The sequence below is a fragment of the Actinotignum sanguinis genome (assembly GCF_003957255.1).
GTDB lineage: Bacteria > Actinomycetota > Actinomycetes > Actinomycetales > Actinomycetaceae > Actinotignum > Actinotignum sanguinis.
This window is the reverse complement of sequence record NZ_QDIE01000016.1, coordinates 1-50180: the sequence shown is the minus strand read 5'-3', so window position 1 is coordinate 50180 and position 50180 is coordinate 1. Positions and strand designations below refer to the sequence as shown.

Below are 50180 nucleotides of genomic sequence, written 5' to 3'. Positions count from 1 at the left end.
AAGACTATTAGTGGGAAGGACGTTATTGCTTGACCGGTATCTGATATCCAGTCCTTATTAGTATCGAAACCAGAGAATGACAATCATGATTCGAGAACACAGATACACCACTACCCAGGACTTGACCACGTGGCTTGCCTCTGAGAGGGCCATGGAAGAACTGCGTTACACCAGTTGGCAGACAGGCAGCATCACCCTGCTATCGCCTTTCGATTCGCTTATCTGGACCCGCGCACGCCAGCGCGAGCTTTTCGGAAAAGACTATCGGCTCGAAGCGTATAAGCCGGCGAAGAACCGTGAGTTCGGATATTTCGCGATGCCAATGTTGTGTGATGAACGGATTATTGGCCGCGTTGCGGCACGGGTAAAAGATGGTCAGGTGAGGATAGAAAACCTCGAGGTAGACGAGGGCTTCTCCCAAACAACTATCCGAAGCGAGGTAACCAATCTTCTTGAGTCCTGGGCGGACTGAGGGAGGCGCGGCGGCGGTAACCGGGAACTGTGCGGCACCGAAAGGGGCGGGGTAGTTCATGACAAACTACCCCGCCCCGCTCTTTTGCTGAGTAACAGCAGTGCCCAGTCACAGTTGCGCTTGGTAACTGGAGCCGTGTTTACCAGCCGTAATTATCCTTAGAGAAATCCACCGTGATCGCCCCGTCCTTCACCTCGAAGCGCAGGGTGCGATTAACCCAAATATTGACCGGGAATTCCGATTCCTTCCAGGGGTCTTTTTCGCTGTAGCGCTGCTTGTAATTGATGATGGCTTTGCCCTTGACCTTGGCGGTGCCCACGTAAGCACCATCTTCGTAGCGCACGCTGGCGGCATCCACCTCGACCTTGGGTTCTTCCTTCCACGAACGCCGAATTTCCGTCACGGCCTGGAAAACCGGATCGCTCATATTCAATTCGGGGCATTCTTTCACCTCGAAAGTATTGGCGGGCATACACGCCTCGTAGCGGGCATTCACCTGCTTTTGTACCTCCGCGGTCACCTCCGGGGTGAAGCTCGGTTCAATGGAGGTCGAGGAACCCGGGCCAATAACGGGAACAGATACACTCTGTGCCTCTCCGAAGCTCACGAAGGTATCCCCGCCCTGCGCATCCACGGTATACGTCCCCGGGAAAGCGGGGAGCGAATAGTACTCGCTGAGCCGTTCGCCTTTATTGGCCGGGTCCACCGTGGTCGAAAGATCGACGTCGACCCCGTTAACACTGAGTTGCGGTGTGACTGAACGCAGTTCCACGGTCCCCAGTGGCGCATCGGTGACCTGCCATTCGGAGAAGAACAGGAATTTCTTGCCGCGTTCACTCAGCGTAAGGTCAACCGGATACTTCTTCATGTCGATGGTGAATTCCGCGCTCACATGCACGGTATCTTTCCCGCCCGCCTGAGGCGCCTTAAAGGCAGAGATGATCTCAAAATCGGTGGGCCGGTTGGTGGCCTTGCTATAAATCTCATCGCTGAGGAGCAGGCGCTCACCGGAACGCACATTCGGGTCGTACACCTCGAGCGCCGCGCTGGCCTTCCCCTCCACAATCGCGGAAAGATATTTCTCGGCAGTTTTTTCCGGTGCGAATTTACTGGCCGTCACCTTAAAAACAATAACTCCCGCCACGACGAGCACGAGCAGAATCACCAGGCTGATCCACAATTTCTTATGGGATTTCTTCTGGCGTGGTGCCGCGGGTACCGCGGATACCGGAGCGGCCGGGTACATTCCTCCAGGAAACCCGGGGCCCGCCGCCGGACTCGGCGCGGTGCCGTATCCGCCCGGAGGTGCGTAGCCCTGCGGCGGAACACCGTATCCGGGCTGCGGTGCATAGCCCGGTGCAGGTGGGTAGCCCGGAGCCGGTACCACATCCGGGGCAACGCTGGCGCTGGCTGCACTCGGAATCTCCTCAAGCATGCGCGGAAGCGCGATACGGGTGGGCGCGCCCGCCTCGGCATCGGCCGGTACGTGCGGTTCAGGCCCGCTTGGGGAGGGGGCCGACGGCGCCGCTGCCGCGGGTGAATTCTCCACCGCGGGTGAATCCGCTGCCGGGGTCTCGGCAGAGAACGCGGGTTCCGGATCCGGTTGCGGGGGAGGCGGCGGAACGGGAACCGTGCGCGGATTCGCCGGAGTGGCCTCAGGCTGAGGCGCTGGCGCGTCCTCTACCTGCGGAATAGTCCGGGTCAGCCCCGCATCTTCAGGCGTCTGCGCGGAGGGCGGGGGAGGTGGAGGTGGGGGCACCGGCGTGGACGGTGGGAACTGGTCAGGTCCGTTAGTCATGGATAGTCCTTCCTCACAGATGGAGTACGGTGACGTGGAAGGTGGAACTCGCGTGATGAGCCCCGCCGTCGTACCTGTAGAGTTTTTCATAAACTCCACGTACCTAGGGTAGCTGGGATACTGTTACTACAGGAGAAAACTCCGTATATTAACCATAGAAACTATTAGTAGCTACACGGGTTTTCGTCCGGGTTCGCACGGCACGAAAATTCTATGGGAGAAAGTAGAACGGCTATGATGTACGATCCGCGCACGATGACCCTTGAGAATTTGGGAGACCCGCAGATTACCGCGCGGGATCTTGCCGATATTGCGGCCCAGCGCCCCGACCTATGGGATGCCATTGCGGTGCACCCGCAGTGCTACCCGGCGCTGGTCTCCTGGATTCGCGAGCGCCAGGCCGAAGCCCAGGGCCAGCCGGCCCCGCAGCCCCTCACCGCCGAACAGTGGCAGGCTCGTTTCCAGCTGGATAACGGGCGCGAACCCACGTTGCGGGAGTACCAGGAGGCCGTGGCTCAGGGCGCGGTGGCCGGGCCGGGCGTTCCGGATAACTCCGTGGGGGATATGAAAGAGGGCCTCAAGCAATTCGCTACCGGCGCCAAGGATTTTGTTAATAACCGGGTGGCTCCGGCGGTGGCCCAGCAGGCCGGTGCGATGCGCCAGGGCTTCGCGGCTGCCTCCGTGGGGCGCGGTTCCAAGTGGAATGTGATTATTCCGGCGGTGCTTATCGGCGCTCAGGTCCTCGCGATGCTCAGCGTTTTCCTGCCTTTCGCTTCCGCCTTTGGTTTTTCCGCCAGTATGATTACGGGGGACGCAGAATCGGCGTGGATGGTCATTCTCTGCTACCTCATCGCGGCTGTTTTCTCCACGCTTGCTCTGGTGATGAAGAAAAAGTGGACGATGGCTACCGCCGGCGGGGTGGGTTTGCTTTTCGGAATTCTGCTCTTTATCGGGAGTATGAACGCGCTTTCGAAGCTTTCTGAATTCTCTGAGGTTGCCAGCGTAGGCTTTGGCTTCATCCTCTTCATCCTCGCCACCATCGTGGATATTGCCTTCTCCATCTGGGCTATCGTCGTGGTGGTCAAAAAGCAGTACTAACAGGGAAATCTTGCGGATAGCAAGAACGATCGGATCATAAAAGTGGGGCGGACATCATCAAAATGTCCGCCCCACTTTTGTACGCGGAGTGCTAGTTCATCTCCACTTCCTGGCGGCGTACCCGCGCCCCGCACAGGGCGTAGTAGGCCACGAAACCGATGATGAGAGCCAGGATCACGCCAATGTTGCCCGAACCGAGCGGCCCGTCCACCCCGCCGATGAGGGGGAGGAGGTAGCCCTGCCAATCATTGAAGGGGGCATCGGAGAAGCCGTTGACGACCAAACCCCAGCCGATCACACAACACACCGCCAAGATGGCCAGCGAGGTCACGTTGTAGTTGCCGTAGCGGCCGGTGGGGGAGAAGAGTGCGGCGTCGTCGTAATCACGCTTGCGCAACGTAATATCCGCCATCATGATGCCGGTCCACGCGGCAAGCGGCACCCCCAAGGTGACCAGGAAGGACTGGAAGGGACCGATAAACGTGGGTGAGAAGAAGGTGACGTACACGGTTCCCACGGTGAGGATAACGCCGTCGATGAGGGAGGCGAGGGGTCGTGGAATCCGAATCCCCAGGGTGAGGAGCGTGAGCCCCGAAGAATAGATACCGTTAATCGCGCCCGACAGCAGCGAAAGAATCGCGGTGAGGAGGAAGGGGAGAAGGAACCAGGTAGGCAGGATCGTGGCCAACGCGCCTACAGGATCAGCGCCGATGGCGTCGGAGAGGGCGTCATCTGAACCGGCGAGCATAAGGCCGAAACTAATGAGCACCACCGGGCCGAGGGAACCACCCAGGGTATTCCAGAAAATAATGTGGCTCCCGCGCGCCTGCCGGCTTTGGTAGCGTGACCAATCCGCCGCGATATTCACCCAGCCCAGGCCCATGCCGGTGAGCACCATGACGAAAGCGCCGAGCATGGCCGCCACCGAGCCGGACGAGTGGGAGAAGAGCGCGCCGGCGTCGAGATGCGGGAAAACTAAAATGATATAGATAATGGTGGTGATGCCGGTGATCCAGGTGAGAACCGCCTGCATTTTCATAATAATGTGGTAGCCGGCCACCGCGCCCAGCACGATGAGGGTGGCAACAATCGCTGCCGCTACCACTTTGACCGTGGTGGAATCTTCCCCGGCCCAGCCCAGCCGCGCGAGCACCGTGTTGGTGGCCAGAACTGCGGTAATGGCCAGCGACGTTTCCCAGCCGATGGACGTCAGCCAGGAAATAATGCCCGGAACTTTCGCGCCGTTCACCCCGAAAGCCGCCCGGGACATGACCATCGTAGGCACCGAGCCGCGTTTGCCGCCCAGCGCGATGACCCCGCAGATAGCGAAGGAAAGAATCACGGCGATGACCGTGATAGCCAGCGCCTGCGGGAAAGAAATACCAAATCCAAGCACCCACGCCCCGTAACTCATCCCAAAAACGGAGATATTCGAGGCGAACCACGGCAGGAAAAGATGCCGGGGTTTCGCGGTGCGCTCACTATCGTCGACTATTTCGATGCCGGTTGTCTCTATCGATGCCATAGGTACTATCTTTCTCCAGCTCAGCGGGGAATGGTAGAGGGACAGCGAAATTCGGGACGAGCAGACAGGAAGCGGTGGCCTCGTTTACCATAAAAGGGAATAGTTACGCGGGAGCGAAAGTCACGGGGAACGACGGCGCCGCTTTGGCTTTGAGCTGGCCACACGGATACGTCACCAGGAAGGAGCACGCGGTGATCGCCGGAATTGGAACCGATACCGTCGCAATCGATGCCTTCGCCCAGCAGCTGGATCTACCCGGCTCCCGCTTCCGCAACGTTTTTACCGCGCGGGAAATGCGCTACGCGATTCGCCGGGCCCAGCGCCACACCCGCACCGAGGCCGCCGGAGCTTTCGCCACCCCGGCCGCGGAAGATGCCGGATTCGAGACCGTTATTCCGGCCGCGGAACTCGCCCCGCACCTGGCGGCCCGGTGGGCCGCCAAAGAGGCCTTTATTAAAGCGTGGTCGGCGGCTCTTTACGGCTCCCAACCGGTACTGCCCGAGGGGCATTGGGACGCCATCGAGGTCACCAATGACCGCTGGGGGCGCCCGGCGATTATCCTCGGGGCACCGATAGCCGGGGCGGTTCATAAAACCCTGGGGAGTGTCAATATTCATGTTTCGATGAGTCACGATGGGAACGTGGCCAGCGCCGTCGTTCTTATCGAATACCAGAACACCGGTGCGCCGCACCGGGCCGCACCCACCCGATAAACCGCGCCTAAACCGCGCTACACCCAGCTCCTGGCCGTAACTACACCCCGAAGTGGCCGGAAATAGACCCGCGGTTCACGCTCTGAGAAGCAGTGGCGCGCCACCGCTGGCGTACACTACCGTGTGCCGGTACGAACGAAGCACTGAGGCGGTGGCACGGCCACCGCGGGGAGCGGAGCCCGCACGGGGCGAGGCGCCGCGATGAAGGAGCTGAGAAAACGTGGCACCACAGCAAGCTGGACAATCCGAGCAGACCGGGCCGTCCGAGCAATCGGAACAATCCGCCGAGCCGCAGCTGCAGCGCGGCCTGCACGCCCGCCACCTCACCATGATCGCGGTGGGCGGGGCGATTGGCACCGGGCTTTTCGTGGCCTCCGGAGAAACAATCAGCCAAGCCGGTCCGGGCGGAGCCCTGGTGGCCTACGGGCTCATCGGCATGATGGTCTACCTCCTCATGCAATCGCTGGGGGAGATGGCGGCCTACCTTCCGGTGGCCGGGTCCTTCGAAGAATACGGGCGGCGTTTCGTTTCGCCCTCTTTCGGTTTCGCCACCGGCTGGAACTACTGGTACAACTGGGCGATTACCGTGGCCGCAGAGCTTTCCGCCGCGGCGCTCGTGATGAAGTACTGGTATCCGGATACGCCCGGCTGGGTGTGGTCTGCGATCTTCCTGGCCCTGCTCATTTTGCTCAACGCGCTCTCGGTGCGCACCTACGGGGAAGGTGAATTCTGGTTCGCTCTTATTAAAGTGGTGACGGTTCTCGCCTTTATCGCGGTGGGGCTCCTCATGATTGCCGGTGTTTTCGGGGCGAGCCCGGGACTGGCTCACTGGACGGAAGGCGAGGCACCTTTCGTCAACGGCGGAGCAGGAATCCTCGCGGTTTTCATGGTGGCCGGTTTCTCCTTCCAGGGCACCGAAATGGTGGGGATCGCCGCGGGGGAGGCTCGCGACCCCGCCACCACGGTTCCGCGTGCCACCCGCACAATTTTCTGGCGCATCCTCATCTTCTACATCGGCGCCATCGTGGTGGTGGGCACCCTGGTGGCCTATAGCGACCCGAACCTGCTGCGCACCGATATTTCCGATATTGCGGTCTCGCCCTTCACCCTGGTGTTTGAGCGCGCCGGGGTGGCTTTCGCGGCCGCCGTCATGAACGCCGTTATTCTTACCGCGGTGCTATCGGCCGGTAATTCCGGCCTGTATGTCTCCACCCGCATGCTTTTTGCGCTCGCCGAGCAGGGCAGCGCCCCGAAATTCCTGGCGCGCCTGACCCGCCGCGGCGTCCCGCTCAACGCCATGATCATCACGATTCTGGTGGCTACCGCCTGCTTCATCTCCTCCTTTATGGGCGACGGCAAAGCTTACGCCTGGCTCGTCAACGCCTCCGGCTTGGCCGGTTTTATCACCTGGATGGGTATCGCGTGGAGCCATTACAATTTCCGGCGCGCTTTTATCGCCCAGGGCCGTAGCCTCGACGAACTCCCCTTCAAGGCGCGTTTCTACCCGGCCGGCCCCATTGTGGCGCTGGTGATGTGCGCGGTGGTGATCGTGGGGCAGAGCTACCTCATTATTACCTCCGGTGGTGGAGCCCTCGACCTGCTCTCCTCCTATATCGGATTGCCGCTGTTCTTCGGCCTGTGGTGGGGCCACAAACTCATCACCAAGAGCCCCGCCGCGGATCTCTCCCGCGCGGACCTGAGCGCCCCCAAGATTTCCTGAGCCGCCCGCTTTTCCGTGCGCCGCGGCTATGTTCCCACCGGCCTTGAGCACGACGACGCCGCGACGCCCCGCGTGGTCCCGGAAAGCTGCGCCACAATTTTTGTGTCGTAACCCCGCGGTAGACTGTCGACCTAACAGCGAAGGCGTGGAAGGTGTGGAGGAGAGACATGAGTACACCACTGGATGAACCTTTGGCCGTGGCGGACCCGGAAGTTGCCGCAATTCTCACCGGGGAATTGCGGCGTCAGCAAGAAGGCTTGGAAATGATCGCGTCGGAAAACTTCGTTTCCCGCGCGGTTATGCAAGCCCAAGGCTCTGTTCTCACCAATAAGTACGCGGAAGGCTATCCCGGGCGGCGCTACTACGGTGGTTGCGCATGGGTGGATAAGGCCGAAACTCTCGCCATAGAGCGGGCAAAAAGCCTCTTCGGGGCGGATTACGCCAATGTGCAACCGCATTCGGGTGCCTCGGCGAATGCCGCTGTCTATCACGCGATGGTGAAACCGGGTGCGAAAGTACTGGGCATGGCCCTCGATCAGGGCGGGCATCTCACCCACGGTATGAAACTCAATTTCTCCGGGCGCAATTACGATGTGGCCGCCTACCACGTGAACCCGGAAACCTATCTTCTCGATATGGATGAGGTGCGGGAAACCGCGCTGCGCGAACGCCCCGCCATGATTATCGCCGGGTGGTCCGCCTACCCGCGGCAGCTGGATTTCGCGGCCTTCCGCTCCATTGCTGATGAAGTTGGTGCCGTGTTGTGGACGGATATGGCCCATTTCGCCGGCCTCGTGGCCGCAGGGCTGCACCCCAACCCCCTCCCGTATTCGGATGTGGTTACCACCACCATTCACAAAACTCTGGGTGGGCCCCGCTCGGGGATGATCCTGTCCGCGCGTGGGGAGGAATACGGCAAGAAGCTCAATTCCGCGGTATTCCCCGGCAACCAAGGCGGCCCGCTCATGCACGTGGTTGCCGCGAAAGCGGTGGCTCTCGGGTATGCAGCCACGGAAGAATTCCGCCAGCGTCAGCTCCGCACCCTGGAAGGCGCACAGATCTTGGCCGCCCGGCTCACGGAAGCAGATGTGGCTCAGGCAGGTATCTCGATTATTTCCGGGGGCACTGATGTCCACCTGGTCCTCGTGGATCTGCGCAATGCCGCGATCAACGGTCGGGAAGGGGAGGACCTGCTGGGGAGCATCGGCATCACCGTCAACCGCAACGGGGTTCCCTATGATCCGCGCCCACCTTTCGTCACCTCCGGGTTGCGCATCGGTACCCCGGCGCTGGCCACCCGCGGTTTCGGCCCGGAAGAATTCACGGAAGTTGCCGATATTATCGCCCGCGCCCTCATCGGTGGGCACGCCGCGCCGGTAGAGGAGCTGCGCGCCCGGGTACGCGCGCTCGCGGACCGCTTCCCGCTGTACGCCGGTCTGGACCAAATTGGGGCCATCCGGAACGGGGAAGGGCAGTAATGGCAGCGCAACTTCTGGACGGGCGCGCCGTCGCCGCCGCTATTAAAGATGAACTGAGGGTGCGGGTGGAAGCTCTGCGCGCTCGCGGTTACACACCCGGGCTCGGAACAGTGCTGGTGGGTGATGACCCGGCTTCCGCGGCGTACGTGCGCGGCAAGCACCGCGATTGCGCAGAAGTGGGCATCGCTTCCTTGCAGGTGGAGCTGCCTGCTAGTGCCAGCGCCGCGGAAGTAGCCGATGCACTCCGCGATCTCAATGCCAATCCTGCCTGTACCGGCTATATTCTCCAGCTCCCGCTCCCGGCAGGCTTGCCCGAATCCCGCCTTATCGAAGTGATCGATCCTGATAAGGATGCGGATGGGCTTCACCCGATCAACCTCGGGCGCCTGGTAGCGGGCGTGAGCGGGCAGCTCACCTCCCCGCTGCCCTGCACCCCGGCCGGCATCGTGGAGCTGATCGAACGCCACGGGCTCAACCTTGCCGGCAAACACGTGGTGGTCCTCGGGCGCGGCATCACGGTGGGAAGAACCATTGGTCTCCTTCTCACTCGGAAGAATATTAACGCCACCGTCACGCTCTGCCATACCGGCACCCCGAATATTCCCGAGCTATGCCGGCGCGCTGATGTCATTATCGCCGCGGTGGGCCAGGCTGGTTTCGTCCGTTCGGAATGGGTGGCGCCCGGCGCTGTCGTTGTTGATGTGGGAGTAACTCGGGAGCGCACCGCGGAAGGTACCTGGCGCACCCGTGGGGATGTGGATCCGGGCGTGCGCGAATCTGCGGCCTGGGTATCACCTAATCCCGGTGGGGTCGGTCCGATGACCCGTGTCATGCTGCTCAGCAACGTCGTCGATATGGCTGAACGCTACCTGGCGCAGCAGCACGCAACAGAACCAGGCGCCTCGGATCATTCCGGGGCCGGATACAAAGGGGAATGAGATGCGGATCAGCACTGTTAACGTCAACGGGATCCGCGCGGCCGCGCGAAAAGGAATTGCGGCGTGGCTGGAGGCCACCGCGGCGGATGTCGTGCTGCTTCAAGAAGTGCGTGCCCCCGCGGATATCACCGCAGATATTTTCGCGGGCACCGGCTACCAGGTTTACACGGCCGTTTCCGAACTCAAAGGCCGGGCCGGGGTCGCGGTGGCGGTGCGCGAAGGTACGGGCGTGGGCGAAGTGCGGGATCACCTGGGCGTGGGAGCCGATGGAGAACCTGTTGGGTCCGAAGCGCCGGTGGATAGCGGGCGCTGGCTTGAAGTGGAACTCCCGGATCTCCAGCTGCGGGTGGTGAGCGCCTACCTGCATTCGGGAGTGGCGGATAATCCGGAAAAAATGGCGGCAAAATACGCGCATCTTGAGCGGGTGAGTGCCCGCCTAGCGCAATTTGACCCGGCCGCCCGCACCCTAGTTGCCGGGGACTTCAATATCGTCCACACCGAAGCTGATATTGAGAACTGGAAATCCAACCACAACCGTACCTCCGGGGTACTCGACGATGAAATCGCCTACCTGGACCGGTGGTTCGGTGGGCCCTGGGTGGATGTGCAACGCGCGTTGCTGGAACGCAGTGGGCATGAGGGCAAAGGCCCCTACACCTGGTGGAGCCAGCGCGGCAAAGCTTTTGACAACAACGTAGGCTGGCGTATCGACTACCATATGGCCAGCCCGGCGCTTGCCGCCACCGCGCAATCTTTCACTATCGGGCGAGCATCCTCCTATGCGGAGCGCTGGTCCGACCACGCCCCGCTCACGGTGGACTACCAGCTCTAGGTGCACTGTTTGTACCGTTCAGGACCGTTGAGGAATCAAAAACTTCTGTTTTTGTCGTAGACCTCACGTACGATGGCTATGTGACAAAGCAGAACTCCATGATTGCCGGTGTCTCTCGAGCTCTCGGCGTGGACCGGCAGGGGCGGCAAGCCGCCCGGCACGGTGCACCCGGTGGGGAACGGGGTGCGGAAAGCGCAATAGCCGGCGTCGTCCATAAAGGAAAAGCTCTGGCCGAATGGGTGCAAGGCACGCGCATCATGCGGGGGCTGGGGCGCTACGGAAAGGCCCGCGGGGGCCTGCTCGCCGGTGGAATCGCCTACTCGGCACTTTTCGCTATCACCGCGGCTCTCACCATTTCCTGGACCGTCTTTATGGCCACCCTCGGCAGAAATGCGCAGCTGCGGGAAACTGTGGTGGATGCCGTCAATGCGGCCCTACCTGGCATTCTCCAGGATTCTTCCGGGGAAGGGCTCATCAATCCCGATGACCTCATCCTCTCGGGAACCTCGGTAGTGGCGACCATCATCGCGGGTGCGGTGCTGCTGTGGACGGCCATGTCTATTATGGCCGGGCTCTCCACCGCTATCGGTGCCATGTTCGGGGTGAATCAGCGGGTCGAAAATGGGGTGGTCAGCATCCTCTTCCGCCTCGCCGGATTCGTGGTGCTTGCCCTGGGGATTCTTACCTCCGCGATTATCGGCTCCCTCGTTGGTTCGGTAGGAACCATGCTCCTTACCCGTGTAGGAATGGACGGGGCATTCGTGCAATTCGGAACCAAAATCGCGGTCTTCCTGCTCGCGGCCACCGTGGACGCGCTTGTCATCATGTTCATTATCCGGTTCACCTCCGGGATCCGGGTACCCCGCCGCGATTTCATCACGGGGGCGGCCCTCGGCGCGATCCTGCTCTCCCTCATTCGGGTAGCGGGAACCTCCGCGGTATCCAGTGTGTCCGGAAACCCGCTCCTCGCGCCCTTTGCCGCCATCGCCACCCTGCTGCTGTGGCTCAACCTCGCCTCGCGCATTGTGCTCATGGTCTCGGCCTATATGGCCAACCCGCCGCGGGTCTACGTGCCGCAAGATCCGGAAGAACTGCGGGCCACCACCACGCCCAATTACGTCACCCTCTCCGTTCCGGAAACACTCGCGTGGCCCCATGATCCCATCACCGGCTCCCTCCTTCCCGAACCGGATAACGCCATCGGTACTGAGGAAGAAGATCTCCCCGAATGGGGCGGCCTGGCCGGTAACCTGGCCCGCCGTAGGGCCGAAAAGCTAGAATCAAAGGCGCGCGAGGCGCAGCTCAAAGCTGAAGAAGCTCGCGCACACTACGTGAGCGGACAGCGCGAACTCGCCCGCTCGCAGCGAAAGGACAGCTAGGCGTGACATTCCATGCGATTATTCCCGCCGGGGGAGCCGGCTCACGGCTGTGGCCGCTCTCGCGGGCCAGCCACCCGAAGTTCCTGGTTGATTTCGGTTCGGGGCACACCATGATTCACGATACGGTGACCCGGCTTGCCCCGCTAGCATCCAGTATCTATACCGTGACCGGCACCGCGCATGCCGCGGCCGTCCGTGAGCAACTAGCCGATATTACGACGCCCCTTCACTATGTAGTTGAGCCGAGCCCGCGCGGCACGATGGCCGCCATCGGTCTTGCCGCGGCGCTCGCCCACCGCGCCGATCCGGATGCGCTGGTCGGTTCCTTCGCGGCTGATCATCGTATCTCCAATACCGCGGCCTTCACCGGGGCCGTGCGCGGCGCGCTGGAGGCGGCCTCCCGCGGTTATCTTGTTACCCTCGGGATTACTCCAACCGGGCCGGCCACCGGATTCGGCTATATCCGCGCGGGCGGGGCACTCCCCGGTGAACCTCTTGAGGCCAATGCCTTTGCCGTGCAGGTAGAACAATTCGTGGAAAAACCGGATGCGGAAACTGCCGCGCGTTATCTCGCGCAGGGGGGATACTACTGGAACGCCGGTATTTTCGTGGTGCGGGCGGCCACGCTTATGGATATGCTCACCGACTACCGCCCTGATATTGCCGCCCCGCTGCGCCAGCTTGCCCAGCTGTGGGATCTGGACTCGGTTCAGCAATCTCCCCAGGTAGAAGCCATATGGGCGTCGATCCCGAAAGAAGTTATTGACCGGGCGGTAGCCGAACCGGCAGCTGCTGCCGGCCGGGTGGCCGTGGTTCCCGCAGATATGGGCTGGTCCGATGTGGGGGATTACGATTCCCTCGCCGAGGGTATCCCCGCCGGGGAGCTCACCGCCCAGCGTGTCCCAGGAAGCACGGGGGCTCCGGTGCTCACTGTTGATGCGCCGGCTTCTCTGGTGTACAGCTCAGCGAAGCCCATTGTTGTGGTGGGAGTACCGGGCGCCGTCGTTATTGATACCGGAAGCGCTCTGCTAGTGACCACCCGCGATAAAGCTCAGGATGTCAAAAAAGCCGTTGACGGTCTGGACGCGGCCGGGCTGGCCGAGCTCAGGTAGTTTTCCGCTCCGCGTAGCGGAGTGGAAGGCGCGTAGGTAGCGAAGGACAATAGAAACCATGAATACACGCGACTATCGGCGCGGGGCACAAACCCGGCGCGGCACCCAGATTCCGCCCGTCACCGCGGATACCAAGCTGCTCTCCAACCAGAGCAACGGGGACTGGACCCTCAGCGACCCGTGGCGAGTACTGCGCATCCAATCCGAATTCGTGGAAGGATTCGGGGCGCTCGCCCACGTGCCACCCTGCGTTTCGATTTTTGGATCCGCTCGCATCGCGCGCCAGTCACGTTACTACCGGGTGGCCGAAGAAGCAGCCAATATTCTTAGCCAGCAGGGCTTCGGGATTATTACCGGTGGCGGGCCGGGGATCATGGAAGCCGCTAATAAAGGCGCCGCAGCGAATGACGGCCTCTCCATCGGCCTGGGAATTGAACTCCCGCACGAACAGGGGCTCAACGAATACGTCAATCTCGGCATTGAATTCCGGTATTTCTTCGTGCGTAAAACAATGTTCCTTAAGTACTCTCAAGGTTTCGTGGTCCTCCCCGGTGGTTTCGGTACCCTCGATGAACTATTCGAAGCCCTCACCCTGGTACAAACAGGGAAAGTCGCCGGATTCCCGGTGGTGCTGGTGGGCAGCGACTTCTGGGGTGGTCTCGTGGAGTGGATCCGCGGGCGCCTGGTGAGTGAAGGTATGATTTCGCCCGCAGATCCGAACATTTTTACCGTGGTGGATACCGCCCGCGAAGCTGTCGACGCTCTTATCGCAGGTCAGAGGTCTCTCACTGCCGAACAAGCCACGCGACAAGCTCGCCGCGAACAGGTGGCAGACTTCTAGTAGAATTAGGGGTGACGTTAGTCGCATAGTTGCGGCGAACAGGAAGGAAACCACTATGGCAGCTATGAAGCCACGCACGGGTGATGGGCCGCTGGAAGTCGAACGTGAAGCACGCGGAATCGTGGTCCGCATCCCGGTGGATGGCGGCGGACGCCTCGTCCTGGAACTCAACGATGAAGAATGCGTGAGTCTCAAAGAAGCTCTCGCAAGCGTGGAGAAGTAACCACCACCGACGTATCTGCATCTACTACCGATCCGGGGGCCAGCCGGCAGGCGCGGCCCCCGGATACATGCGCGCTTGCATACCTGAGCACCGCGGCGACAAGGCGGGCGGCTAGCCAGCCGGCTACCCCAGCAAATTAACCGGCTACCGGCCAACTAGCCAGCGCTATCAGCTAACTAGCAGCCGGCTACCGGCCAAAAAATCTGTGTAAACGAAGAATCGCCCGGTTAGCGCAACCGGCAGACCAGCACACCATCGCCCAGAGGCACCAGGCTGGTATCGAGTTCTTCGGCTTGCATAAGCGCCTTGATGAGATGGCGAATCGCCACCACGGGTTCTTCGCGGCGCGCTGGGTCAGCGACCTTACCGCCCTGGAGAGCGCCAGCCACCACCAGGAGGCCCCCGGGTCGCAAAATCCGCAAAGCTTCTTCGCAGTCACCGGCCGCCTCAAGAGGATCGCCGTCGACAAGCACCATATCGTAGGAGTGGGCCGCCAGCCGCGGCAAAATATCAGCACTGCGCCCGTTAATAATGCGTACTTTCCCGGGGCGGGCCCCGGCTCGGGCGAAGAGCGAACGTGCCACATGTTGAGCTTCGGACTCCACGTCAATCGTGGTCAGGTGAATATCCCCGGCGCGCAGCAGGTAAAGACCGGACACTCCGCTGCCCGTCCCGATTTCCACCGCGTTGGTCACTTTCGCGCAGGCAGCCAGCACCGTGAGGAAGTTGCCGCAGGCCGGACTCACGCACCGGATAGAGAATTCAGCGGCGGTGGCGCGGGCCGCCCGGGTAATATCTCCTTCGATAACGGCATCTTCAGCGTATGTCCACGCCAGGGTCCGATCGGACATAAGCCTCCTCCATAACAGGGATCGTGCGCAGCAGTGTTTCTATCATAGTGTGCGGTGTCATTCCGCGGGAAATGCGCGCCGCGGTAGCTCGTGGATACGTGCCGCGAGGGCGCGCAGCATATCACGCGCGGGGGAGTCCACCATATCAAGGACGAATGGCGTTCCGGCATCGCAGCCCTCCCGCAGCGCCGGCTCCAGCGGAATCTGGGCGAGGAGCTCAACCGGATACCCGAGCGTTGCGCTGAGGTTCGTGGCGACGAGCTGTCCGCCACCGGAACCAAAAATAGTATTTTTTGTTCCGTCCGGTAGTTCCAGATAGGACATATTTTCGACGACGCCGATAACCGTCTGCTCCGTTTGCTTAGAAACTGCACCGGCCCGTTCAGCCACGTCCGCGGCAGCTGTTTGCGGCGTCGTTACAACGAGGATATCCGCGCGTGGCAGCATCTGTGCCAATGAAATAGCGACGTCGCCCGTCCCGGGCGGCAAATCGAGGAAAACATAATCAAGATCCCCCCAGTACACGTCCGCGAAGAATTGTTCGAGGGCTTTGTGGAGCATGGGGCCGCGCCAGACCACCGGGGTGTTACCCGGCACAAACATACCGATGGACATGACTTTCACGCCGTGCGCGACCGGGGGAATGATCATGCCGTTGAGCTGTTGGGCGGGAGTATCCACTCCCATCATCCCCGGAATGGAAAAACCGTAAATGTCGGCATCGATGAGGCCCACGCGCTGGCCGGTGGCGGCCAGCGCAACCGCGAGGTTCGCGGCTATCGAGGATTTTCCTACTCCGCCTTTCCCGGAGGCCACCGCGATAACGCGGGTGGGCGAATCGGGGCGCGCGAAAGAAATTTCCCGCGTGGTGCGCCCGCCACGCAGCTTCTGCTGCAGGTGTTGCACCTGGAGCGGGGTCATGGCACCCATCGTGATAGTAATGGTTCCCACGCCTGCGAGCGCGGCGATGGCCTCGCGTACCTCCCGTTCGATCACGTCTTGGCGCGGGCAGTGCACGGTGGTGAGAAGCACCGTCAGGGTGACGGCACCCTCCGGGCTCACCCGCAGCCCGTGAATCATATCCAGTTCGGTAATCGGGTGGCGTAATTCCGGGTCGATAACCCCGGAGAGGGCTTCCAGAACCCGATCCTTGGTGAGGGGAGGGGCCGCGGGTGAGTGCGGCACCGAATCGGAAACAGGATCACTCGTGGGCACCGGGCTCCTCCCTAGTGCGGTCAAGGTCGAGTGCGGCGCGGGCGTGGTCGTCTCCCGGATCAACGGGAACATCGCGTGCTTCGCGCTGGGCCTTGACCGCATCGAGTTCTTCTTGCAGTTCACGGATGCGTTCTTCGCGTTCGGCGGCGCGATCGATATTGCGGTCATCAAGCTCGTGGAGTAAATCGCGCAATTCTGAACGCACAAAGTCGCGGGTGGCCATATCGCCGACCGCATCGCGCAAGCCGGCAATTTCACGCATGAGGTATTCGGTATCCGCCAGGTTACGATCAGCGCGCTGGCGGTCCTGTTCGGCGCTCACCTTGTCTCGGGCATCCTGGCGGTTCTGGGCCAGCAGGATGAGGGGCGAGGCGTAAGATGCCTGTAAGGAGAGCATGAGCGTAAGCGCTGTGAAACCGAATTCGGCTGAATCGAATTGCCATTTTTCGGGGGCCATGGTGTTCCACGCCAGCCACGCCACCACGAAAATAGTCAAGTAAACCAGGAAACTTGCGGTGCCTTGGAAACGGGCAATGCTTTCCGCGGCACGCCCGGCAGCTTCCGGATCTTTGCGCCGGCGGCGCCGAAACAAGCGGCTGCGCCGTTCGAGCGGTTCATTGAAATCATTAGCCACGGTTCACCTCGTTCGTCGTGGATGCGGCGGGGGAGCCTACGGGCCTTTCCTCAGCATCAGCGCCCTCCCAGGAATCATCCATATCACGCCAATCCTCGGGGAGGAGATGGTCGAGCACGTCGTCAACGGAGACTGCCCCGAGGAGGAGTCCCTGATCCACCACCGGGACTGCGGTGAGGTTATAGGTTGCCAATTCTCGAGTGACCGAACCGATGGGGGCTTCCGGATCCACGCCTTCGGTATTCCGATCCAGAATAGAACCGAGCATCGTGGTGGGAGGTTCGCGCAGCGCCCGCTGGATATGTACCGCACCTAAATACCGCCCCGTGGGGGTTTCCAAAGGCGGGCGGCATACGAAAGCCACCGCGGCCAGGGCCGGGGGAATATCCGGGCGGGATGCCGCGGCCAGGGCCTGGGCCACCGTGTCATCCGGACCGAGGATCACCGGGTTGGGGGTCATGAGACCACCGGCGGTGCGCTCATCATAGGTGAGGAGGCGGCGCACATCTTGCGCTTCGCCTTCACTCATGGAGTCGAGGAGGATCGCTGCTGTTTCCGAGGGCAGATCGGCCATGAGGTCGGCCGCGTCGTCGGGCTGCATCACGTCCAAAACGTCACCGGCACGTTCCACATCCAAACCTGCCAGCACCGTCACGCGGTCCTCATCACCGAGTTCTTCCAGGACGTCCGCGAGCTTTTCGTCCGTGAGCTCGCGGGCGACCGATTGCATACGCTCTTCAGGTAAATCACGCAAAATTTCCGCGATATCCCAGGGCTTGAGATCCACCAGCTGGGAGACGATGGAAGCGGCACCCTGGGTGTGGCTCGCCGTGGAGAGACCAGCCACCTCACTCACCTTGAGGATTTCAGAATGGCGGGAATTCGTGCCGATTCCACGCACATACACCTGGGTGAGCCCCCATTCGCGCCCGCGCAGCGGCTCAATGGCCGCATCCACGACGCTCATGCGGATGCCGGTTTCCCGGACCACCACCTCGCGGTCAATGAGCTGAGCCATGACGAGTGTTTCCGAACTGCGTTGCTGGAAGCGCCGCATATTGAGCACACCCGTAATGATGACCTGGCCGTTGGCGATGGAGGTGACGCGAGTAATGGGCAGAAAGACCCGGCGCCGCCCCACCACATCAATGGTGAGCCCGACCGCGGAAGGTACCCCTTTGACGCGGAACACCACGACGACATCATGGACGGTACCCACCTGGTCGCCAATGGGATCGTAGACGGGGGTACCGGCCAGCCGCCCAATAAAAACGCGAGAATTTTGCGAGGTTTTCATCAGCGCTGCACCCGCGTGAACCATTCTTCGATATCGGCAATGGTCCGCGGTATATCTTCCGAGAGGCGCTCGGCGCCGTTTTCCGTGATGAGAATGTCATCTTCGATGCGCACCCCGATACCGCGGAAACGCTCGGGAACCTTGAGATCATCTTCGCGGAAGTAGAGGCCGGGTTCGATTGTGAAGACCATCCCCGGTTTCAGCTCCGCATCCAGGTACATATCCCGGCGGGCGGCCGCGCAATCATGCACATCCAAGCCGAGGTGATGGGAGGTGCCGTGCGGCATCCAACGCCGGTGATACTGACCTTCGGGAGCCAGGGACTGGGCTGCGGTGCCCGGGAGCATGCCCCACTTTTCTAGGTAAGCGGCAATAACTTCCATGGCGGCGGCATGCACATCCTTGAATTTCACACCGGGAGTACCGGCCACTTCCAAGGCTCGCTCAGCGGCCTCGAGCACAGCGTTATAGACCTCCGCCTGGTTTTCCGTGAAAGTGCCGTTGACCGGGAGAGTGCGGGTGATATCCGCGGTGTAGAGAGAATCGAGTTCCACCCCGGCATCCACGAGGATAAGATCGCCATCGCGAACTTCGCCGTCGTTCGTCATCCAATGAAGGGTATTGGCATGGTTACCGGAGGCGGCGATGGTGTCGTACCCCAGGCCGTTACCTTCTTCGCGGGCGCGGGCGAAGAACGCCCCTTCCACCACGCGCTCCCCGCGATGGTGGGCAATCGCACGCGGCAGGTTGCGAATAATCTCATCGAAACCGGAATAGGTAGCCGCCACCGCTTTGCGCATTTCCCGGACCTCGAAATCATCTTTAATGAGGCGAAGTTCGGAGAGGGCCTGGGCCAGCTCCATATCTTGAGCGGCATCTTGGGAGAGCCCGGCCGCGGCACGCAAATCGTTTACTTGCGCGGTGAGCTGCTCCGAAGCTTCCGCGAGAATCCGGAGACTCACCTGGCCTTCCCCGAGATCCTTCGCGAGGGCATCGGGTAGGTTATCGAGAGAATCAGTGGCCAAGCCGGTGGCACGGCTCACTTCCTCCAGGGAAGGACGGGCCCCCACCCAGAATTCTCCGTGGGCCGGATCCGAATAAAACTCCTCCGAGGAACGCGAGGCGCGCGGGTAGAAGTACAGGGTGACATCGTGTCCGCCTTCTTCCCGCGGGTTGAAAACAAGGACCGCGCCCGGTTCCTGTTCCCCGCCCAGACCCGTCATATGCGAGAAAGCTGAGTGAGCACGGAAGCGGTAATCGGTGTCATTAGCGCGAACTTTTGTTTCCCCGGCGGGGATAACTAGCCGTTCACCCGGGAATAGCGCAGAAAGAGCGGCGTGGCGTGCCGGCAAATAATCTGCCACTTCCGTGCGCGGTGCCGGTTCGGGCCGCGGGCCCCAATCCGAACCCATGAACTCCCGAAATTCGAGGTTACTGGGCTGCTGAGAACGGTTATTTCCGCGGGCGCGCAAGTTTTGCTGCGCAGTATCCTGATCGTGCTGTCCCTTGGTAGTCATACCGTCCATTATCGCACCCTTTGCCGACATAAAAAGCCCTAGTAAAAACCCGACTAAGCTGGAGGGCATGGCTGTTGATACCCACACTCATTCCACCGCCTCCGATTCCACGGTCACTCCACGCGAACTCGTGGAGGAAGCCGGGCGTATCGGTCTGGCCGGAATTGCGCTCACCGACCACGATACGGTGGTCGGATGGGAGGAGGCCGCCGCTGCGGCGGCCTCCTGCGGCGTCGTACTTATCCGCGGCATGGAGCTATCTACCAAATGGGAAGGGATCACCTGCCATATCCTCGGCTATCTTTTCGATCCGGAGGATCGTGCTATTCAGGAACATATCGCGACCACGCGGGCATCTCGGCTGACGCGAACCCGGGCTATCGTGGACAAACTCAGCGCGGATGTCCCCATCACCTGGGATGATGTGGTGGCTCAGACACCTCCGGGGGCTACCGTTGGGCGGCCCCATATTGCCGATGCTCTGGTAGCGGCCGGCGTCGTTCCCACCCGGAGCGCGGCTTTTACCTACTATCTTTCCGTGCGCGGGCCGTATTATGTGTCCCACTATGTGCCGCAGGCATGCGAGGCAATCAGAATGATTACAGCGGCGGGCGGCAAAGCGGTGCTGGCCCACCCGGTAGCGCCGGCGCGTAACAAAGTGGTTCCCGAACGCGCTTTTGATGAGATGGCCGCGGCCGGGCTTTTCGGGGTGGAGCTACGCCACCCCGAAAATGATCCGGAGCTGGTGCCGGGCCTGGAACGGATTGCCGCGCGGTTGCAGCTGCGCGGTTTCGGGGCGAGTGATTATCACGGGAGCGGGAAAACGAATCGGCTCGGGCAGTACACCACGAGCGCGGATATTATCGCCGAGCTGGTCGACGGCACCGCGTTGCCTGTGCTAGGTTAGAACGCGCTTCACTGCCGTAGCGTTCCGGCGGGAGCCGGGTACTCGCGAGCACCATTCCTAACTGGTGCGGGTACGGCCGTGAAAACTCTCAGGATATCTTTTCGATTATCGCGGGGATGTCTTAGGATGGTGTCGTTATAAGTCCGGCTCGGTGTAAAACCGCTCCTGCGGATGTGGAGGACCTGGTCGCCGGGGAGAATCAGGAGGTACTGCCCCGTGGCCGTCTTTGATGTCACGATCTTCTTGTCCACCTTCATGACCCTGTTCGTCATCGCTGACCCGCTGGGCAACCTCCCGGTTTTCATCGCGCTCACCGCGCGGAATACCAATAAGGAACGCAATCGCGCGGCCTGGCAGTCTGTTCTCACCTCCGCGATTGTGCTGGCGATTTTCGCGATTTTCGGTAAATACATTCTGGATTTGCTGGGTATTACCACCGCCGCCATGCAGATTTCGGGCGGTATCTTGCTGTTACTCGTCGCGCTCCAGCTCATGCAGGACGAATCCAATCCGCAAGAAGAAGAGGCGAAGGCTTCCTCGGTGAATATCGCCCTGGTTCCCATGGGGATTCCGCTACTGGCCGGTCCCGGAGCGATCGTCGCCATCATGATTAAAGTGGAGGAATCCGGCGATTCTCTGGGCGGGATCCTCGCGATTATCGCCGCCTTTATTTTGCTGCACATTATTGAATGGGTGGTTTTGCGTTTCGCTTCGCCCATGCACCGCCTCCTGGGCGAAGGCGGCACGGTATTTCTCACCCGTATTGCCGGTATGCTGCTAGCCGCGATCTCGGTGCAGCTCATTATTGCCGGAGCGGTATCTGTGTGGCCGGGCGCCGCCTAGGTTTTCTTTTCCGCACAGGTCTTAAAGCTCGTCTTAAAACTCGGCGGGCGTCTTCCGAATGTTTCCGGAGACGCCCGCCGTGTTTGTTAATCCGCTTTAGTCCAGTTTGCGGGAGAGTTTACGACGCCGCCGCTGCGTTCCTGCCTGCTCGCTAGCCGCGGGAGTTTCGGCCTGCGTGCGCGGGGTTCCGAGCCGCCGCCGGGTGCGTCCCGAAGCGCTGCGCTGCTCTTTTTCTTCGGTACGACGACGCCCGGCACCCGAGCGCTCCTCTGTTTTCGTGGCGGTGGACTTGGCACGGCGCGATTTACGAGCGGAAGACGAACGCTGCGTCCCGCCCCGCGCCCGCTGGCCGCGGTGCGCCGAGTGACGCCGGGAATTCCCGCGCCCACCTCGCGAATGGCCAGTTTCACCCAGATCCTCAATTTCTTCGGCATCCAAACCAGCTAGAACACGCTGCGATTCCGGGAGAGTGGGGCCGGCATCGGTGGGAATATCAAGATCGATATAGAGGTGATCGGAAGTGTGATACGTTTCCACCGGATCTGCCATTCCGAGATTGAGCTGTTTGCTGATCAGCGACCAGCGGGGCATATCTTCCCAATCCACGAAAGTCACCGCGGTCCCCTTGTTTCCGGCCCGACCAGTACGGCCAATGCGGTGAATATAGATCTTTTCATCTTCGGGGCACTGGTAGTTGATGACATGGGTGACATCGTCTACGTCGATACCGCGGGCGGCCACATCAGTGGCCACCAATACGTCAATCTTGCCTTTACGGAAAGCCCGCAAAGTTTGTTCCCGGGCCCCCTGGCCCAAATCCCCGTGCAGGGAACCCACCGCGAATCCACGCTCGCGTAAGGTGTCGGCAAGGCGGGCCGCATTGCGTTTGGTACGGCAGAAAATAATGGAGCGATCCCGGCCCCGGGCCTGGAGAATACGCGAAACCACCTCGTCTTTATTGAGAGCGTGGACGCGGTAGGCAACCTGGCGAATATTTTTGACGGTGGCGCTATCATCGCCGGGAGTATGGGCGCGAATATGCGTCGGTTTCGTCATGTAACGGCGTGCCATGGTAATGACGGGACCGGGCATGGTCGCGGAGAAGAGCATGGTGTGGCGGGTAGGTGGAACGGCGGAGAGGATTTTTTCGACGTCGTCCAAAAAACCGAGGTCAAGCATCTCATCGGCCTCGTCAAGAACCACGGTACGAACGTGGCTGAGCACGAGAGTGCCGTGTTTCATGAGGTCAATGATACGACCAGGGGTACCCACCACAATTTCCACGCCTTTAGCCAGCGCTTCTTGCTGGGGCTCATAGGCGCGCCCTCCGTAAATATCGACGATACGCAAGCTGCGGTGGGCGGCGGCGTTACGCAGCTCCAAAGCAACCTGTTTGGCCAGTTCACGGGTGGGTAGCACGACGAGTGCCTGGGGTTTACCCTGATCGGCTGGGCGAATAGCTTCCCAGCCTTCTTCCCCCGGCCCCACCGATACCTCGAGGAGCGGGATGCCGAAACCGAGAGTTTTACCGGTGCCGGTTTTTGCCTGCCCGATAATGTCATGACCGGTCAGGGCAACGGGGAGCGTGAGTGCCTGAATCGGGAAAGGATGGGTAATACCGTGCTCTTCCAGGGCACGAACGATGGGTTCGGAAACTCCGAAATCTGCGAAAGACTTGGTTTCAAGGCCTTCACCCGTGCCGGTGATATCGGCAGCGGGGGAGGTGTCGGTTGGTTCATGGGCGCGGGAGGAATCAATCACTCCGGAAGCCATATGCTGTCCTTTCTGCGTGCGCGAACGCGCACGAGCTAGGGGTGGGCGCAGCGATTGCGATACATGCCACATCAGCCGATTACACACTGGCGACCGAGCGCACCACCCGATGTAGCAGCCGGTCGCGACAATCCCCAGCGACCGGGCAGCTACCCATATCAATCACGCCTGGCCGTGCCGCACCTATATCCCGCTTCATGCAGGAAACGTTCCAGCTCATGTAGGAAACACCCGGTTTGAGCTGGAAACGCACTCCAGCCGGAGCGAGAAACAGGTGGCGCAGACGATCACAGGTTCCCGGCTATTCTACGGCACTAACCCGGCCTGAGCGCTGCGACCTCCCGCTCATCACAACTCCGCCCGGTGCCGAGCTGCTCTTTCCCGGAGTTTTCCGGCTAGATGCCCCCGCGACAAACCTCTTAGAGACCGAAGCCCACCCGCCGGGTATCTTGTTCGCGGATTTCCACAAAAGCAATAGCATCGGCGGGGATAGTTACCTCGCGGTTCTTCTTCGCGATGATACGCAAGGGCTTACCTTCTCCACCGAGGCTCGCATCGACAAGCGTGCGCAATTCCTCAACCGAAGCATCCGTTTCCAAAATCAGATCACGGGTAGTTTCGCGAAAACCAATGACGATTTCCATATGTTTCTCCTTAAAATCTAGGGTTGCGGAGCCGGAAGACACCGCCGCGAGCGAGCCAAATAGCTCATCTTCACGATGCCTCCACCGTAGCGGCCCCTTACGACAAAAAATTTTGTCGTAAGCCTCTCGTATGGTTAATCCTAACAACGCACCCGCGGAGAAAGGATCGTGGTGGACAGGATCGTCGAACAACTCGATGCCTCTCAGGAGGCAGCAGTCAGCGCGGCTCTGGCACGGTCCGCGGGCGGATTCGCCCCGGGCACGCTAAGCATTATTGGTGCGCCAGGAACTGGGAAAACCACTGTCCTCGCGCATATCGCGCGCGCGGCTCTCCACGAAGGAAATATTGCGGTGCTTACCCAAGATCGGCGCGCCGCAGCCCGCCTCCAACACCTGCTCACCCTAGCGGCCGGGGTGCGGCCCGAAAACCTGGAAGTGCGCACGCTTTCAGCTTTCGCCTACGCCATCGTGCAGCGCTACGCTCAAGCAATGGGGCGGGAAAAGCCTGAATTAGTCTCCGGGCCTGATGAGGACCGTATCGTGCGTGAGATTCTCAGTGATGGGTACTCCGGCATTCATTTCCCTGATTTTGTTACAGAAGATGTGCGTGATCTTCCCGGGCTTCGCCAAGAGCTGCGTAATCTCATCACTCGCGCTCGCGAACTCGGCCTGGAAGCAGGCCAGCTGGAAAGTTGGGCAGCACATAGGAGTGTGCCTGAGCTTCAATCACAGATGTGGTGTCTCGCCGCCGCGCTCATGCGCCGCTACGATGAGGTGCGCACCCTGGGAGATGCGCTGGCAGGTTCGGCCGCTAGCCCCGACCGTCTTGATCACAGCCAACTCGTCGGTGCGGCTACCCATATGCTCTCAGATTGGGAAGAACATCTGGCGGCAGCAGGGCGCACGGTTGCGGTACCGCGCCCGCACTGGGCAATGGTACTTGTCGATGATGCTCATAACGCTCCGCGTTCCATGCTCCCTCTGCTGCGAGTTATGCGGGAACACGGAACTCGAATCATCGTCGCCGGTGATCCCGATAGTGCGGTCCAAGGTTTCCGTGGCGGGGTGCATTCCCTCCCCGGTGATCTTGCCTATCCTGCTCCGCGCGGTTTGAATGCGGATCTTATTTATCTCAACATCAGGCACCGGGGCGGTCCCGTCCTTATTGGCCAAGCCCAACGCATTGAGCAGGCTCTCCCGGTGGGCGGGGGCGTGCAAGCGCACCGCGCTGCCGGGCCGGCATACGCGGAGCAGGGCAAGGGCGCCGGCGGCACGGGGGGCACAGGCGGCACAGGCGGCACAGGCGGCACGGGTAGTGTGGGAGATGCGGGAGGCACCAGCCCGGGTGCGGGCACGGAAAGCTTGCTCCCATCCGATCAACAACCTGATACAGGCACCAATCCGTGGAATGATGCACTGCGCGGGGCCAGTTTCGCCAATATGGAAGAAGAAATCGCCTACGTGGCCTCCTACCTGGAAGAAGTGCATCTGCGCACCGGGGCACCTTACGCACGGATGGCAGTTTTCACCCGTGCACGCAGCGATCATGAGGGAATCCGCGATGCCCTCGTGCGCCGGGGAATCCCGGTAGCGCCTCTGGCTAGCGATGAACCCCTCCACCGCGAACCTGCAGTCAGCGCACTATTCGATCTCATCCGCGCTGCCTTCACCCGCGGTCCGCATTCTTTCGCTACCGCTGAGGAAGTTGATATCCCGGCCTTACTTGCCTCACCTATCATCGGCATGGATCCCCTCGATATTAAACGGGTAGGTCGGTGGTTACGGGCCCAAGCCCTCCTATCAGGAGAACACGGCACAGAATCGGAGCTTTTGACCGAGGCGGTGCTGGGGAACACCGGGCCCACCGCAACTGAACTCGAAGCTCTCCGGGCCCTGCTCTCCCACATTCGGGAAGTGGGAGAAAACTGTGCGATGCAGGCGGAAGAGGTTTTATGGGCGGCATGGGAGGGTGCTGGAAAATCCGAAGAATGGCAACAACTAGCCCTCGGACATGGCCCGGATGCTGATCGGGCGAACCGGAATCTCGATGCGGTTATTTCTCTGTTCCGGGTCGCGCAACGCATGGCTGATCGTGATCCTGCCGTTCCGGTATCGATGCTCGTGGAGGAAGTGAGTTCCCAAGAACTTCCCGAAGATTCCATTGCGAGGAGCGGGGTGGAAACAGATAGCGTCTCCCTCCTCACGCCCGCTGGTGCCCAGGGGCGCGAATGGGATCATATTGTCCTCATGCACGTGGTCGATGGAGTATGGCCCAATCCGCGCCTGCGTGATTCCTTGACGGGCACCGGACTCCTAAGCGAACTTGTAACCGGGAGGCTTGCTGGCGGTGCCAGTGATGCCAGCGCGGGCGGCGTGGCAGGCGGAATCGCGATCTATCATGATTCCGCAGCGGCGGTTATCGCTGATGAGCTACGCCAATTACACTTCGCTGTCACGCGGGCCCGGTGCAGCCTTCTCGTAACCACCACGGATAGTATGGGGGATAACCCCTCGCGGTTCTTCCCTCTGCTCGGTTTTGATATCTCAGCGAATTTGATCGGAGACGGAACAAGTGCAGGAGCGGGTACCGCGGGTTCCTATCTTCCGCGCACCGTGCGCTCGCTGACGGATCTGCGCTGGGGTCTCACCCTTCCCCTCGGGCACCGGCCTCTCGTTGCGCAACCGGTTCCGCCCGCGCTCCTCAGCAGCGAGGAAACCGTGGGGGTGCTGCGCCGGGCACTGCGCGCCGGCGGAGAATCGAGCGATTTCGCGCGGGCCCAGTTGGAGGATATGCGGCGTGCCGGATTTGGCGCCGCGGATCCGCACAGCTGGATGGATGAGCTTACCACCTCAACTGAAGAATCCGTACCCGGGCCGGTTTATGTGAGTCCCTCAGCGATAGAATCACTGCTCGCCTGCCCGCTTGACGGTTTCTGTTCCGCGGTGGGACTCCGTTCAGAAGAAGGCACAGAGAGCGCCTCCATCGGTACCCTTATTCACCGCATCGCTGAGGAATTCGCAGCGGAACCGAACCAAGAAGCGATGCACGCCCGCCTGGTAGCTCTCTGGCCCGAAAAGCTATCCGAAAATCCCTCACATTACGACAAACTACTTTTCGACCAGGCCAGCGATATGGTCGATAACCTCTATATCTATCTCGATGCACACCGGGATGACACCCTCATAGGCGTGGAACACCGGATTACCCGTGACCTTTCGGGCACCCCGCCCGTTCGCGTCTCCGGTTCCATTGACCGCCTGGTCAACCGCGGCAGCGGTGCCCGGGTGATCGATCTGAAAACCGGAAAATATAAGCCCACCGCAGCTCAGGCAGATGATCACCCCCAGCTCCAGGTCTACCAATGGGCCCTCAGCGAGAAGCACAACCCGGCCGGTGCGGAACTTGTGTACGTCCACCCCCATAATTTCTTGAAGAAACAGCACAGCCCGTCCGTTCTCAGTCAAGATCCTCTTGATGAAGAGACCGCGGCCCGCGCGGAAGAGCGAGTGCGCAGCGCTGCCCAGATCGCGATCAGTGGCTTCGTACCGGTCTCTCCCAGCTTGGAAGAACCAAATGACCGGGTTCAATCCATCAGCCCACTCACCCAAGAAGGACGGATTTTCTCATGACACCTACGTCCCACGAATCTATCGACTTGCGCGGCCCGGCGGAACATAACGCCGCTTTGGAGCGCATCCTAGCCGGTCAAGAACACCCACCCACCGCGGAACAACGCCGAGTGATCACCTCCGCTGCGCCGGCCATCCTCGTGGTTGCCGGTGCGGGATCCGGAAAAACAAAAACCATGGTGGACCGGATTGCTTACCACTTGGCCTGCGGCAATGTAACTCCAGATCAGGTTCTCGGACTCACTTTCACGCGGAAAGCTGCCGGGGAGTTGGCCGAACGGGTGAATACCAGCCTGGAGAAACTCGGCCTCCTCGCGCCGGAAAGAAGCAACGCGGAAAGTGGGATGCGCAGGCCAGTCATCTCCACTTACAATTCTTTTGCCAATGACATTGCCGGGGCATATGGCATGCTGGTCGGAGCCGATCCCACCGCTCGCCTGATAACCGATGCTGAACGCGTCCAGCTCATGGATCAGCTCGTCGCTGCCCTACCCAGCAGTGCACACACCGCGGTACTCGCGGAACGCAGCCGCTCCAGCCTCATCAACGATGCCCTCACCTTCGCCCAGGGGATTCTCACTAATGGCGTGACCTTGGAAGAAGCCCGTGCTTTCCTCACCTCCCAGGATCACGCCTTGGAAACCCTGTGTGCGGACTCAACGCGCATCATGAGCGCACAATGCTGGTACCCGGATGCCTCCAAGAAGTTCGCCACTTTGAAAGCAGGAACGGCAGTCCCCAAACAACAGCAGGTAGTGCTGGGGCTCGTGGAATCCTATCTACAGCTCAAAAAGGAACTCAACGTTACCGAGTTCGCAGACCAGGTTGCTATCGCCGGTCGCATCATGACCCGATATCCCCAGATTGCTCGTGAAATATCCTCCCGGTATCGCCTGATCTTGCTCGATGAATACCAAGATACCGACGAAAATCAGGCCCAGTTCCTGCTCGGCGCACTCACCGCGAAAAAAGAAGGCTTCCTCTCTATCACGGCGGTGGGAGACCCAAACCAGGCCATCTACGGGTGGCGGGGCGCAAGTGCGGCTGCCCTCACGAATTTCGCACACCACACCACTCGCATTTTTGGGAACGTAGAAAAGCTTCAGCTTTCCACAGCGTTCCGTAATGATCGGGCTGTGCTCGCTGCTGGCAACGCCGTCGCCACTCCCTTGGAACGGGATACGTTCCTCCACGAGGACCGTGACCACCCCAATTTTCCGCCCGAGTTCAGGCCCGCACCGGCAAGCGCACGATCCGCGGGTAGCATGGGCGCTCACGCGGATATTGCGCCCCTCCGGCTGCGTGAACGTCCCGGGGCAGGGGCCGGGCGTGTCAGCGAAATTCGTACCCTACTTCGGGAAGATTCTTATCGGAGTATTGCGCGGCATATCCTCGCGGTACGCGAGCGGGTAGCAGCGGAAAATGAGGAGCGTCGCGCCCGCGGAGAAGCACCGCGTGGGGCAGAGATCGCGGTTCTGTGCCGCAAACGCTCCTATATCGATAGGATGGCCGCCGCCCTGCGAGAACTCAACAGCCATCTCACCAGGGAAGATACAGTACATCCTGGTACCACCTCGCCCCAGCCCCTAGCCTTTGAAATCGTAGGTGGGGAATCACTCGTGGCACGTCCGGAAATTATCACCCTCCGGGCCGCTCTCGGTCTAGCCGCAAACCCGGCTCGCAGCGACCTCCTCGCCCGGTTACTTGCCCACTGGAATATCGGGGTGGCCGATATTCGTGCCCTCTCGCGCTGGGCGCGCCGTTACGCGGCCGCGGCGGTAGCCCACCTGGATAGTGAAGTGCGTGCCGGTATCAATAATGGCAACGGTGCACCCGGGGGCGACGACGCACCTGAACAAGAGAGTGCACCGGCCGCTGCACAGCCCCTTCTCAACAGCCGCGATGAGGCAAATCTGGGGGAATCCCTCCATGCGCTCATGCTCCTCACTAACGGCACCGCCGCCGCGAGCGGAAACTCGGATGCGCATGAGAATGACCAAGCAGAGGGGAATACGCAGCTACCGGCACTAGCGGGGCCGGGCGAAGCTGAGCTCAGGCAAGCTGCCCGCGCCGCCCGGGCAGAATTTTCCGATATCGGATGGGAACGCCTGCGGCGTGTGAATACTACTCTCGCGTCCCTACGTTCAGGTTTGCACAACTCTTTGGGCGATCAAATTGACCGGGCTGTTCACCTCCTCGGATTAGATACCGCGGCCGCTACTCGCAGTGAAGGCGGGCAGCGGGTGCGCACCTCCATCGACCAATTCATTTCCATGGCCCGCGCATATGCGCACGGGGAAAGCCAGCGTGGCATGCGTGAATTCGTGGAATGGCTTGATGTGGTGGAAACGGAAGAACACGGCGGGGAAGAAGAATCCGGGGCGGATATTCCTCGTGTGGACAGCACGGTTGATGTCACACCCGGGGTTATCCAACTCATGACGATCCATGCTGCCAAGGGGCTGGAATGGCGTGACCTCGTCGTCGTTCCTGAACTTGTCAAAGGTGAATTCTCTGAAGTGACCGAAGGAGTGAAAGCCTGGCCGCGCAATACCGGTATTTTCCCCTATCCTTTGCGTACCGACTATCCTTACCTGCCCCAATTTACGCTCGCCGGTGCGCGCAATCTCGATAAAGTCACCGTTGCGAATACCTATGCGCGTTTCGTGGACGAATTGGCATACCATGAAAGCGAAGAGATGCGCCGCCTCGCCTACGTGGCTTTTACCCGTTCCACCCGAGAACTACTCCTGGCTGGCTACTGTTTCCGAGATGAAAGTGATGTGTCCGGCCGGGTACGCAAGGCGGAAAACACCGCAAAGAAAAACACGTCTGAAACCCTAAGCGATAGCGGAGATAACAGGCTGGAAATTGCGGCGCGCCCACCCTCGTATTTCTTGACCGCGGTGCGTGAAGCGGCTGCCCGCGGGGAGCTAGCCTTGGCTGCCTCGCCAGCTAGGGTCTCCTCCGTGCAGTTGCCGGCCGGATTCCCAGAAATTGCACCGGAAAGCTTAAGCGTGGATGAACTCATCGATATTTTCGGGGAGGATGTTGTGTACCCGCCAGCCTTAGAACCGGTGCCGCACTATTTCGAGGCACCCGATCTGCTTGCCTGGCCGCGCGACTTGGCCCGCAGCATTCCCATCGAAGCTGAAGCTCTCGATGCTGACCAGCGCGCCGAACTCACCCAGGTGGTGAGCCGACTTATCGCACGCAAACAGCAAGCGGAGACAGCCGAATACATTGAAGCCGGCGGGCATTACACCGCAACGGAGTTGGTATACCGGGCGGAACACCGAGAAGAATACCTGCTCAATAAACGCCGCCCGGTACCCCGCCAGCCCTCGCGGGCGGCTCGTTTGGGGACGATCCTGCACGAAAAGATCGCCGATAGTTACGCACGTGCTGCTGTGCTTGATATTGATAGCGAGGATCCCCTCGAGCACGACCCGGTTCTCAACGCGGAAGAAATCGCGCGCATGTATGAAAACTATGAGGCGTCCGAATGGGCCAGCTATCCGCCCCTCGCCATCGAACAGCAAATCGGCGTGGTCGTTGGGGGACACGTGGTCCACTGCGCGCTCGACGCCGTCTTCGATACTTCGCGCGTCCCCGGGCGGGCTCCGGTGACTATTGTGGACTGGAAATCCGGGCGGCGCCCCTACGGGGAAACCAAAGCTGCCCGCGAACTCCAGCTCGCTCTCTACCGGCTGGCCTGGTCCCGGGCACACGGCGTCCCCCTCGCGGATATCGACGCATCTTTCGTATACCTGCGGGGAAACAGGGCTGAGGAACTACGAGCAGGAAAGCTCAGCGAGGAGGAAATTCTGCTTCGTGCGGGTCTGCCCAATCAGGAGCCGTAACCGCAGTTTCCCCGGTCAGCTCAGCCTCCCCGCTCGCCTCGGCATCGGAAGAGCTTTCAGTGAAAGCAGGATCCGCTGCCGGGGGAGCGGGCAGCAAATCCGGTTCCTCGCGTACATCCTCGGCCAGCGCGGCGATCATCTGGACGGCGTCGTTCCTAATCTCCATGCTGCCGGTACGAATCCCGTACATGAGCCAGCGAATAATCGCGAACTCCGAGGTGAAAATAATACGGGTGTAATCTGCCTCCGAGAGCTCAACCGAGCGCGCATTCTCATACGAGGTAATAAAACTCGGCCACTGGTCATCATCGAGAACAAGCATCGCGGCTAAATCCCGAGCCGGGTCACCCACGTGTGCCTCACCAAAACCGAGCACGCTCGCAACCGAGCCGTTTGACCACAGGAAATTATCGGAAGCCACATCACCGTGGACAACTGTTTCCTCAAAATCCCACACCGCGTCGCTATCCAGCACATCCATCCAACGCTGGCGTAAAACCGTGGGAAGGGACGTTTCCTGGTCGGCTGCCTCAAGTTCGGCTCGCACCCGCTCGCGCCACTGCGCAGCCGTATAAACAGGCAAGCCGGACCGAGCCACCACATCCCGGTCAATGCTGTGAATCGCGGCAAGGGTGCGGCCCATCTCCCGCACTTCTTCCTCACCGAGGGCTTCGAAAACCAGCGCCCGCCCAAAAGGCTCCGGGTAGACCACCGCGCGGCCCCCGGTATCAGCATCGACAAAACCAGCAGGTCGCATAATATCGAAAGGCAGGCGACCGGCCCGCAATTCTTCCAAAAGCTGGGGGGCTAGGGCCGCCTCGGCTTCTAACGACGTCGCCGCCGTTCCATTTTTAGGAACTTTGACCATCCAGTGACGCCCCTGGGAATCAAGGACACAACCGGAAACAAAATCTTCCGTCTCAACAAACGGTTGGCGCGTGGAGACAATCTCGACGCCGAGAGCCCCGACGGCAAGCGCAGCAAGATAGAGCGGAGAAGTAGTCACCCCCTCAATTTATCCGAAAAATTAGCCACGTGCTTGCCCACACCCCGGCCACAGCTTGCCCACTGCTTCTATCCACACGATCACGAAACGCATCGCTCATCCACACCGGGTGAAGCAGGGGTAATTCTTGGGCGTAGGAAACTCTAGAGTGGGAGCATCTCACCACGATTACACCCGAATATCCAGAGGAGGTGCCATGCGCGAAGCGACGTATCCGGGCTCTGCGGGCCTCGCCCCGGCTCGCCCAACGCGCCTAACTGGCCGCACCCATCACCCTGCCTCCACCAGCCGGCAAGGCATTGAAGAACGGGTGCGGGAAACGATCCGGCACCGCGGAATTGATCCGCGCCGGGACACAGCATTCCTGGAAAATCTTGTGGGAGAAACCATTACCACGTTTAATGACGAATCGGTGCGCGGAGAGCACGCAGCACTGGCGGACACAGAAAGCGTACGCTCCCACCTCATCTCCCGGTTGAGCGGATACGGGCCGCTACAAGAATTCTTCGATGACCCGCAGGTGGAAGAAATCTGGATCAATGCCCCAGATAAGATCTTTGTGGCCCGCGCCGGGGTATCCGCCCGTGTTGATCTCACCATGGCAGAACAGGAGATCCACACCCTGGTCGAGCGGATGCTCTATGCCTCCGGGCGGCGCCTAGATCTTTCTACGCCTTTCGTTGATGCCCAGCTGCCTAGCGGAGAACGCCTCCACGTGACTATCCCCGATATCACCGCACGGTACTGGGCAATCAATATCAGAAAATATACGGTGCGGGCCCGCACTCTCAGCGATCTAGTCGATGTGCATATGCTGGAAACGCGGCAGGCAGCTTACCTGAGCGCAGCTATGGAAGCAGGGCGCAATATTTTGGTATCCGGATCTACCGGGGCGGGAAAAACTACGCTCTTACGGGCTCTGCTCGGCGCGGTACCGCCAACCGAACGTCTCATTAGCGCCGAGGAAGTGTTTGAGCTGGGTATCGACCTCCCCGACGTCGTCGCGATGCAGACGCGCCCGCCATCCCTGGAAGGGCGCGGCGCGGTAACTTTGCGGGACCTCGTGCGCGAAAGCCTACGTATGCGTCCGGACCGAATCGTCATCGGAGAAGTGCGCGGGGCCGAAGCATTCGATCTGCTTATCGCCCTCAATGCGGGCATTCCCGGAGCGTGCACCATTCACGCCAATAGTGCGCGGGAAGCCCTCACCAAACTGGAGATTCTGCCACTTCTCGCGGGAGAGAACATCACCCCGAACTTCGTGACGCCCACCGTTGCCGCAACCATCAACCTCGTTGTGCACGTGAGGCGGGAACCCCACGGGCAGCGCCGTATTTCCCAGATCTTGGAAGTCGCAGGTCTCGGTCCGGACGGCAGCATCCTCACGCGAGAAGCGGGGCGATCATGGGACTAATCGTTGGAGCTGTGATTGCCACCGGAGTCCTCACAGTTATTCAAGCGCTGGTCACGTCGAATCGCTCGGGTTGGCGGGATCGCTTGGGCTGGCTGGGGCGTCAAAGAAAGCCTCGCATCACGATTCCCACACGCAGGCTCGGGATGAGTGTGTGCTGCGGTCTTGGTCTGGCCCTAGGTACCTTGCTCATCACCGGTCATCCTTTCCTTGCTGCGGCCGGAGGGACGGTGGGAATCTGGTTACCGTTCTGGCATACGCGTCACGCTGGAAGAAAAGCACGGGATGCCCAGCGCCTTGCCTGGCCCGACCGCATCGATCAGCTGCTCTCCTCCCTGCGCGCCGGCCGCACCGTGCCCGAAGCTCTCCTCTATCTGGCCACCCGGCCGGATGCCTCTCCGACGCTGCGATCCTTTGCCACCCACCTGGAAACAACAGGTAGCTTCGAAACTTCCCTAACCCGCCTAAAAGATGCCTTCCGGGATCCGGTAACAGACCGGGTACTCGAAATTCTCCGACTGGCGGTGCGTTACGGTGGCCATGATCTGCCCCGCGTCCTCGAATCACTTGCGTTGTCCTTGCGCGCAGAAAACCGAGCTCGGGGAGAACTCCTGGCCCGCCAATCGTGGACCGTCAACGGGGCACGGGTGGCCGCTCTTGCCCCGTGGCTCGTTCTCCTCCTGCTCTCGACCCGGCCCGGCACGAGGGAGGCTTTCACCTCACCAACCGGGACCCTCATCCTGCTGGCTGGCTTAGGCGCCACGCTTGTTGCCTACGCACTTATGACACATCTGGGTCGTCTCCCCGAAGAACACCGCGTTTTAGCCGCTGCGCCTGCGCCCCGGGGAGTCTCCCCAGGGTTGTCTCCACCCGCCGGTCTCGATGCGGCATCGCCGGCGCACGCAGCAGCTAAGCCACCGTCCGCCTCGCTTATCTCATCCATATCGACTACTTCGGCTACTTCGACGGTTTCGACTACCTCAACTGCCTCGAGCACGTCGCCTGCTCCGCGGTGTCCCGGTCGCGGTCGGCGCGCCGCAGTCTAGAAGGGAGCATTTCCGTGGATTTCCCCCTTCCCGCACTCACCGGTAGCATCCTCGCGGCAGGTCTCCTCCTGCTGGCCTGGTGGTGGGCTTGGCCGGGCCCACCCCTGCTCTCACGCATCACACCATATTTAGGTAGTGCTCGCCCGCGCCTGCCTCATCGCATCATCAGAATTGCCTTGCGTGGCGCGGAAAAATTTGGTTCCACTCACGCGTCGGTTGCTCGCCGCCTCCACTGTTTAGGGGAGGGCGACGTCGCAGACTTCCGCTTTGCCCAGCTACGCGCGGGAGTGCTCGCGGCAGTAGCAGGGATCGGGTTAGGGCTAGCGTGCTTAGCGCGCGGACTACCCGCGGCGCTCGCGGCTGCCTGTCCTATATTTTTCCTGCTCGGTGCGATCCTCGTCACGGACTCCCACCTCACCGCGCGCCTGCGCCAGCGCGACAACGCTATCACAGCAGAACTTCCCGATATCGCCCAGCTCCTGAGCATCGCGGTAGGGGCGGGTACCAGCATCGGGGGTGCTCTCGAATATGTTGCGAGCTTTGCCGGCGGGGCCCTGGGAAAAGAACTGCGTCGCACCTTAGGGGATGTTTATGCCGGAGATCCGCTCACCACGGCGGTACGCCACTTGAGCGACCGTGTGCACAACCCGGCGCTACACAACCTCTGCGACGCGTTGCTAGCCACCCTCGCCCACGGATCTGCACTCACCGATACCCTGCGTGTGCAAGCAGAAGAAGCACGGGACTATGCCCGCCGCCAGCTCCTCGAACGCGGAGGCCGGCGCGAAATCCTCATGATGATTCCCGTTGTTTTCCTTATCTTGCCGTTCGTCGTGGTTATCGCCCTCTATCCGGGGCTGACCCGACTCACTTTCCTTCCCCTCACCTCACCGTAAACCGGAAATACTCAGCTCACGAAAGGAACCACTCATGCCCATGCCAACCCACAGCGCGCTTATCCACCCCGATATATCACCGGCAACGTGGGCCGGTTCGGATCCCCGCGAACGCGGGGACGTGCCCGGCTGGGTGCTCGTCACCCTCATGACCGTTGGCCTAGTTCTCGCTATCTGGGCGGTAGCCGGGCCGGCCCTCACGAACCTCTTCTCGACCGCCATCGAGCGCATCTCGAGTTTTTCATGAGGAAGATACGCGATGCCGCACATTCCTTTGCCGAACGCGGGGCCGCGGTCGTGGATTTCTGCCTCTTAGCTGGGATAGTTGCTCTTGCTGCCCTGGCGCTCGCAGTTCTTGGATCCCGCGTCTTCGCCATCGAACAGATACGTGATTGTGCAGCGCGAGCCGCACGCACGGGAGCGGTGCGCCACCTGAACTTGTCAGAGGTGGCACGGCAGGCCGAGTCAGACATCGGCGCCCGCCTGCCCGGGTGCCAGTGCACGGCCAACGCGAGCACGATCCGCATCGGGAGCGAAGAATTTCTCCGGGTAGAGATCAGCGGAAACTATTCCTCAATCCTGGGAACCAGCCGGGTTCGGCTACATGCACATGCGCATGTGCTCGACACAGATGCCACCACCCCGCGGCGGGCCAGCCCGTAACTCGCTACCTGACGCAACTAGCCAGCTGTCATGACTCGCCACCTGTCGCAATCCGCGACTTGTCGTAACCCACCACCCGAAAAGGAACACCGGTATGAAGCACCCTCGCCTTCCTCTCCCGCGGATCGACAGCGAAGAAGGGAACGGCACCTTGGAAGCCCTCGCGGTACTCGTCATGCTAGTTTTGCCACTCCTCATCTTCACCGTGGAAAGTGCCGAGATTACCCGCGCGCGGGCAGTAGCCGCCCGGGCGGCTCAGGAGGCAGCTCGCAGTTTCGCAACCGCGGATAGTACAGCGGCCGGAACCGCCCGCGCTCGGGCGGTTGCCCACGCAGTTGTGAGCGACGCCGCCATAAGCGACGCCGCCATAAGCGACGCCGCCATAAGCGACGCCGCAGCGAACGCCTCACCCCCGCAGATCTCCTGCTCCGCGCACCCGTGCCTGACTCCGGGAGCACACATCACCGTCACCGTGGAGGTATCCGTGCCGCTTGTTTATATCGGGCGGGCCGTCCTCATCGAGCAAAGCGCTTCCACAACCGTTGATCGTTTTCGACAGGCGCGGCCGTGACCACCCCGGCGAAAGCTCCCACACCTCGCGAACGCGGCAATATCCTCATCCTGGGCCTAGGAGTCTGGGCGGTCAGCGCCATCCTGTGCCTGGGGTTCATCTACCTCACCACCGTCCTCACCGCCCGGCATACACTCCAGGGACAGGCCGATTCTGCCGCGCTCGCGATCAGCCAAGAGATCGCACAGGAGTGCTACTTCAGTGCTGCATCCCTGGCCAATTGCCATCCCAGCACCGCCACCGTGCGCCAGCTCGCCGCCGCAATATTTCCTGCTGATCACGTCCTGCCAGATACCGGCGCGGATAGCGCCGGCGTCGTCGTCGCCATAGAAAAAACAGTACGGCTGCCGATAGTGGACCTGCCCGTTTCGATACGCGCGCAGGCCCGGGCGCGCCTTGACCTGAGGTAGCCTTATGCCGTGAGTGATTTTTCCGAACGTCTTGACCATCTGCGCAGTGTTTTTCACCAAATCGAAGCGGTGACCGATGTGGAGGGCCTCACCGCGCGCATCGCCGCGCTGACGGAAGAATCCGCCGCGCCCGGGCTCTGGGATGATACCGCTCGCGCCCAAGAAGTCACCTCGAAACTCTCCCACGCCCAAAGCGAACTGGAGAAACTCGAGACTATGCGCGCGCGTATCGAGGATGCCGGTGCACTCCTCGAAATCGCGCAGGAAGAAGAACTTTCGGATCCGGCTTCGGCTCGGGAAGTCTACGAAGCGCTCGGCGAAGAAATGACAGGCACCGAAAAAGCGCTGGAAGAACTCCATATCCGCACCCTGCTAGCCGGCAAATACGATGAGCGCGATGCCGTGGTGACCATTCGTTCCGGGGCCGGGGGAGTGGACGCGGCCGATTTCGCGCAGATGCTCCAGCGCATGTACCTGCGCTGGGCCGAACGCAGCGGTTACGCCACCAAAGTGCTCGATACCTCCTATGCCGAAGAAGCCGGGTTGAAATCCACCACCTTTGAGGTGAGCGCACCCTATGCCTACGGCACTCTTTCGGTGGAAGCGGGGACCCATCGGCTGGTGCGTATCTCGCCTTTTGATAATCAGGGTCGGCGCCAAACTTCCTTTGCTGCCGTCGAGGTTATTCCGCTTATCGAACAAACCGACCATATTGATATTCCCGATACTGATATTCGCATTGATGTGTTCCGTTCCTCGGGCCCGGGCGGCCAGTCTGTTAACACCACTGATTCGGCGGTGCGCATCACCCATCTGCCCACCGGCATCGTGGTATCGATGCAGGATGAAAAATCGCAGATCCAAAACCGGGCCGCGGCGATGCGGGTCTTGCAATCGCGCCTACTCCTTCTCAAACAGGAAGAGGAAGCGCGCGAAAAGAAAGAACTGCGCGGAGATATTAAAGCCTCGTGGGGGGACCAGATGCGGTCCTATGTGCTCCAGCCCTACCAGATGGTTAAGGATCTGCGCACGGGGTACGAATCGGGGAATACTGACGCTATTTTCGATGGTGATATTGACGGCTTCATCGACGCCGGTATCCGCTGGCGCGCTACCGGTGAGAAAGCGGGAGAAAAGGCGGGCGATAACGTGGGGGAGTAAACCGCGGGAGTTTCGCGGATCGTGCGGCGCGTCCCGCGCGATTTCGCGGCCTGTTCCGTAGGGTAAAGCACGATAGTAGTAATCTAAGGGCAAGTTTATGATCACATTTACCAAGGTGACGAAGCTCTACCAGAAGGGCGCGAAACCCGCGCTGGACTCGGTGAGCGCGGATATTGACCGCGGCGAATTCGTTTTCCTCGTGGGCCCCTCCGGTTCGGGAAAATCAACGATGCTTTCGCTCATCAACGTTGCCGAACGGCCAACATCCGGAAAAATTGAGGTGCTCGGTAAGGATCTCGCCACTGTTTCCCAGCGGCGCGTTCCTTTCCTGCGGCGCCGTATCGGTACGGTGTTCCAAGATTTCCGGCTCCTTCCCGATAAGAACGTGCACGATAACGTGGCACTCGCGCTTCAGGTCATCGGGGCTCCGCGCCACCGCATCCGCACCGAAGTTCCGGAAGTGCTGGAAATGGTGGGCCTGGACGGCAAGGAACGCCGCCGCATGAACGAACTTTCCGGTGGGGAACAGCAGCGCGTGGCTATTGCCCGCGCCATGGTCAATCGCCCGGAAATCCTCCTCGCTGACGAACCGACCGGCAACCTGGATCAAAATACCGGGCTGTCGATTATGCGCCTCCTGGACCGTATCAACCGCTCGGGCACCACGGTGGTTATGGCCACGCACGATGCCAGCGTCGTCAACCAGATGCGTAAACGCGTGATTGAGCTGGCCAACGGCGTGATCGTTCGCGATCAGGATCGCGGCCAGTACGGAGGAGGGCAACACTAATGCGCAGTCGTTTCGTCCTGTCCCAAACATTCAAGGGACTTATCAATAACAAGGCGATGGCTGCCTCGGTTTCCCTCGTCACCTTCGTTTCCCTCCTTTTTGTGGGCGCGGCAGCGCTACTCCAAACCCAGATCAGCCACCTGCGTGCCGATTGGTACAGCCAGGTGGAAGTCTCGGTGTTCATGTGCGCGGCAAATGACGCCACCGAACCATGCGCAGGTAACGAAGCCACTGAGGAACAAATCAAAGCTATCGATACCGCCCTGACCACCGAACCGCTTGCTTCCCAGGTGGAGCGCTACGAATTCGAGACTAAAGAAGAAGCCTTCGCCAATTACCGCGAACAAATGGGCGATTCGGTCTGGCGTGACACCGTCACCGCCGACCAAATGCAAGTTTCCTTCCGCGTCAAACTCCACGACCCGGAAAAGTACCAGGTGCTCGTGGAAGACCTCGGCAACCGCCCCGGAGTGCAGAGCGTGTATGACCAGCGCGAACAAATCGAGCCGGTTTTCGCCACGCTCAACCGTTTCACCGCGATTGCCGGCGGACTGGCCGCGGTCATGATCCTCACCGCGCTTCTCCTCATTCCTACCACGATTCGCCTTTCGGCAATGTCGCGGCGTAACGAAACGGGGATTATGCGCTACGTGGGCGCCTCGAATTTCTTCATCGAGCTGCCCTTCATTCTCGAGGGAATTATCGCCTCACTCGTTGGCGCGATTTTCGCGGTCGGAGGGCTGTGGCTGGCAGCGAAATTCCTGCTGGAAGACTGGATTTCCCAATCGCTGCCGTGGATTCGGGTGATTGGCGTGAGCGAAGCCCTCCAGGTGGCGCCCTGGCTGCTTATCGGTTCGGTAGTGGTGTCCGGCCTGGCGTCCTGGATCGCTTTGCGCAGGTACGCACGCGTGTAACGGAGGTGGGGCGACGGTGCCGCGGCGTCGTCGCTCACCATGACGGTACGGTCGCTAACAGAGATACATATAGGAAAGGTGATCCGGTGAGAATCGGGAGCAGACGATGGCTGGGGGTGCTGGCAGCAGGTGCGCTGGGCGTCGCCGGGTTAGCGACGCCGGCGCGTGCCGATGACCGCGACGACCTCGTCCGCCAGCAAGAACAGCAGGAAGCGGAAATTGAGAATCTGCGGTCCTCCCTCGAGGGTGTGGACGTGGATTTGCAGAACGTCTACCTCAAGCTGCAAGAAACGCAGGCGCAGGTTCCCGGGGCGCAGGCCGCATTATTGCAGGCGCAGAACGACGCCGCAGCAGCCCAGCGCGAACAAGAAAAGATCGGTGCGCGCCTGGATGCCGCCGAAGGCGAACTCGATTCCATCACCACTTCCATTGCGCAAGGAGAGAAGAAACTGAGCGAAACGCGCGATAACCTCGGTGAGATCGCGCGCTCCGAATACCGCGGGGATAACCGGGTTTCTACCGTGGAGCTCCTCATCGGCGCGAAGTCGAGCGCGGATTTCTTCAATGCGCTTTCCGCGAATCAAGCTATTACCCGGGTGCAATCCCAAACTCTCACCGACGTCACCCAAACAACGGCGGCTAACCGGACTCGCGCCCAGCGGCAAAAGGCAGTGCAGGGGGAGATCTCCCAGCTCAAGAGCCAGGCGGATGCCGCCGTGGCGGAAAAGAAATCCAAAGAGGCAGCCGCCGCGGCCCGCACGAAGGAACTCGCGGATCTCGAAGCTTCCGTCACGCAGCAATCCCAAGCCCTGGAGGCGCGGCGCGGGGAATTCCAGAACTCGCTTTCGGCCATGAACGCGGCCCGCGATGATACCGCCGCGCAGATTGCCCGCATTGACGAAGAAAACCGGCGGCGTGCCGCGGAAGCAGCAGCCCAGGGCGGCGGGGGAGGTGCCCCGGCGGCGCCTCCGGCGGCCTCCGGAGCACTCATCCCACCGGTGCCCGCACCGCTGTATGTGACCTCGCCCTTCGGGATGCGGGTCTATCCCTTCGACGGCGGCTGGTGGATGCACGAGGGCGTGGACTTGCGTTCAGCCTGCGGTAACCCGCAATATGCGGCGGCGGCTGGCGTGGTGGCTGCGGTGCGGCCGGCCTCCGGTAATGGCACGCACGGTAACCAGGTCATTCTTAACCTTGGCTATATCAATGGCTCGTCCTACGTGGTGGTTTACAACCACCTCTCTGGCTTCAACGTGTCCGTGGGGCAGAGCGTGGGCCAGGGCGATGTGATCGGTTGGACGGGAATGACGGGCATGGTCACCGGCTGCCACGTACACTTTGAGGTGTGGCAGGACGGCGTGGTCATCGACCCGATGTCCCTGCCGGGATTCTACGAATAACGCGCCGGAAACGCTGGAGCCCTGGCGAGCCCTGCATATTGGCTAGCCCAGCGCGTTAGCGCAGCTGACCACCTAACCGCGAATCGACGAATGAGGATGTCATGACACAAGCACACGGCTCGACCGATCCCGCTCCCACCACCGCTGCGGCCTCGCACGTGCCTGACACCGCGTCGGAAGCAGAAGAACTGGTCCAACCTCGGGTGATGGAGGAGGACGCGGTTCCGGCCGGTGCGGAAACACCGGTTGCAACCACCGAGGTAAGCTTCGGTTCGCCGCGTCAGGACGCACCCGCGTCTGGTTCGCCCGATGTGCACGCGCCGACGAAGAAAAAGCAGAAGGCAGATGTGAGCGAATATTCGCGGCGGCAATTGGAGAAGCGCTACGCGCGCGGGCAGCGTAAAGCCACGGCCTACGAGGTGCTCACCGGGGTGCTGGCGCTCGTGCTCGCCTGGTTCGTGTGGGATCGAGCTGCTATCACCGATTCGCCTTACGCGGTGGGGACGCTGCTTTTCGCGGTCGGTTTCGCGGCGCTCATTGTGCTGGCGATGGTACGCCGCATGATTAATACGATCTCTACGCGGCGGGGGATCGCGGTGGCCGGGGTAGCTACCGGCGTGACTACTTTTGTTATTGGATTGATTGTCACCTTGACGGTTAACACCGATGCGGCAGCTGCGCCGTCGTTCTTCACCGATCATCTACTGGACGTGAGCGCGCCGGCGGTGGTGCTGCTGGCCGGAACCCTTGTTTTTGTATGGCTCCTCATCACTGACCAGCGCGAGCTTAAGGATTAGAACGGAGAAAGCCCGAGTGGCGAAGAAAAAAGCGGGGAAGCTGAGCGCGGCCCAGCAGGCGAAAGCCGCGGCCGATGCACATCAGGTGATCGCGCGCAATAAGAAAGCGCGGCACGACTATTTCATTGAGGACACCTTTGAGGCGGGGATGTCGCTATCCGGCACCGAGGTGAAGGCGCTGCGCATGGGGCGGGCCTCGCTGGTGGATGGCTGGATTGAGGTGGACCGCGGGCAGGTGTACGCGCACGGGATCAATATCCCGATTTACGCGATGGGGACGTGGACGAATCACGCGCCCACCCGCAAGCGGCGCCTGCTGCTGCACAAATCGGAGATTGAGAAGCTGGCGCGGGCGGTCGAGGCGAAGGGGTATACGATTGTGCCCCTCGAGCTGTATTTCGTGCGTGGGCTCGCCAAGCTGGAAATCGCGGTGGCCAAGGGTAAGCAGGAATGGGATAAGCGCGAGACGATCCGCCGGCGCGAAGCAGACCGGGAGGCGCAGCGGGCGATGTCTGCTGCCCGGCGCCGCGAAGGGCTGGTGCGGTAGCTCAATACAAGTTGCAAACCCGCGATAAACAAAACTGCGCGTCGTTTTCCTTAGGCGAGTTGGTGCGGGTTAGCGGTGGAATTGCTCCGCTTGTGTGGGGAAGAGAAGCTGGCGAGCATGTTCCAACCGGCATTACGAGAATTACCCCCGCCTACGCGGGGAAGAGCACCGGCTACAGCCGCCGGTGGATTAGCGTATGGAATTACCCCCGCTTGCACGGGGAAGAGCTTGAGTGAGGGCCGCGGCGCTCGATAGGCATAGAATTACCCCCGCTTGCGCGGGGAAGAGCGTACGCTTTCTTTCTCAGCTGCTTTAGCTTCGGAATTACCCCCGCTTGCACGGGGAAGAGTACTCATGATGAGCTTGTAGCGTGGCTTGCTAAGAATTACCCCCGCTCGCGCGGGGAAGAGGAGAGCTGAGTGTGCAGCGCTCGGAGGATATCGGAATTACCCCCGCTCGCGCGGGGAAGAGCTGCGCGCAGCTCCACCACCTCAGTATTTTCAGGAATTACCCCCGCTCGCGCGGGGAAGAGACGGCGTCCACGCCTTGCGGGTGTGGCTCGCCGGAATTACCCCCGCTCGCGCGGGGAAGAGCACTTCTCGCACGTCCCGCGCGGCGTATGCCCGGAATTACCCCCGCTCGCGCGGGGGAAGAGATGGCAGGCGACCTAGTACGCGCTAACTGCCCGGAATTACCCCCGCTCGCGCGGGGAAGAGGTGAGGGTGATGGAGGTTTTTCCGAGGCCCATGGAATTACCCCCGCTCGCGCGGGGAAGAGCCCATAGCAGACCCTCACGCGCCTTACCGGGTGGAATTACCCCCGCTCGCGCGGGGAAGAGTCCCGGATTTCCACACCCGCGGGAATTTCCCCGGAATTACCCCCGCTCGCGCGGGGAAGAGTCTCCGGGTGCGAGAGGAAAACAAGGGGGAGAGGAATTACCCCCGCCTACGCGGGGAAGAGGCTAAGATCGATGAGATCATCACCGGGGATAAGGAATTACCCCCGCCTACGCGGGGAAGAGATCGATACGCGCGGGCGCGTCGTCGTCGCTGAGGAATTACCCCCGCCTACGCGGGGAAGAGGTTAGTTCGAGTTCTTTCATTAAGGTTTCGAGGGAATTACCCCCGCCTACGCGGGGAAGAGACTGCCTGACCTGGTCGTTTATTGGCGAAACCCCCGAGAATGGCAACGGAACAGAGTTCCAGATTTGCGGATCTCTATGAGATGCGCCGGTGCGCTAGGTGCGACGATCAAGTCAGTTCCCACCTTTAGCGGGAATCCGCGCCCGGAACGCTGCTTACAATATGAAAAACTGTCTGGGCGAGGCCTCCCAGGTGCAGTCCTTCGCGGCCATGACCCAGCGCGATCAAAACCTCGGGGACGAGCGCTCAACCAGGCTCATCGAGGTGGAAACCACCCGCCTGATTGTGTGCGGCGATCCGGATATTATCCCCGGTGCGTGGACGGGGAACCCCGAAGATTTGAAGAAGCTACGCGGCAGCGACCGCGAGGGCATACGCCGAGCCTTACGCGCATCCGTTCCGGTTACCGTCACTAGCGGCGCGAAAACACTGTTTACAAATGCGGAATCGCTTGAAAACGCACCGTCGCTGCTATGCCGTTACCACGTTTTAAACGACGGCGCAGCTCATTACGACCCGCTCATCGGGCTCGTTGTGCCGGATAGCATTCCGGATCCCCACCGTTCTGGCACGCCCGCGCTGCATGCCACCGGAAAGGAGTAAACATGGCTTACTCAGATGAGGCTCTGGCCTTCCGCACTATCAAGGCGAACGAGCAGGTGCGCCTTGAGGACCGGGTCTCCTTCCTCTACCTCGAATACGTGCAGATCCGCCAATCGCGCACGGGCGTAGTAGCCTACGATGCCGGCCGGGAAGGAAAGAATGGATCCTTGGAAGGCACCCGTGCCCGGGCGATCCAACTCCCCGTAGCCGGGTTAGCAGTGCTTACCTTGGGTCCCGGAACCTCGATTTCGAGTGCGGCGCTTACCTCCTGCGCCCGCGCCGGAACAACCGTTCTTATCACGGGCGGGGGAGGAGTACCCCTGTATACTCACGCTACGCCGCTCACCTCGAGCGCACGATGGGCCATTGCACAAGCCCGGCTGGTGAGTAATGAAGCCCGGCAGCGCGAAGCTGCGCTCGTGCTCTACAAAAAACAGCTGGGTGTGGAGAATGCGCCTGGCAGTTCTATTGCCACCATGCGCGGGCTGGAGGGGCAGCTCATGCGCAATACCTACCGCACGATGGCAGCAAAATATGGAACCGGGAGCTTCGCACGTGATACTTCCTCGGACGACCCGGTCAATGCCGGCCTGAACTTGGCGAATTCAATACTCTACGGGTGCGCAGCTTCCGTGTGCGCGGCACTGGGGATCAACCCGGCACTGGGGATTATTCACCGCGGCGACGCGCGCTCCTTACTTTTTGACCTCGCGGATCTGTACAAACCGAGCGTGACGATTCCTCTGGTGTTCGCGGCCGCGCGTGAAGAAGACCCCATGATTGCCGTTCGCAAAGCGGTGCGGAGAGCTATCGTAGACCACCGCATTCTTCCCGATATGCTCGCCACCATCATGGACATCCTCCAGCCTTTCCTCCCCGCACGCGACGACGACCGACTCATCTCCGGTAATAACGTTGAAGTTTCCGGCCACATCCAGTACGGATAAGGAGGCTGTGTTGTTCGTTGTTGTTAATGCGGTCGCCATCCCAGATCACCTGCGCGGATACTTGAGCAGGTTTCTTTCCGAGGTGACCACCGGATTATACGTGGGAGTTGTTTCCGCGCGAGTGCGGGACAATTTGTGGGAACGTGCCGTATCCGCCGCAGGTTCCGGCAGCCTCACTCTTATTTATAACGACGCCGCCCGTGAGCAAGGCTTCGCGCTACGCAGCACGGGAACCGGCAGTCGCCCAGTCCTTGATCTGGTCGGCATGCTGCTTATCGGGATGGGTGCGGAGGATGCAGTTGCTACGGAAGAAGTTGGCGTCGATCTGCCGGGTGCTTCGCTCAGCTCTCCTGATTCGGTTAGTAATGCGCCGATTCATCGCGAACGGAGGAGCCGGGTTCGCAAACGCACGGTCACTATAGCCAAACGGGATAATCGGGGGCACGAGCCTGTATCCGATAAAGATAGGCATGCCGGAATAAGCTAAATTTAAGAGGTGGGAACTAACGTGGTTGTTACGCTCGGCGAATCGGCGTATCTCCCGGCGAGCCGCAAATCTGGAACTCTGTTCCATTGCGATTTCCGGGTCCGCCACCGATAAACAACCAGGTCAGGCAGCTCTTCCCCGCGCGAGCGGGGGTAATTCCCACCGGCCGCGGCCCGCGGTAGTGAGGGGGATCTCTTCCCCGCGCGAGCGGGGGTAATTCCATTAGTCAATCACGCTCATTTCTTCTATAGCTCTCTTCCCCGCGCGAGCAGGGGTAATTCCGTTGCTCAAGTAATGGAACGCTTGCAAACTAACTCTTCCCCGCGCGAGCGGGGGTAATTCCGCGAAGCAATTAGCGAAGTGTGGCCCGGTTGCCTCTTCCCCGCGCGAGCGGGGGTAATTCCGAAGCCGCCACGGCCGTAGGTCTCTCGGCTAACTCTTCCCCGCGCGAGCGGGGGTAATTCCCCGCCGTGTTTGGTGGCCGCTACCTCACGCAACTCTTCCCCGCGCGAGCGGGGGTAATTCCTCATTCGAGTGTGCCGAATCGCATCGCATCGGCTCTTCCCCGCGCGAGCGGGGGTAATTCCATCGCCCGCGGTGGTGGAATCCTCGTCTATACCTCTTCCCCGCGCGAGCGGGGGTAATTCCTCTCAAGTAATTGAGACTTTCGCCGAAACCGTCTCTTCCCCGCGCGAGCGGGGGTAATTCCAGTGGCCGCTGACCTCATCGATGTGCTGCCGACTCTTCCCCGCGCGAGCGGGGGTAATTCCGGGCGTCTTGTTCGTCGCCCGCGCGTCTACCACTCTTCCCCGCGCGAGCGGGGGTAATTCCTTCGAGCCCGGCCTGATCACGCATTGCCTGGTCTCTTCCCCGCGCGAGCGGGGGTAATTCCTATTTTTCGCCCTGGCGGTGTCACGTCGTCGACTCTTCCCCGCGCGAGCGGGGGTAATTCCCGGCCCATTCGCCACGACGGTGACAGACTCAACTCTTCCCCGCGCGAGCGGGGGTAATTCCGGTAAAGGGATTCTTTAGCGACCTCTGGACGACTCTTCCCCGCGCGAGCGGGGGTAATTCCCCGAATCACTATCACCGCTGACCCTAGCTATACTCTTCCCCGCGCGAGCGGGGGTAATTCCTTACCCGCCTGCGCGGGGAAGAGCGGTGCGTACTCTTCCCCGCGCGAGCGGGGGTAATTCCCACTGAGGGTCGCCGGGCGGTAGCGATCATTGCTCTTCCCCGCGCGAGCGGGGGTAATTCCGCGATCTGCCCATGCCGCCTCAATATCGATACCTCTTCCCCGCGCGAGCGGGGGTAATTCCTGATTGAAAGGCTTTATTGTGGAACACATGTTCTCTTCCCCGCGCGAGCGGGGGTAATTCCCACCAGCTCGCCATCAACCCATTGATCTTGCGCTCTTCCCCGCGCGAGCGGGGGTAATTCCGACCGCGCAAACCTGGGACGCACTCGCCGACACTCTTCCCCGCGCGAGCGGGGGTAATTCCCTTGTGTTTTTGGATTATCGGGAACATGGCGTCTCTTCCCCGCGCGAGCGGGGGTAATTCCGTTGGTGCCAGTGCCCATTTTTTGGGTGGAGCCTCTTCCCCGCGCGAGCGGGGGTAATTCCACCCTTACTTATGACGACCTCACACCTTTCCTCTCTTCCCCGCGCGAGCGGGGGTAATTCCGAGGATTCCACCGCGGGCGGCGATGTTGCAGACTCTTCCCCGCGCGAGCGGGGGTAATTCCATACCACACCACGCCACAGGTGGCGGCGAAAACTCTTCCCCGCGCGAGCGGGGGTAATTCCAACCGCCGTCATCTCTTCACCATCTTCCAAGCCTCTTCCCCGCGCGAGCGGGGGTAATTCCGGGGAAATTCCCGCGGGTGTGGAAATCCGGGACTCTTCCCCGCGCGAGCGGGGGTAATTCCTATAGCCGAAAACTCCAGCAACGCATCCTCAACTCTTCCCCGCGCGAGCGGGGGTAATTCCTATCAACGGTAATTACATCGGTAAGGGGGAAACTCTTCCCCGCGCGAGCGGGGGTAATTCCCTGGATCCACGTCCCCTTGGTCTTCGCGTATTCTCTTCCCCGCGCGAGCGGGGGTAATTCTATGTGGCTGGTGTGGATAAGGCGTCCCGTGAGCTCTTCCCCGCGCGAGCGGGGGTAATTCCCAAAGAAATTACTCAGAAAGATTGAGGATGAGCTCTTCCCCGCGCGAGCGGGGGTAATTCCGGGTAGCCGCTTGAGCCACGCCGCCCGCGCGGCTCTTCCCCGCGCGAGCGGGGGTAATTCCTTCGTTTGGCCAGAGGCGTCAGCCGGGTTATGCTCTTCCCCGCGCGAGCGGGGGTAATTCCTGGGCCGTAATAGCTGCATCCGTGGTGGGGCTTTTCCCGATGCGGCCTGTGCTATTCCGCTAGCGCTATGTACTCAGCGCACGCTGTCGTTCCGGGTGAGAGGAGATACATATCCTCAAGTATTCACGTAGCACCTTCAAGGAGCACATCCAATTTTGGAGGAACGTTGGAAATCGACGGCCGCGGTATTACGCCATTATAGGCGGCCCCTACCTATTCGGAATCCCGGGTTATCGAAGACCGTTCGCCGAAATGACCAACCGGACGGTCCGGTCTGCATGCATTACTTTCATGGAAGTTTTACTCGGTGTGATGTAGTCGACGAACCAGGAGTCACCGTAGTTCCAGGTTTTCGCGGGCAACGTGAGGATCGGTGAATATGCACAGAAGTTATCTCTAAGTTCGCCTAGAGTTCCCGCTGGGGCGCTACCGAAGGCAATAACGTTGTTACGATTTGTGTCCTCCTGCTTGTATACGCCAATATCTACATTTTCTAGCAGGGAACAGGTGCCGTCCCCGTTGTTTTTTGAGTTGCTAAAAGGTGTCTTGTCAATGATGCTTATTTCGAGATTTTTACCCTTGTATTTATTGAACGAGGCCGTTGCTGTAGGAGTCGGCGTCGGCTCGTTGGAGTTGCTAGCGCTGCTGCAGCCGGTGAGGACAAGAGCGGTGAGGATAGTTAGGACAATCTGCCGTTTCACGACCTCAATTTTACTCTCGGTTCGCCGAGCCGAACGATGCTACAAGTCCTGCCATTATTATCGCTGACTGTAACCATTCACCTCTCCGGCCACACATCGTTGATATTCAGAATCGTCCAGACTCCATACTCATCAATACTGTGGATGGTAGGTCCGATGTAATTCAAGGATTCGGACGCGCTACTAGTGTATTCTTTCGGATATTGCAGCTCGCAGGTCTCCACTACTCGGTAGCCGTTGCTGATATCAATGAGTGTGATGATTGGTTTACCACGCCAGGACCAAATAAGAACGCGGGAACCGGAGATTGCCACGCCAGGCACCCCCTCGAAATCTCTTTGAGTATCTACAAAACGAGTGACCTCGTGATTTTCAATCGTGACAATGGAACACGATGTACTTGGGAGAACAACCACCCGATCCGCGTCAAAGTTCATGGAGGACATGTGGAACATCGTTGCGTAGAAAGCGTCCCGATCACCAAAATGCGGCCGTAATTCATCCATGGTGGGATAAACCCATATCGGTTCGAGCTTGCTATTCCAATGAACCAGGCCGGTAACCCTAATTGGTTCACGATAGTGCCGGTCTGGGTGATCGCTCGGATATTCGGGACCCCAATGCAAACTCTCACCTATGCCTTCGTCGAAGTAGCTGGTCCAGAAGGTGCCGTCGCTCAGCGCTTGCACTTTGTCTATAGCATCCCCAACAGTCCCGCTTCTGATTAGTTTGCCTTCGACATCGTAGATGAAAGCGTTGTGGTGAGCACGGTTATCCGCTGCGTACCATCGGCACCGTGACCCGACAAGAAGAAAAGCTCCCGAAGGTAAGGATTGGATACTGGGGAAGCAAACCGGGAATCGAAAAATAGGTGTTTTCTGGATAACTTTGCCACCGGCATTGGTTGCGTCCGTTAGTGTGGTGTATCTGTATCCCGCGGTGATCCTCGTGTCGGTATACACAAAGGCGACCATCGCGGGTACCTTTCGAATCAACTCCTACCTATCCTCGAAAGGAGATACCCCGCAA

The 50180-nt window shown here is 60.6% G+C and carries 43 protein-coding genes and 1 CRISPR repeat array; of the genes, 31 read left to right on the top strand and 12 right to left on the bottom strand.

Going from position 1 to position 50180, the window contains the following annotated elements:
* Positions 1 to 85: 85 nt before the first annotated feature.
* Positions 86 to 472 (top strand): DNA glycosylase AlkZ-like family protein, encoded by a 387-nt coding sequence (locus DDD64_RS05395; protein ID WP_206435389.1) that lies wholly within the window; start codon positions 86 to 88, stop codon positions 470 to 472.
* A 139-nt stretch (positions 473 to 611) separates the two neighbouring features.
* Here the strand turns inward: DDD64_RS05395 and DDD64_RS05390 are convergent, their stop codons facing one another.
* Positions 612 to 2270 carry a zinc ribbon domain-containing protein gene (locus tag DDD64_RS05390; protein ID WP_126135377.1) on the bottom strand — a complete coding sequence of 553 codons (1659 nt, stop codon included), beginning with the start codon at positions 2268 to 2270 and terminating at the stop codon, positions 612 to 614.
* Positions 2271 to 2504: 234 nt separating this feature from the next.
* On the opposite strand from DDD64_RS05390, the gene DDD64_RS05385 reads away from it, so the two are divergent.
* On the top strand, positions 2505 to 3368 hold the full coding sequence (locus DDD64_RS05385) for a variant leucine-rich repeat-containing protein (RefSeq protein WP_126135376.1): 864 nt from the start codon (positions 2505 to 2507) through the stop codon (positions 3366 to 3368).
* 91 nt (positions 3369 to 3459) lie between these two features.
* On the opposite strand, the gene DDD64_RS05380 is transcribed toward DDD64_RS05385, so the two are convergent.
* On the bottom strand, positions 3460 to 4893 hold the full coding sequence (locus DDD64_RS05380) for a purine-cytosine permease family protein (protein ID WP_126135375.1): 1434 nt from the start codon (positions 4891 to 4893) through the stop codon (positions 3460 to 3462).
* Between the two features lie 191 nt (positions 4894 to 5084).
* Between DDD64_RS05380 and DDD64_RS05375 the strand changes: the two genes are divergently transcribed.
* From DDD64_RS05375 to DDD64_RS05335, 9 genes are all read left to right on the top strand, one after another.
* The gene (locus DDD64_RS05375) at positions 5085 to 5606 is read left to right on the top strand and encodes a holo-ACP synthase (RefSeq protein WP_206435388.1); all 522 of its coding nucleotides are present in this window, start codon (positions 5085 to 5087) and stop codon (positions 5604 to 5606) included.
* A gap of 220 nt (positions 5607 to 5826) precedes the next feature.
* Positions 5827 to 7326 carry an amino acid permease gene (locus DDD64_RS05370; protein ID WP_126135374.1) on the top strand — a complete coding sequence of 500 codons (1500 nt, stop codon included), beginning with the start codon at positions 5827 to 5829 and terminating at the stop codon, positions 7324 to 7326.
* Positions 7327 to 7493: 167 nt separating this feature from the next.
* Positions 7494 to 8804, top strand: coding sequence for a serine hydroxymethyltransferase (gene glyA / locus DDD64_RS05365; protein WP_126135373.1), 1311 nt, complete (start codon positions 7494 to 7496; stop codon positions 8802 to 8804).
* On the top strand, positions 8804 to 9742 hold the full coding sequence (locus DDD64_RS05360; protein ID WP_126135372.1) for a bifunctional methylenetetrahydrofolate dehydrogenase/methenyltetrahydrofolate cyclohydrolase: 939 nt from the start codon (positions 8804 to 8806) through the stop codon (positions 9740 to 9742). The genes glyA and DDD64_RS05360 overlap by 1 nt, the downstream gene beginning before the upstream one ends.
* Before the next feature lies 1 nt (position 9743).
* Positions 9744 to 10574, top strand: a complete 831-nt coding sequence (locus tag DDD64_RS05355) for an exodeoxyribonuclease III (RefSeq protein WP_126135371.1) — start codon at positions 9744 to 9746, stop codon at positions 10572 to 10574.
* An 80-nt stretch (positions 10575 to 10654) separates the two neighbouring features.
* Positions 10655 to 11953 (top strand): YihY/virulence factor BrkB family protein, encoded by a 1299-nt coding sequence (locus DDD64_RS05350; protein WP_241227437.1) that lies wholly within the window; start codon positions 10655 to 10657, stop codon positions 11951 to 11953.
* Between the two features lie 2 nt (positions 11954 to 11955).
* Entirely contained in the window at positions 11956 to 13065 is a 1110-nt protein-coding gene (locus DDD64_RS05345; RefSeq protein WP_126135370.1) for a mannose-1-phosphate guanylyltransferase, read from the top strand.
* Positions 13066 to 13123: 58 nt separating this feature from the next.
* On the top strand, positions 13124 to 13906 hold the full coding sequence (locus tag DDD64_RS05340) for an LOG family protein (protein WP_126135369.1): 783 nt from the start codon (positions 13124 to 13126) through the stop codon (positions 13904 to 13906).
* A 55-nt stretch (positions 13907 to 13961) separates the two neighbouring features.
* A complete protein-coding gene (locus DDD64_RS05335) occupies positions 13962 to 14129 on the top strand; it encodes a DUF3117 domain-containing protein (protein WP_016442993.1) in 168 nt (55 codons plus the stop codon).
* Positions 14130 to 14356: 227 nt separating this feature from the next.
* Here DDD64_RS05335 and DDD64_RS05330 read toward each other — a convergent pair whose 3' ends face one another.
* The 5 genes from DDD64_RS05330 to DDD64_RS05310 are packed head-to-tail and all read right to left on the bottom strand — an operon-like array spanning position 14357 to position 19652.
* Positions 14357 to 14980, bottom strand: coding sequence for an O-methyltransferase (locus DDD64_RS05330; RefSeq protein ID WP_016442992.1), 624 nt, complete (start codon positions 14978 to 14980; stop codon positions 14357 to 14359).
* Positions 14981 to 15037: 57 nt separating this feature from the next.
* Positions 15038 to 16195: an Mrp/NBP35 family ATP-binding protein gene (locus DDD64_RS05325; RefSeq protein WP_016442991.1), complete on the bottom strand. Its 1158-nt coding sequence runs from the start codon at positions 16193 to 16195 to the stop codon at positions 15038 to 15040.
* Entirely contained in the window at positions 16182 to 16829 is a 648-nt protein-coding gene (locus tag DDD64_RS05320) for a DUF1003 domain-containing protein (protein ID WP_126135368.1), read from the bottom strand. The genes DDD64_RS05325 and DDD64_RS05320 overlap by 14 nt, the downstream gene beginning before the upstream one ends.
* Complete coding sequence (locus DDD64_RS05315; RefSeq protein ID WP_126135367.1) at positions 16822 to 18126, bottom strand: magnesium transporter MgtE N-terminal domain-containing protein; 1305 nt, start codon at positions 18124 to 18126, stop codon at positions 16822 to 16824. The genes DDD64_RS05320 and DDD64_RS05315 overlap by 8 nt, the downstream gene beginning before the upstream one ends.
* Complete coding sequence (locus tag DDD64_RS05310) at positions 18126 to 19652, bottom strand: aminopeptidase P family protein (protein ID WP_126135366.1); 1527 nt, start codon at positions 19650 to 19652, stop codon at positions 18126 to 18128. The genes DDD64_RS05315 and DDD64_RS05310 overlap by 1 nt, the downstream gene beginning before the upstream one ends.
* Positions 19653 to 19710: 58 nt before the next feature.
* Here DDD64_RS05310 and DDD64_RS05305 point away from each other — a divergent pair, with 58 nt between their 5' ends.
* The gene (locus tag DDD64_RS05305; protein ID WP_126135365.1) at positions 19711 to 20550 is read left to right on the top strand and encodes a PHP domain-containing protein; all 840 of its coding nucleotides are present in this window, start codon (positions 19711 to 19713) and stop codon (positions 20548 to 20550) included.
* A gap of 216 nt (positions 20551 to 20766) precedes the next feature.
* Positions 20767 to 21393 carry a MarC family protein gene (locus tag DDD64_RS05300; RefSeq protein WP_016442986.1) on the top strand — a complete coding sequence of 209 codons (627 nt, stop codon included), beginning with the start codon at positions 20767 to 20769 and terminating at the stop codon, positions 21391 to 21393.
* 96 nt (positions 21394 to 21489) lie between these two features.
* Here the strand turns inward: DDD64_RS05300 and DDD64_RS05295 are convergent, their stop codons facing one another.
* Both DDD64_RS05295 and DDD64_RS05290 read right to left on the bottom strand, forming a co-directional pair.
* Positions 21490 to 23166, bottom strand: a complete 1677-nt coding sequence (locus DDD64_RS05295; protein ID WP_126135364.1) for a DEAD/DEAH box helicase — start codon at positions 23164 to 23166, stop codon at positions 21490 to 21492.
* A gap of 419 nt (positions 23167 to 23585) precedes the next feature.
* Entirely contained in the window at positions 23586 to 23810 is a 225-nt protein-coding gene (locus DDD64_RS05290) for a DUF3107 domain-containing protein (RefSeq protein ID WP_016442984.1), read from the bottom strand.
* 171 nt (positions 23811 to 23981) lie between these two features.
* Here DDD64_RS05290 and DDD64_RS05285 point away from each other — a divergent pair, with 171 nt between their 5' ends.
* Positions 23982 to 27440: an ATP-dependent DNA helicase gene (locus tag DDD64_RS05285; protein ID WP_126135363.1), complete on the top strand. Its 3459-nt coding sequence runs from the start codon at positions 23982 to 23984 to the stop codon at positions 27438 to 27440.
* Positions 27437 to 31303: an ATP-dependent helicase gene (locus DDD64_RS05280; RefSeq protein ID WP_126135362.1), complete on the top strand. Its 3867-nt coding sequence runs from the start codon at positions 27437 to 27439 to the stop codon at positions 31301 to 31303. The genes DDD64_RS05285 and DDD64_RS05280 overlap by 4 nt, the downstream gene beginning before the upstream one ends.
* On the opposite strand, the gene DDD64_RS05275 is transcribed toward DDD64_RS05280, so the two are convergent.
* On the bottom strand, positions 31251 to 32309 hold the full coding sequence (locus DDD64_RS05275) for a phosphotransferase (RefSeq protein WP_126135361.1): 1059 nt from the start codon (positions 32307 to 32309) through the stop codon (positions 31251 to 31253). The two genes, DDD64_RS05280 and DDD64_RS05275, sit on opposite strands and share 53 nt — an antisense overlap.
* A 196-nt stretch (positions 32310 to 32505) precedes the next feature.
* Here DDD64_RS05275 and DDD64_RS05270 point away from each other — a divergent pair, with 196 nt between their 5' ends.
* The 16 genes from DDD64_RS05270 (at position 32506) to cas2e (ending at position 46094) form a co-directional block, all read left to right on the top strand.
* A complete protein-coding gene (locus tag DDD64_RS05270) occupies positions 32506 to 33723 on the top strand; it encodes a TadA family conjugal transfer-associated ATPase (protein WP_126135360.1) in 1218 nt (405 codons plus the stop codon).
* Complete coding sequence (locus tag DDD64_RS05265) at positions 33714 to 34766, top strand: type II secretion system F family protein (protein ID WP_126135359.1); 1053 nt, start codon at positions 33714 to 33716, stop codon at positions 34764 to 34766. The genes DDD64_RS05270 and DDD64_RS05265 overlap by 10 nt, the downstream gene beginning before the upstream one ends.
* 14 nt (positions 34767 to 34780) lie before the next feature.
* The gene (locus DDD64_RS05260) at positions 34781 to 35662 is read left to right on the top strand and encodes a type II secretion system F family protein (RefSeq protein ID WP_164545925.1); all 882 of its coding nucleotides are present in this window, start codon (positions 34781 to 34783) and stop codon (positions 35660 to 35662) included.
* Positions 35663 to 35696: 34 nt separating this feature from the next.
* Entirely contained in the window at positions 35697 to 35909 is a 213-nt protein-coding gene (locus tag DDD64_RS05255) for a hypothetical protein (RefSeq protein WP_126135357.1), read from the top strand.
* The gene (locus tag DDD64_RS05250) at positions 35906 to 36325 is read left to right on the top strand and encodes a hypothetical protein (RefSeq protein ID WP_126135356.1); all 420 of its coding nucleotides are present in this window, start codon (positions 35906 to 35908) and stop codon (positions 36323 to 36325) included. The genes DDD64_RS05255 and DDD64_RS05250 overlap by 4 nt, the downstream gene beginning before the upstream one ends.
* Before the next feature lie 94 nt (positions 36326 to 36419).
* Positions 36420 to 36896 carry a hypothetical protein gene (locus DDD64_RS05245; protein ID WP_126135355.1) on the top strand — a complete coding sequence of 159 codons (477 nt, stop codon included), beginning with the start codon at positions 36420 to 36422 and terminating at the stop codon, positions 36894 to 36896.
* Positions 36893 to 37306, top strand: coding sequence for a hypothetical protein (locus DDD64_RS05240; RefSeq protein ID WP_126135354.1), 414 nt, complete (start codon positions 36893 to 36895; stop codon positions 37304 to 37306). Before DDD64_RS05245 ends, DDD64_RS05240 begins: the two co-directional genes overlap by 4 nt.
* A gap of 9 nt (positions 37307 to 37315) precedes the next feature.
* Positions 37316 to 38467, top strand: coding sequence for a peptide chain release factor 2 (gene prfB, locus DDD64_RS05235; RefSeq protein ID WP_126135353.1), 1152 nt, complete (start codon positions 37316 to 37318; stop codon positions 38465 to 38467).
* Positions 38468 to 38564: 97 nt separating this feature from the next.
* Positions 38565 to 39257 (top strand): cell division ATP-binding protein FtsE, encoded by a 693-nt coding sequence (ftsE, locus tag DDD64_RS05230; RefSeq protein ID WP_016442972.1) that lies wholly within the window; start codon positions 38565 to 38567, stop codon positions 39255 to 39257.
* The gene (gene ftsX / locus DDD64_RS05225; protein WP_126135352.1) at positions 39257 to 40171 is read left to right on the top strand and encodes a permease-like cell division protein FtsX; all 915 of its coding nucleotides are present in this window, start codon (positions 39257 to 39259) and stop codon (positions 40169 to 40171) included. Before ftsE ends, ftsX begins: the two co-directional genes overlap by 1 nt.
* An 86-nt stretch (positions 40172 to 40257) precedes the next feature.
* Positions 40258 to 41571 carry a M23 family metallopeptidase gene (locus DDD64_RS05220; RefSeq protein ID WP_241227435.1) on the top strand — a complete coding sequence of 438 codons (1314 nt, stop codon included), beginning with the start codon at positions 40258 to 40260 and terminating at the stop codon, positions 41569 to 41571.
* A 101-nt stretch (positions 41572 to 41672) separates the two neighbouring features.
* The gene (locus DDD64_RS05215) at positions 41673 to 42368 is read left to right on the top strand and encodes a hypothetical protein (protein ID WP_126135351.1); all 696 of its coding nucleotides are present in this window, start codon (positions 41673 to 41675) and stop codon (positions 42366 to 42368) included.
* Positions 42369 to 42384: 16 nt separating this feature from the next.
* Complete coding sequence (smpB, locus tag DDD64_RS05210) at positions 42385 to 42915, top strand: SsrA-binding protein SmpB (protein ID WP_206435387.1); 531 nt, start codon at positions 42385 to 42387, stop codon at positions 42913 to 42915.
* 1304 nt (positions 42916 to 44219) lie between these two features.
* Complete coding sequence (locus tag DDD64_RS05205; RefSeq protein WP_126135350.1) at positions 44220 to 44660, top strand: hypothetical protein; 441 nt, start codon at positions 44220 to 44222, stop codon at positions 44658 to 44660.
* A gap of 2 nt (positions 44661 to 44662) precedes the next feature.
* Complete coding sequence (gene cas1e, locus DDD64_RS05200; protein WP_126135349.1) at positions 44663 to 45607, top strand: type I-E CRISPR-associated endonuclease Cas1e; 945 nt, start codon at positions 44663 to 44665, stop codon at positions 45605 to 45607.
* 7 nt (positions 45608 to 45614) lie between these two features.
* Positions 45615 to 46094: a type I-E CRISPR-associated endoribonuclease Cas2e gene (gene cas2e / locus DDD64_RS05195; RefSeq protein WP_241227426.1), complete on the top strand. Its 480-nt coding sequence runs from the start codon at positions 45615 to 45617 to the stop codon at positions 46092 to 46094.
* Between the two features lie 131 nt (positions 46095 to 46225).
* Positions 46226 to 48450: direct repeats of the CRISPR family, unit length 29 nt; unit sequence CTCTTCCCCGCGCGAGCGGGGGTAATTCC.
* Positions 48451 to 48680: 230 nt separating this feature from the next.
* Here cas2e and DDD64_RS05190 read toward each other — a convergent pair.
* A complete protein-coding gene (locus tag DDD64_RS05190; protein WP_126135348.1) occupies positions 48681 to 49151 on the bottom strand; it encodes a YajG family lipoprotein in 471 nt (156 codons plus the stop codon).
* A 77-nt stretch (positions 49152 to 49228) separates the two neighbouring features.
* Positions 49229 to 50125 carry a hypothetical protein gene (locus tag DDD64_RS05185; RefSeq protein ID WP_164545924.1) on the bottom strand — a complete coding sequence of 299 codons (897 nt, stop codon included), beginning with the start codon at positions 50123 to 50125 and terminating at the stop codon, positions 49229 to 49231.
* Positions 50126 to 50180 lie beyond the last annotated feature (55 nt).

Excerpts from the sequence above, each read along its gene's own strand:
- DDD64_RS05395 (WP_206435389.1), top strand. The coding sequence starts at position 86 with ATGATTCGAGAACACAGATACACCACTACCCAGGACTTGACCACGTGG.
- DDD64_RS05390 (WP_126135377.1), bottom strand. The coding sequence starts at position 2,270 with ATGACTAACGGACCTGACCAGTTCCCACCGTCCACGCCGGTGCCCCCA.
- DDD64_RS05385 (WP_126135376.1), top strand. The coding sequence starts at position 2,505 with ATGATGTACGATCCGCGCACGATGACCCTTGAGAATTTGGGAGACCCG.
- DDD64_RS05380 (WP_126135375.1), bottom strand. The coding sequence starts at position 4,893 with ATGGCATCGATAGAGACAACCGGCATCGAAATAGTCGACGATAGTGAG.
- glyA (WP_126135373.1), top strand. The coding sequence starts at position 7,494 with ATGAGTACACCACTGGATGAACCTTTGGCCGTGGCGGACCCGGAAGTT.
- DDD64_RS05360 (WP_126135372.1), top strand. The coding sequence starts at position 8,804 with ATGGCAGCGCAACTTCTGGACGGGCGCGCCGTCGCCGCCGCTATTAAA.
- DDD64_RS05355 (WP_126135371.1), top strand. The coding sequence starts at position 9,744 with ATGCGGATCAGCACTGTTAACGTCAACGGGATCCGCGCGGCCGCGCGA.
- DDD64_RS05340 (WP_126135369.1), top strand. The coding sequence starts at position 13,124 with ATGAATACACGCGACTATCGGCGCGGGGCACAAACCCGGCGCGGCACC.
- DDD64_RS05335 (WP_016442993.1), top strand. The coding sequence starts at position 13,962 with ATGGCAGCTATGAAGCCACGCACGGGTGATGGGCCGCTGGAAGTCGAA.
- DDD64_RS05330 (WP_016442992.1), bottom strand. The coding sequence starts at position 14,980 with ATGTCCGATCGGACCCTGGCGTGGACATACGCTGAAGATGCCGTTATC.
- DDD64_RS05315 (WP_126135367.1), bottom strand. The coding sequence starts at position 18,126 with ATGAAAACCTCGCAAAATTCTCGCGTTTTTATTGGGCGGCTGGCCGGT.
- DDD64_RS05310 (WP_126135366.1), bottom strand. The coding sequence starts at position 19,652 with ATGGACGGTATGACTACCAAGGGACAGCACGATCAGGATACTGCGCAG.
- DDD64_RS05305 (WP_126135365.1), top strand. The coding sequence starts at position 19,711 with ATGGCTGTTGATACCCACACTCATTCCACCGCCTCCGATTCCACGGTC.
- DDD64_RS05295 (WP_126135364.1), bottom strand. The coding sequence starts at position 23,166 with ATGGCTTCCGGAGTGATTGATTCCTCCCGCGCCCATGAACCAACCGAC.
- DDD64_RS05290 (WP_016442984.1), bottom strand. The coding sequence starts at position 23,810 with ATGGAAATCGTCATTGGTTTTCGCGAAACTACCCGTGATCTGATTTTG.
- DDD64_RS05280 (WP_126135362.1), top strand. The coding sequence starts at position 27,437 with ATGACACCTACGTCCCACGAATCTATCGACTTGCGCGGCCCGGCGGAA.
- DDD64_RS05270 (WP_126135360.1), top strand. The coding sequence starts at position 32,506 with ATGCGCGAAGCGACGTATCCGGGCTCTGCGGGCCTCGCCCCGGCTCGC.
- DDD64_RS05265 (WP_126135359.1), top strand. The coding sequence starts at position 33,714 with ATGGGACTAATCGTTGGAGCTGTGATTGCCACCGGAGTCCTCACAGTT.
- DDD64_RS05255 (WP_126135357.1), top strand. The coding sequence starts at position 35,697 with ATGCCCATGCCAACCCACAGCGCGCTTATCCACCCCGATATATCACCG.
- DDD64_RS05250 (WP_126135356.1), top strand. The coding sequence starts at position 35,906 with ATGAGGAAGATACGCGATGCCGCACATTCCTTTGCCGAACGCGGGGCC.
- DDD64_RS05245 (WP_126135355.1), top strand. The coding sequence starts at position 36,420 with ATGAAGCACCCTCGCCTTCCTCTCCCGCGGATCGACAGCGAAGAAGGG.
- ftsE (WP_016442972.1), top strand. The coding sequence starts at position 38,565 with ATGATCACATTTACCAAGGTGACGAAGCTCTACCAGAAGGGCGCGAAA.
- ftsX (WP_126135352.1), top strand. The coding sequence starts at position 39,257 with ATGCGCAGTCGTTTCGTCCTGTCCCAAACATTCAAGGGACTTATCAAT.
- DDD64_RS05215 (WP_126135351.1), top strand. The coding sequence starts at position 41,673 with ATGACACAAGCACACGGCTCGACCGATCCCGCTCCCACCACCGCTGCG.
- DDD64_RS05205 (WP_126135350.1), top strand. The coding sequence starts at position 44,220 with ATGAAAAACTGTCTGGGCGAGGCCTCCCAGGTGCAGTCCTTCGCGGCC.
- cas1e (WP_126135349.1), top strand. The coding sequence starts at position 44,663 with ATGGCTTACTCAGATGAGGCTCTGGCCTTCCGCACTATCAAGGCGAAC.
- DDD64_RS05185 (WP_164545924.1), bottom strand. The coding sequence starts at position 50,125 with ATGGTCGCCTTTGTGTATACCGACACGAGGATCACCGCGGGATACAGA.